At 70.5% G+C, this 56,334-nt stretch carries 49 protein-coding genes (1 of these 49 only partly in view); 20 read left to right on the top strand and 29 right to left on the bottom strand.

What is annotated here, in order from left to right; genetic code table 11:
• A protein-coding gene (locus G4D87_RS00245) for a TolC family protein (protein ID WP_163777073.1) crosses the window boundary here: on the bottom strand, window positions 1-907 show its 5' portion. The gene continues 440 nt to the left of window position 1, outside the view; only the first 907 of its 1,347 coding nucleotides appear in the window; its start codon is at window positions 905-907; the stop codon falls past the left edge of the window.
• Window positions 904-1,608, bottom strand: a complete 705-nt coding sequence (locus G4D87_RS00240; protein WP_205507348.1) for a YIP1 family protein — start codon at window positions 1,606-1,608, stop codon at window positions 904-906. The genes G4D87_RS00245 and G4D87_RS00240 overlap by 4 nt, the downstream gene beginning before the upstream one ends.
• Window positions 1,609-1,828: 220 nt before the next feature.
• Between G4D87_RS00240 and G4D87_RS00235 the strand changes: the two genes are divergently transcribed.
• Together G4D87_RS00235 and G4D87_RS00230 are read left to right on the top strand one after the other, a co-directional pair.
• A complete protein-coding gene (locus G4D87_RS00235; protein ID WP_163777069.1) occupies window positions 1,829-4,351 on the top strand; it encodes an AAA family ATPase in 2,523 nt (840 codons plus the stop codon).
• Window positions 4,348-5,217 carry a Rossmann-like and DUF2520 domain-containing protein gene (locus G4D87_RS00230; RefSeq protein WP_338044868.1) on the top strand — a complete coding sequence of 290 codons (870 nt, stop codon included), beginning with the start codon at window positions 4,348-4,350 and terminating at the stop codon, window positions 5,215-5,217. Before G4D87_RS00235 ends, G4D87_RS00230 begins: the two co-directional genes overlap by 4 nt.
• Here G4D87_RS00230 and G4D87_RS00225 read toward each other — a convergent pair.
• A complete protein-coding gene (locus tag G4D87_RS00225) occupies window positions 5,201-6,526 on the bottom strand; it encodes a hypothetical protein (RefSeq protein ID WP_163777065.1) in 1,326 nt (441 codons plus the stop codon). The two genes, G4D87_RS00230 and G4D87_RS00225, sit on opposite strands and share 17 nt — an antisense overlap.
• Window positions 6,527-6,624: 98 nt before the next feature.
• Here G4D87_RS00225 and G4D87_RS00220 point away from each other — a divergent pair, with 98 nt between their 5' ends.
• Window positions 6,625-9,663 carry a hypothetical protein gene (locus tag G4D87_RS00220; RefSeq protein WP_371928465.1) on the top strand — a complete coding sequence of 1,013 codons (3,039 nt, stop codon included), beginning with the start codon at window positions 6,625-6,627 and terminating at the stop codon, window positions 9,661-9,663.
• Window positions 9,664-9,675: 12 nt separating this feature from the next.
• Here the strand turns inward: G4D87_RS00220 and nadD are convergent, their stop codons facing one another.
• The 5 genes from nadD to G4D87_RS00195 form a co-directional block, all read right to left on the bottom strand.
• Window positions 9,676-10,248 (bottom strand): nicotinate (nicotinamide) nucleotide adenylyltransferase, encoded by a 573-nt coding sequence (nadD, locus tag G4D87_RS00215; protein WP_163777062.1) that lies wholly within the window; start codon window positions 10,246-10,248, stop codon window positions 9,676-9,678.
• Window position 10,249: 1 nt separating this feature from the next.
• Complete coding sequence (locus G4D87_RS00210) at window positions 10,250-10,921, bottom strand: hypothetical protein (RefSeq protein ID WP_163777060.1); 672 nt, start codon at window positions 10,919-10,921, stop codon at window positions 10,250-10,252.
• A gap of 3 nt (window positions 10,922-10,924) precedes the next feature.
• Complete coding sequence (locus tag G4D87_RS00205; RefSeq protein WP_163777058.1) at window positions 10,925-12,145, bottom strand: exo-beta-N-acetylmuramidase NamZ family protein; 1,221 nt, start codon at window positions 12,143-12,145, stop codon at window positions 10,925-10,927.
• A complete protein-coding gene (locus tag G4D87_RS00200) occupies window positions 12,145-13,461 on the bottom strand; it encodes an adenylate/guanylate cyclase domain-containing protein (RefSeq protein ID WP_163777056.1) in 1,317 nt (438 codons plus the stop codon). Before G4D87_RS00200 ends, G4D87_RS00205 begins: the two co-directional genes overlap by 1 nt.
• A gap of 68 nt (window positions 13,462-13,529) precedes the next feature.
• On the bottom strand, window positions 13,530-14,258 hold the full coding sequence (locus G4D87_RS00195; protein ID WP_163777054.1) for a tetratricopeptide repeat protein: 729 nt from the start codon (window positions 14,256-14,258) through the stop codon (window positions 13,530-13,532).
• A 75-nt stretch (window positions 14,259-14,333) separates the two neighbouring features.
• Here G4D87_RS00195 and G4D87_RS00190 point away from each other — a divergent pair, with 75 nt between their 5' ends.
• Window positions 14,334-16,739: an endonuclease MutS2 gene (locus G4D87_RS00190; RefSeq protein WP_163777089.1), complete on the top strand. Its 2,406-nt coding sequence runs from the start codon at window positions 14,334-14,336 to the stop codon at window positions 16,737-16,739.
• Between the two features lie 77 nt (window positions 16,740-16,816).
• Here the strand turns inward: G4D87_RS00190 and G4D87_RS00185 are convergent, their stop codons facing one another.
• Window positions 16,817-17,353 (bottom strand): tetratricopeptide repeat protein, encoded by a 537-nt coding sequence (locus G4D87_RS00185; protein WP_163777052.1) that lies wholly within the window; start codon window positions 17,351-17,353, stop codon window positions 16,817-16,819.
• A gap of 31 nt (window positions 17,354-17,384) precedes the next feature.
• Here G4D87_RS00185 and G4D87_RS00180 point away from each other — a divergent pair, with 31 nt between their 5' ends.
• A complete protein-coding gene (locus tag G4D87_RS00180; protein WP_163777050.1) occupies window positions 17,385-17,978 on the top strand; it encodes a hypothetical protein in 594 nt (197 codons plus the stop codon).
• A gap of 63 nt (window positions 17,979-18,041) precedes the next feature.
• Here G4D87_RS00180 and G4D87_RS00175 read toward each other — a convergent pair whose 3' ends face one another.
• Window positions 18,042-19,394: a sigma-54-dependent transcriptional regulator gene (locus G4D87_RS00175; RefSeq protein WP_163777049.1), complete on the bottom strand. Its 1,353-nt coding sequence runs from the start codon at window positions 19,392-19,394 to the stop codon at window positions 18,042-18,044.
• 3 nt (window positions 19,395-19,397) lie between these two features.
• The gene (locus tag G4D87_RS00170; protein ID WP_163777087.1) at window positions 19,398-20,639 is read right to left on the bottom strand and encodes an ATP-binding protein; all 1,242 of its coding nucleotides are present in this window, start codon (window positions 20,637-20,639) and stop codon (window positions 19,398-19,400) included.
• 538 nt (window positions 20,640-21,177) lie between these two features.
• Between G4D87_RS00170 and G4D87_RS00165 the strand changes: the two genes are divergently transcribed.
• The 5 genes from G4D87_RS00165 to G4D87_RS00145 all read left to right on the top strand — a co-directional run bounded on the left by G4D87_RS00165 (window position 21,178) and on the right by G4D87_RS00145 (window position 26,639).
• The gene (locus tag G4D87_RS00165; RefSeq protein WP_163777086.1) at window positions 21,178-22,467 is read left to right on the top strand and encodes a TolC family protein; all 1,290 of its coding nucleotides are present in this window, start codon (window positions 21,178-21,180) and stop codon (window positions 22,465-22,467) included.
• Window positions 22,464-23,210: an ABC transporter ATP-binding protein gene (locus tag G4D87_RS00160; protein ID WP_163777047.1), complete on the top strand. Its 747-nt coding sequence runs from the start codon at window positions 22,464-22,466 to the stop codon at window positions 23,208-23,210. Before G4D87_RS00165 ends, G4D87_RS00160 begins: the two co-directional genes overlap by 4 nt.
• Before the next feature lie 45 nt (window positions 23,211-23,255).
• Window positions 23,256-24,704 carry an efflux RND transporter periplasmic adaptor subunit gene (locus tag G4D87_RS39880; protein WP_163777045.1) on the top strand — a complete coding sequence of 483 codons (1,449 nt, stop codon included), beginning with the start codon at window positions 23,256-23,258 and terminating at the stop codon, window positions 24,702-24,704.
• A 27-nt stretch (window positions 24,705-24,731) separates the two neighbouring features.
• Window positions 24,732-25,937 (top strand): ABC transporter permease, encoded by a 1,206-nt coding sequence (locus G4D87_RS00150; protein ID WP_163777043.1) that lies wholly within the window; start codon window positions 24,732-24,734, stop codon window positions 25,935-25,937.
• Window positions 25,938-26,081: 144 nt separating this feature from the next.
• Window positions 26,082-26,639, top strand: a complete 558-nt coding sequence (locus G4D87_RS00145; protein WP_163777042.1) for a type 1 glutamine amidotransferase domain-containing protein — start codon at window positions 26,082-26,084, stop codon at window positions 26,637-26,639.
• A 9-nt stretch (window positions 26,640-26,648) separates the two neighbouring features.
• Here the strand turns inward: G4D87_RS00145 and G4D87_RS00140 are convergent, their stop codons facing one another.
• Entirely contained in the window at window positions 26,649-27,203 is a 555-nt protein-coding gene (locus G4D87_RS00140) for a response regulator (protein WP_240357885.1), read from the bottom strand.
• Between the two features lie 55 nt (window positions 27,204-27,258).
• Here G4D87_RS00140 and G4D87_RS00135 point away from each other — a divergent pair, with 55 nt between their 5' ends.
• Entirely contained in the window at window positions 27,259-28,554 is a 1,296-nt protein-coding gene (locus G4D87_RS00135) for a sensor histidine kinase (protein ID WP_240357884.1), read from the top strand.
• Here the strand turns inward: G4D87_RS00135 and G4D87_RS00130 are convergent.
• Window positions 28,532-29,851, bottom strand: coding sequence for a lipoprotein N-acyltransferase Lnb domain-containing protein (locus G4D87_RS00130; protein ID WP_163777036.1), 1,320 nt, complete (start codon window positions 29,849-29,851; stop codon window positions 28,532-28,534). The genes G4D87_RS00135 and G4D87_RS00130 overlap by 23 nt on opposite strands.
• Before the next feature lie 159 nt (window positions 29,852-30,010).
• On the opposite strand from G4D87_RS00130, the gene G4D87_RS00125 reads away from it, so the two are divergent.
• The 5 genes from G4D87_RS00125 to fghA all read left to right on the top strand — a co-directional run bounded on the left by G4D87_RS00125 (window position 30,011) and on the right by fghA (window position 34,890).
• Window positions 30,011-30,532, top strand: a complete 522-nt coding sequence (locus G4D87_RS00125; RefSeq protein WP_176409113.1) for a hypothetical protein — start codon at window positions 30,011-30,013, stop codon at window positions 30,530-30,532.
• 132 nt (window positions 30,533-30,664) lie between these two features.
• Entirely contained in the window at window positions 30,665-31,837 is a 1,173-nt protein-coding gene (locus tag G4D87_RS00120) for a metallophosphoesterase (RefSeq protein WP_163777084.1), read from the top strand.
• Window positions 31,838-31,984: 147 nt separating this feature from the next.
• The gene (locus G4D87_RS00115) at window positions 31,985-32,770 is read left to right on the top strand and encodes a tetratricopeptide repeat protein (RefSeq protein WP_163777032.1); all 786 of its coding nucleotides are present in this window, start codon (window positions 31,985-31,987) and stop codon (window positions 32,768-32,770) included.
• Window positions 32,771-32,929: 159 nt separating this feature from the next.
• A complete protein-coding gene (locus G4D87_RS00110; RefSeq protein ID WP_163777030.1) occupies window positions 32,930-34,042 on the top strand; it encodes an S-(hydroxymethyl)glutathione dehydrogenase/class III alcohol dehydrogenase in 1,113 nt (370 codons plus the stop codon).
• The gene (gene fghA, locus G4D87_RS00105; protein ID WP_163777028.1) at window positions 34,039-34,890 is read left to right on the top strand and encodes an S-formylglutathione hydrolase; all 852 of its coding nucleotides are present in this window, start codon (window positions 34,039-34,041) and stop codon (window positions 34,888-34,890) included. The genes G4D87_RS00110 and fghA overlap by 4 nt, the downstream gene beginning before the upstream one ends.
• A 132-nt stretch (window positions 34,891-35,022) precedes the next feature.
• Here the strand turns inward: fghA and G4D87_RS00100 are convergent, their stop codons facing one another.
• From G4D87_RS00100 to G4D87_RS00090, 3 genes are all read right to left on the bottom strand, one after another.
• The gene (locus G4D87_RS00100) at window positions 35,023-35,241 is read right to left on the bottom strand and encodes a DUF3185 family protein (protein ID WP_163777026.1); all 219 of its coding nucleotides are present in this window, start codon (window positions 35,239-35,241) and stop codon (window positions 35,023-35,025) included.
• Between the two features lie 49 nt (window positions 35,242-35,290).
• Entirely contained in the window at window positions 35,291-38,920 is a 3,630-nt protein-coding gene (gene rnr / locus G4D87_RS00095; protein WP_163777024.1) for a ribonuclease R, read from the bottom strand.
• Between the two features lie 107 nt (window positions 38,921-39,027).
• Window positions 39,028-40,407 (bottom strand): protease inhibitor I42 family protein, encoded by a 1,380-nt coding sequence (locus tag G4D87_RS00090; RefSeq protein ID WP_163777021.1) that lies wholly within the window; start codon window positions 40,405-40,407, stop codon window positions 39,028-39,030.
• Between the two features lie 195 nt (window positions 40,408-40,602).
• Here G4D87_RS00090 and G4D87_RS00085 point away from each other — a divergent pair, with 195 nt between their 5' ends.
• The 3 genes from G4D87_RS00085 (at window position 40,603) to G4D87_RS00075 (ending at window position 43,510) form a co-directional block, all read left to right on the top strand.
• Window positions 40,603-41,835, top strand: a complete 1,233-nt coding sequence (locus tag G4D87_RS00085) for a molybdopterin molybdotransferase MoeA (protein ID WP_163777020.1) — start codon at window positions 40,603-40,605, stop codon at window positions 41,833-41,835.
• Between the two features lie 117 nt (window positions 41,836-41,952).
• The gene (ribA, locus tag G4D87_RS00080) at window positions 41,953-42,627 is read left to right on the top strand and encodes a GTP cyclohydrolase II (RefSeq protein WP_163777018.1); all 675 of its coding nucleotides are present in this window, start codon (window positions 41,953-41,955) and stop codon (window positions 42,625-42,627) included.
• 49 nt (window positions 42,628-42,676) lie between these two features.
• Window positions 42,677-43,510 carry an MBL fold metallo-hydrolase gene (locus G4D87_RS00075; RefSeq protein WP_163777016.1) on the top strand — a complete coding sequence of 278 codons (834 nt, stop codon included), beginning with the start codon at window positions 42,677-42,679 and terminating at the stop codon, window positions 43,508-43,510.
• Here G4D87_RS00075 and lipB read toward each other — a convergent pair.
• The 5 genes from lipB to lpdA all read right to left on the bottom strand — a co-directional run bounded on the left by lipB (window position 43,500) and on the right by lpdA (window position 50,041).
• Window positions 43,500-44,573, bottom strand: a complete 1,074-nt coding sequence (gene lipB, locus G4D87_RS00070; RefSeq protein ID WP_163777014.1) for a lipoyl(octanoyl) transferase LipB — start codon at window positions 44,571-44,573, stop codon at window positions 43,500-43,502. The two genes, G4D87_RS00075 and lipB, sit on opposite strands and share 11 nt — an antisense overlap.
• Window positions 44,570-46,003 carry a ClpX C4-type zinc finger protein gene (locus G4D87_RS00065; RefSeq protein ID WP_240357883.1) on the bottom strand — a complete coding sequence of 478 codons (1,434 nt, stop codon included), beginning with the start codon at window positions 46,001-46,003 and terminating at the stop codon, window positions 44,570-44,572. Before G4D87_RS00065 ends, lipB begins: the two co-directional genes overlap by 4 nt.
• Window positions 46,004-46,140: 137 nt before the next feature.
• Window positions 46,141-47,397, bottom strand: coding sequence for a dihydrolipoamide acetyltransferase family protein (locus G4D87_RS00060; RefSeq protein WP_163777010.1), 1,257 nt, complete (start codon window positions 47,395-47,397; stop codon window positions 46,141-46,143).
• A gap of 60 nt (window positions 47,398-47,457) precedes the next feature.
• Window positions 47,458-48,387, bottom strand: a complete 930-nt coding sequence (gene lipA, locus G4D87_RS00055) for a lipoyl synthase (RefSeq protein WP_163777008.1) — start codon at window positions 48,385-48,387, stop codon at window positions 47,458-47,460.
• A gap of 256 nt (window positions 48,388-48,643) precedes the next feature.
• Window positions 48,644-50,041 carry a dihydrolipoyl dehydrogenase gene (lpdA, locus tag G4D87_RS00050; RefSeq protein WP_163777006.1) on the bottom strand — a complete coding sequence of 466 codons (1,398 nt, stop codon included), beginning with the start codon at window positions 50,039-50,041 and terminating at the stop codon, window positions 48,644-48,646.
• 113 nt (window positions 50,042-50,154) lie between these two features.
• Between lpdA and G4D87_RS00045 the strand changes: the two genes are divergently transcribed.
• On the top strand, window positions 50,155-51,261 hold the full coding sequence (locus G4D87_RS00045) for a hypothetical protein (RefSeq protein ID WP_240357881.1): 1,107 nt from the start codon (window positions 50,155-50,157) through the stop codon (window positions 51,259-51,261).
• Window positions 51,262-51,275: 14 nt separating this feature from the next.
• On the opposite strand, the gene G4D87_RS00040 is transcribed toward G4D87_RS00045, so the two are convergent.
• The 8 genes from G4D87_RS00040 to G4D87_RS00005 form a co-directional block, all read right to left on the bottom strand.
• On the bottom strand, window positions 51,276-51,728 hold the full coding sequence (locus tag G4D87_RS00040; RefSeq protein ID WP_163777003.1) for a DofB protein: 453 nt from the start codon (window positions 51,726-51,728) through the stop codon (window positions 51,276-51,278).
• 267 nt (window positions 51,729-51,995) lie between these two features.
• Complete coding sequence (hisIE, locus tag G4D87_RS00035; protein WP_163777001.1) at window positions 51,996-52,604, bottom strand: bifunctional phosphoribosyl-AMP cyclohydrolase/phosphoribosyl-ATP diphosphatase HisIE; 609 nt, start codon at window positions 52,602-52,604, stop codon at window positions 51,996-51,998.
• Entirely contained in the window at window positions 52,604-53,383 is a 780-nt protein-coding gene (gene hisN / locus G4D87_RS00030; RefSeq protein ID WP_163776999.1) for a histidinol-phosphatase, read from the bottom strand. Before hisN ends, hisIE begins: the two co-directional genes overlap by 1 nt.
• Complete coding sequence (hisF, locus tag G4D87_RS00025; RefSeq protein ID WP_163776997.1) at window positions 53,380-54,141, bottom strand: imidazole glycerol phosphate synthase subunit HisF; 762 nt, start codon at window positions 54,139-54,141, stop codon at window positions 53,380-53,382. The genes hisN and hisF overlap by 4 nt, the downstream gene beginning before the upstream one ends.
• The gene (locus G4D87_RS00020) at window positions 54,141-54,677 is read right to left on the bottom strand and encodes an imidazoleglycerol-phosphate dehydratase (RefSeq protein WP_163776996.1); all 537 of its coding nucleotides are present in this window, start codon (window positions 54,675-54,677) and stop codon (window positions 54,141-54,143) included. Before G4D87_RS00020 ends, hisF begins: the two co-directional genes overlap by 1 nt.
• Window positions 54,674-55,390, bottom strand: a complete 717-nt coding sequence (locus tag G4D87_RS00015; RefSeq protein ID WP_163776994.1) for a 1-(5-phosphoribosyl)-5-[(5-phosphoribosylamino)methylideneamino]imidazole-4-carboxamide isomerase — start codon at window positions 55,388-55,390, stop codon at window positions 54,674-54,676. Before G4D87_RS00015 ends, G4D87_RS00020 begins: the two co-directional genes overlap by 4 nt.
• Window positions 55,387-55,980: an imidazole glycerol phosphate synthase subunit HisH gene (hisH, locus tag G4D87_RS00010; RefSeq protein ID WP_163776992.1), complete on the bottom strand. Its 594-nt coding sequence runs from the start codon at window positions 55,978-55,980 to the stop codon at window positions 55,387-55,389. The genes G4D87_RS00015 and hisH overlap by 4 nt, the downstream gene beginning before the upstream one ends.
• The coding region (locus tag G4D87_RS00005; protein WP_163776990.1) for an aminotransferase class I/II-fold pyridoxal phosphate-dependent enzyme at window positions 55,977-56,334 on the bottom strand (358 nt) is incomplete at its 5' end. The genes hisH and G4D87_RS00005, both read right to left, overlap by 4 nt.

Raw genomic sequence — 56,334 nt, 5'->3', positions numbered from 1 at the left:
CCGGCCCTCCGCGGTTGTAGAGGCCCTGGGCCACCAGGCGGGGCAGGTACTCCGAGCGGGCAATGGACTGCTGCAGCTCCGCGGCGCGGATGCGCAGCTCCAGCGTCTTGAGCAGCGGCCGGTACGCGCGCGCCGTCGAAAGCGCTTCGTTGACGGACGGCGCGGGCGGCGGCTCGGTCGTGAGCACGCCCGGGTCGGAGGCCGTCAGCGCCTCGGTGCCAGGCCGGGCCAGCCACACGGCGAGCTGGGACTGGTCGTTGACCAGCTGCCCGAGCAGCGCGGTGTAGTTGATGCGGTCGGTCCCCAGATTCACCGTGGCGGTGATCTCCTCGTTCTTGCCCGTGCGGCCCGCCAGGAAGAGGGCCCGCGCCTGCTCCACCTGCTGCTCGCTGCGCTCGACCGTGGCCTTCAGCACCTGGAGCGTGGCCTGGGTGCGGTAGAGGGTGAAGAAGCGGCGGATGGCCTCCAGCTCGGAGGTGTCCGCCTCTTCCCGCGCCTGCCCCTTCTGCGCGTCACGCACCACGCCGCTCTGCTCCAGCTGCTTCCAGCGGGCGCGGTCGTAGATGACCTGCGTGAGCGACATGCCCAGGTCGTAGTTCTGCGTGCTGGTGGTGGGCGTCTCCACCGCGTTGCGGATGAAGCCTCCCGGGTTGGCCGGGTCCGGAACCGTGATGAACTCCTGCCGGCGGCCGAACCAGATCTTCCCCGCCGACGCATCGAGCGAGAGCTGCGGCAGCAGCACCGAGCGCGACAGGTTCACATCCTCGTCCGCGATGGCCACGTCCAGCAGGGCCTGGATGGCGGCGACGTTCTGCCGTCCCTCCGCGCGGGCCTGGTCCAGGGTGATGGGGGTACCGGAGTCCGAGGGAGCGGCGGCCAGGGCGACCGCGAGCACGAAGGCGTTCATTGCGCACCTGCCTGGGCGGGAAGGCCGATGAGGAAGATGCCCGCGTACATGGCATACAGCGCCACCGCCAGCAGCAAAGCGCGCCCACGGCTCATCCCCGTGGCGGCGGAGAAGCCCAGCCCCAGCAGGCCCGTGCTCCAGAAGTTGAAGAAGTCCACGGTGGACGCCACGCGCTGCATCTTCGGACTCAGGCCTTGCAACACGGCTCCCAGGTTCGACGGTACGAGGTTCATCACGCGCGCCACGGTAATGGAGTGCTGCGCCGCGACACAGAGGGTCAGGATGAGGTGGTAGAGCGCGATGGGCAGCAGCGCCAGCACGGCCGCGGACAGCAACTGTTCGAAGGGCGCGGGCCGGTCGAAGAGCCAGCTGGCCACCCACAGGATGCAGGCCAGGAGCAGCGCCATCAACGGCATCAGGATGACGCCCTTGGCGATGCCGCCCACCAGCGCCTTGCGCGACTCCGTTTGGATCTTGTCCGTGAGGTCCGCCTCGGACAGCCCCATCAGCTCCCCCGAACCCTGGAGCTGGCGGATGACGTCAGGCGAGGCGTCCCAACGGAGGGAAAAGAGCGTCCCGGAAGCGGACACGCACAGGGCCAGGATGAGGAGAGGCCACACCCAGCGGCGCGCCTCGACGGCGGCACGGGTCCCATCGAGGGGATCGACGAAGACGCGGGCCGGTTGAGAAAGAGAAGTCATAGGGTGGTGGAGGTCTCGGAGCGAGGTACGTCGCTCGTCCTCAGGCAATTGCCTGGCCAGCCGAAGAAAGGCGCCGAACAGGCAGGCAGCCAGCCAAATTCCGCTGGCGGACGCTTTCTACTCCAGTGCTTTAAGGCACATGTAGCGGCCTGTAGCGGAAATTTTGCCGGACACCCCAAGAGGGTGTATTCCGCTCGTCTGGCCGCTTGCCGGAGTTCGAATGGTCGATAGCACGGACCTCGCGCAGGTCCTCCACGAAGCGAATGACATCGCACAGAGCGTGGTGCAGCGGGTCACCTCCGCCCACGTGCTCCTGGCGCTCTTCACGGTGGAGAACCGTGCGCAGCTGCTGCTCAAGGAGCGAGGCGTGGACGAGGACGCCATCCTCCAGTTGCTGACGGCCGCTCCCGCGGAGCCGGACGGCCTGCTGCGCGAGCTGCGCGAGAAGACCCGGGAGATCGCCACCAACGTGGGCTCCCTGGAGGCGGACTGCCTCCACCTGCTCATCGCCGTGGCCCGGGTGCGCTGCGCGGCCCAGGAGCTGCTGCAGCAGGCCGGGCTGGACCTGGGCGGTCTCATGCGCATGGCGATGTCCTACTTCACCAGCGGCCACATGCCGCGCCGCCTCCAACTGGGCCGCTCACAGAGCGTGGGCCCCCGGCCCGCGAGCCGTCCCCTGGGCGCGCCGCCCTCTCCCCTTCCGGCCTCCGCCGTCACGCTGAGCCTGCCGCGCTCCCGGCCCGGCGCGCCGCCGTCGCCCCCGTCCTTCACCGCGCCGCCGCCACCGCCGCCGCGCTACAGCACGCCCGCGCTGTCGCCGCGCGACCTCATCGACGTGGACGAGGAGCCGGAAGCGCCCGCGCCGCCGCCCGCGCCCGTGGCACGCGCCGCGCCGTCCCCTGCCCCGACGCCCACGGCGGCGCCCGCGGCCCGGTCGGCGCAGCCCGCCTCCGCGTCGCCCGTGCTGGACGCCAAGGCCTACCCGCTGCTCACCTCGCTGGGCCGCAACCTGAGCCAGGCCGCCCACGAGGGCCGCCTGGACCCGGTGGTGGGCCGCGCGCGCGAGGTCGAGGAGGTCATCGACATCCTGGGCAAGCGGCGCACCAACAACCCGTGCCTGCTGGGCGAGCCCGGCGTGGGCAAGACGGCGGTGGTGGAAGGCGTGGCGCAGCGGCTGCTCGAGCTGCGTGGGTCGCTGTCGGAGAAGGTGCTGGTGGAGCTGGACATGGCCACGCTGGTGGCCGGCACGCAGCTGCGCGGCTCGTTCTCCGAGAAGCTCAACGCGCTGAAGGAAGAGGTCCGCCGCGCCGAGGGCCGCGTGGTGGTCTTCATCGACGAAATCCACACGCTGGTGGGCGCGGGCTCCACGGGTGACGGTCCGCAGGACGCGGCCAACGAGCTGAAGACGGCCATGGCGCGCGGCGAGTTCCCCTGCATCGGCGCCACCACGCACGACGAGTACCGCAAGTTCATCAGCACCGACCCGGCCCTGGAGCGCCGCTTCACCGCCGTGGTGGTCAACGAGCCCTCCGTGCCGGAGACGGTGGAGATCCTCCGCGGCATCATTGGCCGCTACGAGGAGCACCACGGGCTGCGCTACACGCCCGAGGCGCTGGAGGCCGCGGCGTCCCTGGCCAGCCGCTACGTGACGGACCGCTTCATGCCGGACAAGGCCATCTCCGTGGTGGACCTGGCGGGCAGCCGCTGCCACCGCGAGGGCCGCGACGTGGTGGAGCCCTGCGACGTGGCGCGGGTGGTGGCCAAGCTCGCGGGCGTCCCCGAGGAGCGCCTGTTGATGAACGACTCGTCACGGCTGCTCCGGCTGGAGCAGGACCTGGCGGAGCGTGTCATCGGGCACTCGGAGGCGGTCACGCGCATCGCCCGGGTCATCCGCCGCAACTACGCGGGCTTCGCGTCGCGCCGCCCCATGGGCAGCTTCCTCTTCCTGGGCCCCACGGGCGTGGGCAAGACGGAGATGGCCCGCGCGCTGGCGGACGTGCTGTTCGGCAACCGGGACGCGCTGGTGCGCCTGGACATGAGCGAGATGTCCGAGCAGCACGGCGTCTCGCGCCTCATCGGCTCGCCCGCCGGCTACGTGGGCTTCGGTGAGGGCGGACAGCTCACGGAGCCCGTGCGCCGCCGGCCCTCGTCGGTGGTGGTGCTGGACGAAATCGAGAAGGCGCACCGCGAGGTGCAGATGCTCCTCCTCCAGGTCCTGGAGGAGGGCCGCCTGACGGATGGCAAGGGGCGCCACATCGACTTCTCCAACACCGTCATCGTCATGACGACGAACCTGGGCGCGGAGGCCTTCTCCCGCACGGGCCGCCCGGTGGGCTTCGGCGCGGACGCCGCGGGCCCCGGGGACGCCATGGACACGGCGTCCTCGGTGGCGCGCAAGGCGCTGCCGCCGGAGCTGTGGAACCGCATTGATGAACGCCTCCCCTTCCGTCCCCTGGCGGAGGTGGAGGTGGCGCGCATCGCCACGCTGCTGCTGGAGGAGAGCAGCAAGCGCCTGGCCACCGAGCGCGGCATCGAATACGTGGCGGGCGACGACGTGGTGGGCCACCTGCTGAGGTCCGGCGGCTTCGACCCTCAGCTGGGCGCGCGCCCCATGCGGCAGATGGTGCAGCGGCTGGTGGAGGGCCCCCTGGCGGAGCGCATCCTGTCGGGTGAGTTCGGCACCGGCGACCGCGTGCGCATCGCGGTGAACTCCGGACAGCTCCACTTCCAGCGCGAGCGATGAGCCCCGGGCCCCGCCGCCGCGCAGGGCCTTCGAAGCGGCGCCCACCCGTCGTGATTGTCGGGATGGGCCGCCTGGGTGGCGCGCTCGGGCTCGCGCTCCAGGCGAAGCGCTGGCCCGTGCGCATCCACTCCCGCACGGAGGAAGGCCGTCAGCGCGCGGAAGCGCTCGGCTTGAAGACGGCCGCTCCCGCGGACTTGAAGCGGGCCCGCGTCATCCTCCTGTGTGTTCCGGACGCGGCGGTCCCCTCCGTCGCCCAGACGCTGTCCGCCACCCTTCCCCGCACGGCCGCGCTGGTGCACACGGCGGGCGCGCTCTCGCTCGCTGCGCTGGGCACGGCCAAGGGGCGGAGCCGCGGCTCGTTCCATCCGCTCTGCGCCGTGTCCTCGCCGCGTGACGCGCTGGCGGGCAGCACCGTGGCGGTGAGCACCCCGTCACGCGCGCTGCGGGACGTGCTGCGCCGCATGGCGGTGGACGCGGGGCTCCGCGTCATCGAGGTGCCAGAAGCCCACCGCGCGGCCTACCACGCGGGCGCGGTGCTGAGCGCCGGGGGCCTGGTGTCGCTGGCGGATGCGGCGGTGGCGGCGCTGGGTGCCGCGGGAATCCCTCCCGCGGACGCACTGGCGGCGCTGCTGCCGCTGATGCACTCGGCGCTGAAGGGACTGGAGACCCGGGGCCTCGCGGGGGGCCTCACCGGCCCTATCGTCCGCGGAGACGCCGGCGTGGTGGCGGCGCACCTGGAGGCGCTCCCTCCGGACGTCGCCCCCCTCTACCGGCTGCTGTCGCGGCGCGCGCTGGGGCTGGCCGGAGACCGGCTGCAGCCCACGTCGCGCGCCGCGCTGGAGCGGCTGCTCAAGCCGTCAGGATGATGGAGCCCTGCAGGGCCTTGCGCACCACGGCCAGGGCCTGCTCGGACGCGGCCTCCGCCTCGGTGAGCCGGCGCAGGGACAGCTCGCCGCCCTGAACCTGCGTCACGGAGCGCTTCAGGTCGGCGAGCAGCGTCAGCGCGGCCTGCAGCATCTCCTTGCCCTGCGGCGACTCGGTGGCGGGCTTGCCGGCCGCCTTCGCCACGTACTCGGTGAAGCGCTGGAGCGTCTCCGCCGTCTTCGCGGGGTCGAACTGCTCCAGCAGCGGCTGGATGCGCGAGGCGTTGATGCGGATGAGGCGCAGCGCGCCCACGCGGCCGAAGCCCGGGTGCACCAGGCCGATGTCACTCATCTCGAACGCGCCCAGCAGGCCCTCATCGGGAGCCTTGTGCGCGTGCGGCACCAGGTCCACGAAGAGCGGCAGCGGGTCCGCGCCCTGGCGGAACATCTCCAGTTCCTCCTCGTCCAGCGGCGGGAAGCTGGCCGGGTTGCCGATGAACAGCAGCGGCAGCACCAGGTCGTGCCAGAAGTCCTCGGGCGCCGAGCCCGTCCCGCCGACGGTGCCGAACAGGTGCGCCATCAGCTCCGCCAGACGCGGCGCGCGCTCGGCCTGGTCGATGAGCGACTTGGTGGTGTCCAGGCGCTGCAGGGACTGGACAATCTGCCCCTCGAACTGCTGGCGCGCCTCGGGCGGCAGCGGCGGCTGGGTGCGGCCCAGCGCGTTGCGCACGTCCCGCGCGAGCCCGTCCGGCTTCGTCTCCAGGGCCGTGGCGGCCTTCTTCGGGTCCAGGACGACGAACTGGAGGAACCCGGGGTCGAACAGGCGCTGGTAGTCCACCGGCGTCAGCTTGGGCGCCTGGCCCCCCAGGGCCTGCGCCGGGTTGCCGCCCAATCGGGCCTGCCCCAGCGAGCGGCGGATGTCCGCGGCCAGGTCCTCCAAGCGGGCCAGCTTGCCCTGCCCCAGCGAGTCCATCACCGCGCCGAACGGCGACAGCATGATGATGGCATCCGGGAAGCCCAGCGTGGCGCCCTCCGGCGAGTCCCGGTTGGGGAACCAGAAGGCCTGGTGCTCCTGGATGAGCCGCAGGGCGAACGCCCCCGCCAGGCCCAGCGCGAGCGTCTGATGCTCCGGCTTGTTCACCTCGAACTGGCCGCCCGTCAGCTGCGCGATGGCGGGTTCAATCTCCGCCCAGGGCGCCTTGAGCAGGTCAACCGGCTTGCCGGTGGCCTGCTCCAGGGCAGCGGCGACCTGCATCTGGGCATTGTGAACGTGCTGCGGAACGGGATGCGCCTGGGTGGCGGGCTCGGACATGGCGGAATCCAGACTCGGAAATAGGGAGGCGACGGGGCCATCCCTTACCGTGAAAATCGCGGTCGTGGCTATGATTTGTGGCCTGTAGGATGGCCCGCATGCCCGCTTCCCGCTGGTGGCTTCGCTGGGCTGTCCTCGCCACCTGTCTCCTGCTGACAAACGGCGGGTGTGCCTTCGTCACACCCCGTTTCCCCCAGAACATCCAGGCCTCGTTCGCTCGGGACGAGATGCGCAAGCTCACGACGGAGTCCCTGGAGCTCTACTACCCCGCCCAGCTCCGGGGCGCGGCCCTGCGCATGGCGTCACGGCTGGAGGGCTGCGTGGCCCGCCTCCACGAGCAGACGTGGCGGAAGACGAAGCGGGACCGGGTGCTCGTCTACCTGACGAGCTCTAACTTCAACAACGCCTACGTCGTCCCAGACTACGCCAGCACGCCCCAGCAGATGGTGATGCCGTCCCACCTGACGCTGGAGCTGTTCCACCTGTTCAACCTGGGCGAGGTGGACGTCGGCGACGTGGCCTGCCACGAGGCCGTCCACTACGTGCAGCTCCAGCAGACGGACGGCGTGTGGGGCTTCCTCAACCTCGTCACTGGCGGCCTGTTCCAACCCAACTCCTATACGGAGTCGTGGTTCCTGGAAGGGCTGGCCACCTACTACGAAGGCCAGTTCGACAAGGACGCGGGGCGGCCGCACAGCCCCATCTGGCGCGGCTGGTACGACTCCGTGGTGCAGGCCACCGGGGGACGGCTGAACCCCGGCTACCTGTCCCCCGAGCAGCGCGCGCTGGACCCGTTCGGCGGCAACTACATCACCGGCATGCACTTCGTGGAGTACCTCGCGGCGCGCTACGGGGAGGCGAAGCTGTGGAAGCTGGTGGATGAACAGGGCGGTTCCCTGGTGCCTCCGCTGGCGGTGACGCTGCGCTTCAAGCGGGTGTACGGGCGGGACATCGGCTCGCTGTTCGCGGAGTACACGCAGTCGCTGCGGGAGAACCTGCGGGTGCGCGAGCGGCCCTCGACGCAGCGGACGTGGGTGTCCGACGCGGGCTATTTCTCCCGGCTGGCCTCGCACGCGGCCAGCGGCGTCACCGCGACGGTGGGCGTGGGCCGGGAGCGCTACACGCGGTTGACGGTGCTGGAGCCGGACGGCCGCGTGCGCTTCGAGCGGCCGTTGGTGGAGCTGCTGCCCGGGCGCCGCTGGGTGCTGGGCTCCCCGACGCTGGTCAGCGGCATGTCGTTCAGCCGCGATGGCGCGTGGCTGTACCTGGTGATGGCCGACCTGAACACGGAAGGGGGCTACACGGCGAAGCTGTGGAAGGTGGATGCGCGCACCGGTGACGTCGTTCGGCTCTGGGACGACGTGAGGGGGATGGGCGGCGGCATCACCCCGGATGAGACGGCCTACGTCTACGTCCGCGTCGATGGGGATTCGGCCAACGTCGCGCGGCTGGATTTGGAGACGGGCACCCGGACGGCCCTCACCGACTTCAGCGCCAGCACCTCCGTGGGGCCGCCCGCGGTCGCTCCGGATGGTGAGCGGGTCGTCTTCCCCCTCTCCGGGGACTCGGGTTGGGACCTGGTGCTGCGGGAAGCGGACGGGCGCCTCCGGTGGCTGACGCGCGATGGGCGCTTCAACTACTCGCCCAGGTGGCTGGACGATGAACGCCTCGTGTTCCTCCGGGAGCACGAGGGACGGCTGCAGGCCCACGTCCTCACGGTGGCGACGCGAGAGGTGGTGCGCATCACGGACGCGCCGCACCTGGTGATGGACGTCCACCCCGTGGGGACCGGGGAAGTGGTGTTCCTCAACCGGGATGGGCTGAACTTCACCATCGACCGTGCCCCGCTGGCGCCGATTGCTCCGGTGGAGCGCACCGAGACTCCGGCATTGGAGTCGGGTCAGGCGGCCACGGCCGCGCCTGCTGAGTCCGATTTCGCAGCGTTTCCCACGCTGCCCTCCCCCGCCCTCGCGGTCGCAGACGCCCTCTCCGCGCTCACGGGCCTCGACAGCCCTGTCGAGGCCCCGCCGGACCCGGGCACGGAGCTTCAAATCCTCTCGGACGAGCCCTACTCGCCGCTGGAGCGCTTCTTCCTCCCCGAGCTCCGCGTGCCCTACCTGCTCGCGGGGACCGACCCCGACAACACGGACGACACGTACGCGACAGGCGGGCTGGCCCTCGCGGGGCAGGACCGGCTCGGCTTCCACGCGTACTCGCTGCTGCTCTCGTTCGACTCGCGAGAAGACGCCCCCAGCCTCTCGCTGGCCTACGGCAACGCGCAGCTCGCGCCCTGGTACGTCCAGGTGTCGGGCGCGTACATCCGCCAGAATCAACGCACGGACCTCCAGGCCACGGCCTTCGCGTCGCGCTCGTTCTGGACCACGCCGGTGACGTTCGGCGTGCTGGCGCTGCGCCGCGAGTACGACGCCACGGACCGCTTCCCCGGGCTCCTGACGCGCATCATCGGCCCGGAGGTCTCCATGTCGTACTTCGCGGGCGACTCCACGTCCTACGGCAGCACGCAGCGAGGCCTGGGCATGACGCTGGCCGCGGGTGTGTATCCCGGTGCCTTCCTCCGGGAGTCCACGATGGGTGACGTCCGGCTGGGCGTCGACGGCTTCACGGGCGGCCTGCCCTTCACGGGGCGCGACAACCTCCGGCTCACCGCGGTGGCCCGGTTCCTCCCTGGAGCGCCGTCCGGACTCCTCCAGGTCGGCGGATTGAGGGCAGGACAAATCTGGTACACCAACCGCGACAGCCAGCAGACCGCGTCCCTGCCCTTGCAACTGCAGCCGGGCATCGCCTTCAGCGAGTACCTCCGCGGCTACGAGGACCTGGAGATTCGCGCCCGCAACGCGCTCATCGGCGCCGCGACGTACCAGTACCGGGTCCCCATCGACTACGGCTGGGCGTCCACGCTGTGGCTCTTCCCGTCCCTCTTCGTGCGCGACGTCGGCTTCGAGGCCTTCGGCTCGCTGGCCCGCACCGACAACCGCGCCAACCACGCGGCCGTGGGGGCCTCGACGCACCTGAACCTCACCTTCGGCCAGGCCGTGCCGGTGTCCCTCTTCTACCAGTACGCCTACCGGTTCGAGCAGGGCCTGGACCACCTGCACCTCATCGGCTTCGGCCTGTGACGGATGGCGGCGCTACGGCGTCCGCGTCAGGCCATAGAGGCCGTGCGCGCGCGCATAGGCAATGGCGCGCGCGGGCACCAGGTCCGACGGGGCCTCGCCGCGCGCGAGCAGGTCGCGAATCAGCGACGACGACACCTCCGCCAGCGGCGGCCCCAGCGTGTTCGGCGCCGGGTAGCCCGCGCGGTTGAGCACCATCACCCGCGACAGCTCCTCGATGCGGTGGAAGTCCTTCCAATGCGGAAGGTCGCGCAGGATGTCGCTGCCGATGATGATGGACCAGCGGATGTCCGGGTGCCGCGCCACCAGCAGGGTCAGCGTGTCCACGGTGCGGCCGGAGAGGCCCGGCTCCTGCTCAATCTGGCTCGTCTTCAGCCAGCCGGACGTCTCCGCGCACAGCGCCTCGCACATGGCGACGCGATGCTCGAAGGGCTCCATCTGCTTGCCGAACGGGTGCTGCCAGGACGGCATCAGCCACACCTCGTCCACGTCCTGGGTGGCATGGACGTAGGTGGCGGCCATGAGGTGCCCCACATGGGGCGGATTGAACGAGCCTCCGAGGAGCGCGACCTGCACGGCGGGCCTCACGTCACTTGAGGGACAGCTTCGGAGACTTCTTCTCCAGAACGATGACCTGGGGCTCCATTATCGAGTGCCCGTCCAGGCGGAACGCGGAGAAGCGCAGGTTCCGGTCCACCTTCTCCAGCAGCGCGCAGGTCTGCTCGGCGGCGCCCACCAGCCGCCCCGGCGTCAGGAAGTAGCGCGGGCCAATCTGCACCACCTTGGGGTCCGGCTCCTTGCCGTGGACGAAGAGCAGCGCGTTGAGCAGGTCATCCCGCGTCAGGTCGTTCTTGTCGTGCACCACGCAGCACAGCGTGTCCCCCATCAGGTCCATGACCTTGTTGTTGATGGAGGGGTCTCTGTACTGGAGCGACTCGCGCTCGGGCACGCGGATGAAGCGCTCCATGACGAGCCGGCGGTCGTCCTCCGAGGCCACGTCCGCCGGAGCCTCCGCGCGCGACGGCGTCCGAGGCAGTGCGTCCTGGCTGCCCAGCCAGTTCGTCACGTCCGCCAGGAAGTCCGCGTCCGAGTACTCACGCCCGCCCCGGCTCTTCTGCCGCCGCCACAGCACCCACTCATCCAGGTCCGTGTAGCGCGCGCCCGCGAAGAGAAAACGCCGCGCCCCCTTGGAGCGCAGCAGCTCGTAGGCCGCGTCGAAGGCTTCGAGGTCCCCATGGCTGTCAGAGAAGACGCCGATCACGCCTCAAGCGTATAGCAGGTAGGACGTCCTGTGACGTGCGAACGTTTCCGTCTGGGCGGAGAACCCCTCCAGCAACCGCTCCAGCGGCCACCCCGCCTCGATGCCTCGGCGCACCTGGTCCGTCCCGCAGAGCAGGTCGAAGGCGGGCACGTCCTCGACGAACTCGTAGGCATCCGCGCGCCAGCCGAACGAGCCCGGGCCAATGTCATGCAGCGCCTGGAAGATGGCGACGCCGGTGCGCAGGGGCTGGAAGGCCTGCCGGTCCGTCACGTGGATGAAGGCGCCGTTGCAGGACTGGCCCGTGTACTTGTCGAACGTCGGCGTGAAGCCCACGGCGCGGAAGGCGACCCCGGGCAGGTCCTCCTTCGCCAGCCGCGCCAGCAGCTGGTCCGTGTCCACCCACGGCGCGCCGAACTGCTCGAAGGGACGGCAGGTGCCACGCCCCTCCGAGACGTTGGTGCCCTCGCCCAGGCACATGCCCGGGTACACCAGCGCGGTGTCGGCGGTGGGCATGTTCGGCGACGGCGAGAGGAAGGGCAGCCCCGTCTCCGACCAGAACTGGCCGCGACGCCAGCCCTCGCACGGCACCACCGTGAGGTCGCAGCCGAAGCCCTCCTGGGCGTTGAAGAGGCGGGCCAGCTCCCCCGCCGTCATGCCGTGGCGGTTGGGCAGCGCGTACAGGCCCACGAAGGAGCGGAAAGCCTCCCCCACCAGGTTGCCTTCCATCGCCACGCCGTTGAGCGGGTTCGGCCGGTCCAGCACGTAGAAGGGCACGCGGGCCTTCGCCGCGGCCTTCATGGCCAGTGCCATGGTGTAGACGTAGGTGTAGTAGCGGCTGCCCACGTCCTGGATGTCGAAGACGAGCGCGTCCAGCCCCTGGAGCGACTCCTGCCGGGGCGACAGCGACTCGAAGGTGGAGCCGTAGAGGCTGTACACCGGAACGCCGGTGCGGCGGTCCTTCGCCTCGTCCACGGCGACCATGTACTGCGCCTCACCGCGGATGCCGTGCTCCGGACCGAAGAGCGCCGCCAGCGTGACGCCGTCCGCGCCCGACAGCAGGTCCGCCAGGTGGCGGAAGCGAGCATCCACGCTGGTGGGATTCACGATGGCGCCCACGCGCTTGCCCTTCAACGCGGAGAAGCCCTGCTCCACCCACACGTCCAGTCCCGTCTTCACCTTCGTCACGGCCGTCCCTTCCTCAGCCAGCCCCGAGGGCCGGCGCATCAACGCCCCTTGAAGCCCTTGAGGGCGCTCTCCGCGGCCTGCTTCGAGTCGCACTTGGACAAGCCGAACAGGCCCGTCCGCGACCCGTCATCGGGCCCACCGTCGGACTGCAGGTCCTCCAGCGCGCTCACCGCCCGCTCCAACTGGAGCCGGCCCACCGTGGACGCGGCATCCGAGCGCACGTCGCACCGCGCATGCGACAGCATCTCGATGAGGCGGTCCTCCGCGGCGCGGCTTCCGGCCTTCACGGCCGTGGAGTAGACCTTCAGCGCGTCATCGGGCTTGCCCGTCGCTTCCGTCAGGCGGCCCAGCAGGAAGTTGCGCCGCCCGGAGTCCTCCTCCTTCATGATGAGGGTCCGGACGTCCTTGGCCAGCGCGGCCCGCTCCTCCTCCGGCGCCCGCTCCACCGCCTTGATGGCGCGCACCGTCTCGTCGCCGCTGAACGCCAGCATCGCCACGCCCGCGAGCACGACGGCCGCGCCCACGCCCACCAGCGCGCGGTGCTTCAGGACCCGCGGCGGAAGCGCCGCCATGCCGCGCGAGACGAGCGAACCGCTCACCGTGCGCGCCTGCCGTCCCAGCTCCGCGGCCTGATGCCCCAGCACCGTGGCACCCGCGGCCGCGCGCTGGCTGATGACCGCGGCGCCCGCCGCGGCCCGCTGGCCCAGCACGGACAAATCCACCTGCGCCCCCGGTGACGAAGCCTCCGCCACGCGGGACAGGGCCAGGTTCCCGAAGGGCGGCGCTGATTCGGCGCCTGGCTCCTCGGCGATGGCGCTGGCGGAGGGGGCCTCCACGCGGTACGGCGCCCGGGGCACGTGGAAGACGCGAATCTTCCCCGGGATGCCCTTCAGCTCGAAGGCGCCCACTTCCTTCGAAGGCACCTCCGCCTTGTTCATCGACAGGTAGACGGCCTCGGTGAAGTACACCTCGCCCGCCTCGGCGATGCCCTCCACCCGGGCGGCGATGTTGACGGGCTCGCCGAAGATGTCGTTCCCGTCCAGCCGCACCTCGCCCACGTTGATGGCCACGCGGACGTGAAGCTGCTCGGGAACCTCCACCGTCCGGTTGTGGTGCCACAGCCGATCCTGGATGGCGATGCCGCTGAGCACCGCCTGGGTGGGCGATTCGAACGTGACGAGGTACGCGTCACCGATGGACTTCACGATGCGCCCGCCAAACGCCTTGAACAGCGGCGCCAGCAGGGCCTCGTGGACCTGGAGCAGGCGCTGGTTCTCCTCCAGCGTCTGTCGGCTGGTCCGCTCGGTGAAGCCCTTGATGTCGGTGAAGACGATGGCGAGGTTGGCGGTCTTCAAAGCCCGCGCAGTCTATGCGCCACCGTCGAGGGTGCAATCGCAACCGCGTACCGCATGACTGCTCGCTGTCAGCGACGAGATGGTTTGAGGTCGCGCATTCGCCGCTTCGGAGGGGCTCCCAGCGACGCGCGGACCCGCTCCGCGAGCTGGGGTCGCCCCGTGCGCATGTAGAAGTCGGCGAGCCGCCGGAGGACCAGCGGACTGGCCGGCTGGAAGGCTCGCGCCGCCAGCAGCTCCTTCTCCGCGTCCAGCAAGCGCTCCTGCTTCTCCAGCACCTCCGCCAGTTGGAGGCGCACCTGCACCCACTCCGGCTTCAGCCGTGACAGGTAGCGCAGGTGCAGCTCCGACTTGAGCAAGTCTCCCAGGTCCCGCCAGAGCGTCCCGAGCCGGAAGCGGGCTTCCTCATAGGACGCGCGCAGTTGGACGGCCCGCTCGTACGCCTGGACGGCCTGCCGGCGGTCATCCCGCTCCTCCCACAACAATCCCCGCAGGTACCAGCCGCGGGGATTATGGGGAGCCTGCTGGAGCGCGGCGTTCAAGTGGGACTCCGCCTGCTCCAGCGCGCCTCCCGTCTTCAACAGGAGCCGGGCCAGCTCCAACCGGGGCAGCTCCCACGCGGGTTGGGCCCGGACCAGGGCCTCCAACGCGGCCAGGGCGCCCGCGTCATTCCCATCCGCTTCCAGGGCCAGGGCCTCCGGGAGCGAAACCACCGTCCGTGACGAGGCCGGTGTCAGGGCGGAAGGCTCCGCTGCGTCGGTCGCGCCCGCCAGCAAAGCCATCAGAATGACCCACCTCATGTGCGGCTGATAGCAGAGCCGACCCGGGCGCCTCAATAGATCCTCTTGACGGCCAAACGGCCGCGCATGAAACCCATGACCGTGCAGATATCGCAAAGAACGCTGGAAGACCTGGGCTTCGCGGATGTGCTCCGCGCGTTGGCGCACCGCTGCAGGACGGAGCCTGGCAGGGAGCGGGTGCTCGCCCGGCCCTTCCTGGACACCCCCGAGGCCGTGGCGGAGGCCCTCGCGCTCGTCACGGAGACGCGCGCGTTGTCCCAGGAGCAGTTCTCCCTCCCCCTGGGCGGCGTGACGGACCTGCGCACGCCCATTGGCCATGCGGCCAAGGGTGGCATGCTGGAGCCCCGCCAGCTCATCGACTCGGCGCAGCTCCTGTTCGCCTTCGTCCGCACCCGCGAGGCGCTGGACGAACGCAGAGCCCGCGTCCCCCGGCTGGTGGAGATTGCCCGCCGGATGCCCTCGCTGGAGCCGCTGGCCCGCCGCATCGACCAGTGTTTCGAACCGGACGGTGAGATCTCCGACCGCGCCAGCCCGGAGCTGCGCGAGGCCCGGGACAGGGCGCGCGGGCTCCACCGCCGCATCAAGTCGCGGCTCGACGAGCTGCTCCACGACGAGGCCTTCCTCCCCAAGCTGCGCGAGAACTACTACACGCTCCGCAACGGGCGGTACGTGGTGCCAGTGGTGGCCAACTACCGCTCGGAGGTGGACGGCATCGTCCACAACGCCAGCCAGACGGGCCAGACGCTCTTCATGGAGCCCCAGGCCATGGTGGGCCTGGGCAACGACCTCGCCATCGCCCAGTCGGAGGTGACCGAGGAGGAGCGCAAGGTGCTCCAGTCCCTGAGCGACCAGCTCGGCCGGGAGTCGGAGCGCATCCTGGAGGGCCTGGACGCCGTGGCGGAGCTGGACGAGGCCGAAGCCGTGGCCCTCCTCGCCGCGGACCTGGCTGCCAGCACGCCGACCTTCGAAAACGTCACCGACATGCAGCTGCGGCAGCTGCGCCACCCGCGCCTGGTGCTCAAGGGCGCCGAGGTGGTGGCCAACGACGTGACGCTCACGGGCGACGCGAAGGCCCTGGTCGTCTCCGGCCCCAACGCGGGCGGCAAGACGGTGACGCTGACGGGCGTGGGCCTCTGCGCGCTGATGCTCCGCGCCGGCCTGCCGATTCCGGTGGCCGAAGGCTCCCGGATGCCGCTGTACCGCTCCGTCCACTCCACCGTGGGTGACGCGCAGAACCTGGAGCAGGGTCTGTCCACGTTCAGCGCGCACGTGGTGATGCTGCGCGACATCATCGGCGCCGTGGGTGAGGGCTCGCTGGTCCTCATCGACGAAATCGCCGCGGACACCGACCCCCGCGAGGGCGCGGCCATCGCCATCGCCGTGCTGGAGGAGCTGATGTCCAAGGGCGTGGTGGTGCTCGTCACCACGCACCTGGAGGAGCTCAAGGCGCTGGCGCACATGGACCCGCGCTTCCTCAACGCGCGCGTGGGCTTCGACTCGAAGCGCATGGCCCCCACCTACCGGCTCCAGATGGGCGCCGCGGGCCAGTCGTCGGCCATCGAGATGGCGGCGCGCGTGGGCCTGCCCCAGAGCGTGTGCGAGCGCGCCCAGGAGCTGTCCGTCAACGCGGGCGGTCCGCTCACCAAGGCGCTGGCGGCGGCCGAGGAGGAGCGGCGCAAGCTCCACGAGGAGCTGGAGCGCGCCCGCGTGGCGGCCCAGGAGGCCGAGGCGCTCCGGGCCGACCTGGAGAAGCAGAAGCAGACCTTCGAGCGCGAGCGCCGCGCCCGGATGATGCAGTTCAACGACGACGTGCACGCGGCCAGTGAGCACGCGGCGGCGGAGGTGCAGAAGCTGCTGACGAAGCTGCGCTCCGAGCAGAGCGAGAAGGCCCTCGCCGAGGCCCGGCAGCAGCTCCAGCAGCGCGCGGACGAAGCGCAGAAGCGCGCCCTGGCCGCCAAGGCGGAGCTGTTCCAGGTGGAGGCCCCTGGCCCGGCCAACCTGAAGGTGGGCGCCTGGGTGCACCACTCGGGGCTGAGCCGCGATGTGGAAATCCTGGAGCTGGCGGACAGCCACGCGGTGGTGTCCGCGGGTGGCGCGCTGAAGATGCGCGTGCCCACCACGGAGCTGTCAGGCGCGCGCACGCGCAAGCCGCAGCAGGCGAAGTTCCCGGAGCGTCAGAAGCAGGACGCGGCGCTCAAGCGCGCGGCCACCGCGGCACCCGCCGAGGTGGAAGCCACGAACTTCCGCTGCGACGTACGGGGCATGCGCGCGGACGACGCGCTGGCGGAGCTGGAGTCCTTCCTGGACCGGGGCATGCGCAGCGGCGAAGAAGCCGCGCTCGTCATCCACGGCCATGGCACGGGGGCGCTCAAGCAGGCCATCCGTGACTACCTGTCCGCGTCGCCGTACATCCGCATGTACCGGCCGGGCGAGGGCCACGAAGGCGGCGACGGGGTGACCGTGATAGCCCTTCGCGCCTGAGCGCACCCGCGATACGGACTGAATCGAAGCGATGCCCTGGTAGCACGAGCCGGGCATCGCTCCGCGCGTGGCGCGGCTCAGGACACGCGCTGGTGCTCCGCGAGCACGTCGTCCAGGGCCTTGGCCTGCAGCTTCACGTCGGGATTCGGGTCCGTCAGGGCTTTCGCGGTGTGAACGCGAGCCCGCGCGGCGTCCGACTTCGCCAGGGCCATGGCCATGAAGAGGTGCGCCCGCGTGTCCTCGGGGTGAGCCTCCAGCACAGGCGTGAGGACCTGTACCGCCCGTGCGTCCTCCTCCCGCTCCAGCAGCGCCATGGCCAGGTCATGCGCCGGACCCGGCTCCGAGGGCGCCCGAGCATGGGCGTGCTCCAGGAGCTCCACGGAGCGTGCGCGCTCGCCCGCCTGATCCAACACCCGGGACAAGCCGTGCATCACCGCCACGTCGCCGGGGGACTTGCGCAGCGCCTCTTCCAGCAGACGGCGGGCTTCGGCCACATCCCCCGCGTCCAACCGGGCCATTCCGTCGCGATAAAGGTCCGTTCCCACTGAGTTCTCCTGGCACCACGCGGTGCGTCGGTCATTTCCACGCAACTTCAAGTCTACAAACTGCGACAAACTGAGAGGAAGCTTTCCCCCGGACCACATCATGCTCGTTCGCAACGCCCCCGTCTCGGCCCGCCGCCCGGCGAACTCCTCCTCGGAGTCGCCCGCCGCGGAAAAGCCCAACGCCGCCGCTGTCCCCGCGGCCATCCACCAGAAGGACTCGTTCAGCAACACGACGACGGCGCTCCAGGCCACGGCGAAGGTGGGCGCGGCGCCCGCGGGCGACCACGGCAAGCTGATGATGGAGTACCTGACCGGCGCCCGCCCTCCTCCGGCGGACTTCGAGAAGGTCATCGGATACAAGCCCTACGCCATCCAGACGCCGCACGGGCAGCGGATGCAGGACCCGCTGGGCTACGCCTCCGTCCCGCTGAAGATTGGCCCGGACAAGGAGTTCGACCCCGCGGCCAAGACGCACGACTACGGCTACGACCTGCTGCGCTACTTCGACAAGAAGGGCACGCCGCTCGGTCCCGATGCGCGCAAGGCCGCCGACGCCCTCTTCCGCAAGGACATGTTCGACTACGCGAACGACCAGAAGGGCTTCCTGGATCGCGTGAAGTACCGCTCCTGGGCGCAGATCTACGCCACCGCGGTGGAGCTGAACTCGAAGCGGCAGGGCAACGGCCCTCCGTGAACCCCGCTTAGGGTTGCCGGGGCACTCGCGGCGCGGAGGCCTTCTCCGCGCCGCTCGACGCGCTCAGGGCGACTCGTAGCGCCGCAGCTTGTCGTACAGCGTCCGCAAGCCAATCCCCAGCCGCTGAGCGGCGCGCTTGCGGTTCCCCGCCTCGTCCGCGATGGCCTGCTCGATGGCCCGTCGCTCCAGCTCCTCCAGCGTCAGGCTGGGGAGCCGGCCCCCCTCCGAGATGGGCGCATCCACCACGGGCCCCGCCGCGCCCGTCGGATCCAGCCACAGGTGCCCAGGCTCCACCACCGGCCCATCCGCGAGGATGGCGGCCCGCTCGAGCGCGTTGCGCAGCTCGCGGACATTGCCGGGCCAGGTGAACGCCTCCAGCCGCGCCACGGCTTCGGGTGACAGGCGCAGCCCCGGGCGTCCCAGCTCGTCGCCGATGCGGCGCAGCAACAGCTCCGACAGCGGACGCAGATCCTCGCGCCGCTCACGCAGGGACGGCAGCCGGATGGGGAACACGGCCAGCCGGTGGTAGAGGTCCTCACGAAACTCACCGCGCGCCATCATTCCCTTGAGGTCGCGGTTGGTGGCCGCCACCCAGCGCACGTCGGCCTCCAGGGTCCGCGTGCCGCCCACGCGCTCGAAGCGGCGCTCCTGGAGGACGCGCAGCAGCTTGGCCTGGAGCTCGGCCTTCAGCTCGCCGACCTCGTCGAGGAAGAAGGTGCCGCCCTGCGCCAGCTCGATGCGGCCGCGGCGCTGGGCCACCGCGCCGGTGAACGCGCCCTTCTCGTGGCCGAAGAGCTCGCTCTCCAGGAGCGTCTCCGTCAGCGCCGCGCAGTTGACGGCCACGAAGGGCCCATCAGCGCGCTCGCTCCACTGGTGCAGGGCCCGCGCCGTCACCTCCTTGCCGGTGCCGCTCTCCCCCACCAGCAGCACCGTGGCCTGCGTGGGCGACACCTTCCGCAGCGCCTCCACCACCGGGTGCATGGCGGGAGCGCCCCAGCTCAGCTCCACCGCGCCCGCGGACTGCCGCGCCTGCGTCTTCCAGTTGAGCAGCGCGCGCCGCTCCAGGGCCCGGGCCACCGTCAGGCGCAGCTCGGCGGGGCTGCCCACCGGCTTCAGCAGGTAGTCGAAGGCGCCCGCCTTCATCGCCGCCACGGCGCTCTCCACCGTGCCCACGGCGGTGAGCACCACCACCTCCACGTCGGGCTGCTCCTCGCGCACCTTGCGCAGCAGCGTCAGCCCGTCCATCCCCGGCATCCGCAGGTCCGTGAGCAACAGGTCCACGCCCTGCCGCGCCATCAGCCTGGCGGCCTCTTCGCCGTCGGCGGCCATCGTCACCGAGTGCCCTTCGTACTCCAGCGCCTCGGCGAGGAACGAGCGCACGCCCTCTTCGTCATCCGCCACCAGGATTCGCGCCATGGCTCAGGCTCCTCTCGCGGGCACGGTGAGGCGGAACTCCGCGCCGCCGCCCGCATGGCTCCGCGCGCTCACCGTGCCGCCATGCAGCTCGACGATGCGGCGGGTGATGGCCAGCCCCAGGCCCACGCCGCGGACGCGTCCCGTGATGAAGGGCTCGAAGATGCGCTCCTCCTCCCCCGCCGCGATGCCGGGCCCATGGTCCTTCACCGTGAACACCAGGGACGTGTCCCGCCGCTCCACGGTCGCCTCCACGCGCTGGCCTTCGGGGCTGGCCTGGACGGCGTTGCGCAGCACGTTCTCCAGCGCCTGCTGCAACCGGCCCGCGTCCAGGGGCCAGGGCGTACGGTCCGGCAGGTAGTGCGCCTCCACCCGCGTCGCGCCGGTGCTCTCCACCGCCGCGCGGAGCACGTCATTGGGGTCCGCCTCCACGCGGCGCAGCTCACCGCTGGCCACGAAGCCCAGCAGGTCGTTCATCAACTGCTCCAGCCGGACGGCCTCCGACACCACCCGGTCCGCCTTGGGCGCCAGGACGGCGTCGCGCTCCACGCGCTCGGCGAGCAGTTGCGCATGGCCCTTGAGCGAGGCCAGGGGATTGCGCAGCTCATGCGCCAGCACCGCGGACATGGTGCCCAGCGCCGCCAGCCGCCGGCCGCGCTCCAGCTCCTCCGACAGCGCCTCGCGCTGCGCCAGCAAGCGGGAGAAGGCGAAGGCCAACACCAGGATGCCCACGCACGAGGCCACCGCCACGCCCAGCAGACGCCGCGAGCGCGACTCCAGCTCCAGGGCGGTGAGCGGCGCGAACTCGTAGACCATGCGCAGGTGCTTGCGCGGCTCCTGCGACGCCCCCTGCTCCGACAAGGCCCGCACCTCCTGCTGCGTCAGGGGGCCGTACGCGGGCCGAGGACGCCGGATGCGGTGGACCAGGCGCGCGCGCGCCCCTTCGACCACCAGCGGCGCGCCCTCCTGGAACAGGAGCCGTCCCAGCTTCCCCTCTCCGGCCGACGCCAGCACCCGGTCGTCCTCCATGACGGCCACGTAGCGCAGGCCGCCCTCCATGTGGGACGCCAGGAAGGCGTTCAGCGCGGAGAGGTCCGGCAGGCCCTCCGCGTCGCGGAAGGCCTCGAAGCCGGCCACCATGATGACGTTGGCCATGCCCCGGGCCACCAGGGCGGACGACTCCATGGCCGTGTTCCGGATGAACAGCGCCGCGGACATCAGCACCGCGCACATGAGCACCGCCGCCACCCAGGGCGCTCGAGGCCCAAGCGGCCGCCACCAGCGAGCGCCGCTCATCGCCGTCCTCCGCCGCGGGGACTCCAGCTCCATCGCACACCTCCACAGGCTGCGAACTCTGCATGCGGAGTGCGGAATCCGCACCCTCTTCTGTCGGCAACGCGCGCCTTGGGAGCCGTCGGTCGTCCGAGCATGAGCGGGGGCATGAGGCGTTCTCCTGGGGGTGGAGGGCGGCCACGAGGCCGCTGGCAGAGCGGAGGAGCAGGCGCGCAAGCTCGGCGCGCCCACCTGTCGCCTCCGCCCTGTGCAATCACGGGGCCCAGGCCCGCTGTTCAGGCTCGCGCGCGTGGGCCCCAGGGAGCCTCCGAGGCGTGCATGCGGAGATGGCCGGCCTCGCATGCGGAATCCGCACTCGCGCTGCGGTTCCCGCAGCCCCGGCGCCACCTTTCCTCCACATTTCAGGGAGTTGGACCGTGGCAAGGCACATGCAGTGGTCCGGCTTGCGATGAAAAACGCACAGACACCGTGGTGGAAGCGGCAACCCTACCGGATGACGGCCCTGGCCCTGGGCTTCCTCGGGCTGGTGACGGCGCCCGGCGTGGGTCTGGCCCAGGCGACGATGACAACGGTCTCCCTGGAGGAGGCCATCGCCCGGGCGATGAAGACGAGCCCCCAGGTGGCGCAAGCCGCCGGGGCGGTGCTCACGACAGGGGCCGCCGAGCGCAGCGCGTTTGGTGCCTACCTGCCCAACCTGTCCGCGAACGCGAACGGCTCGCTGGCCAGCAGCCAGCGCCTGGACCCCAACACGGGCGTGGTGTTCAACGCGCCCAGCGACACGTACAGCGCCGGCGTGTCGGGCTCGTGGAACGTCTTCACCGGTGGCCAGCGCGGCGCCACCAGCAAGCAGGCCCAGGCGCGCTCCAGCGCCGCGCGGGCCGGACTGATTGCGCAGCGCGCGTCCGCGGTGCTCGACGTGGAGCGCTCCTACTACGAAGTCCTCCGCGCCGGGGGCCTGGAAGAGGTCGCCGTGTCCCGCATCGAGCGGGCGAAGCAGAACGCGGAGGCCGCGGATCGGCGACTGGCGGTGGGCTCGGCGACGCGCTCCGACGTGCTGCGGGCGAAGTACGACCTTACCTCCGCGCAGGAGGCGCTGCTCTCCGCGCAGACCCAGCACGCCGCGGCGGCCCTGTCGCTGGGCCGGCTCATCGGCGAGGATGGCCCGGTGGACGCCGAGCCGTTGGAGCTCCAGGACGTGTCCACCTTCGCGCTCACCGACGAGGCGCTGACGGACGAAATCACCGCCCAGGCGCCGTCCATCCAGGCCGCGGAGGCGGACCTGCGGGCGGCCGAAGCCAGCGTGAAGGTGGCCCGGTCGTCCTACCTGCCCACGGTGCGGCTGTCCGGCGGTTACGACTGGTTCAATGACGAACCCGCCTTCAACGGCGGCCGCACGAGCTGGTCGGTCCGGATGGGCCTGTCCTACCCCATCTTCGACGGCTTCGTTCGCGAGGAGCGCGTGGTGAATGCGCGGACGCAGGCGTCGGTGGCCCAGGCCACGCTGTCGGATACCCGGCGCGTGCTGCGCTCGAGCGTGGGCACGTCCCTGAACCAGCTCAAGCTGGCGTCGAACCGCATCGCCCTGGCCACCGAGTCCGTCGCGGTGGCCCAGGAGGACCTGAAGGTGCAGCAGGAGCGCTACAAGCTGGGCGCCACGACCATCATCGAGCTGCTGACGTCCCAGGAGAACCTGGTGACGGCGGAGATCAACCTGGTGGCCTCCCGCTTCGACTACCGGATTGCGCGCGCGGAGCTGGAAGCGCTCGCGGGGAGGCCGCTGTGAGCACGTCCACCAACACCCAGCAGCAGGCGGGCGCGGGCCCGGCGCGGGACATCTCCGACGTCATCATCCGCGTGGAGGGCCTGCGCAAGGACTACACGATGGGCTCCGAGGTGGTGCGCGCGCTGCGCGGCGTGGACCTCACCATCCGCCGCAACGAATACGTGGCCGTCATGGGCCCGTCCGGCTCCGGCAAGTCCACCTTCATGAACCTCATCGGCTGCCTGGACGTCCCCAGCGACGGCCAGTACTGGCTCAACGGCCAGCCGGTGGCGGGCATGTCGGAGAACGCGCTGGCCCGCATCCGCAACCGCGAGCTGGGCTTCGTGTTCCAGAGCTTCAACCTGCTGCCCCGCGCCTCCGCGCTGGACAACGTGGCCCTGCCGCTCATCTACGCGCGCATGCCCAGGAAGGAGCGGCGCGAGCGCGCGGCGGCGATGCTGGACAAGGTGGGCCTGGGCGCGCGGATGGACCACCGGCCCAACGAGCTGTCCGGTGGCCAGCGTCAGCGCGTGGCCATTGCCCGCGCGCTGGTGACGCAGCCCGCCCTGCTGCTGGCGGACGAGCCCACGGGCGCGCTGGACAGCCGCACGGGCGAGGAGATCATGGCCCTCTTCGGCGAGCTGCACGGCCAGGGGCAGACGCTCATGGTCGTCACCCACGAGGCGGACATCGCGGCGCATGCGCGGCGGGTGCTGTTCCTGAAGGACGGCGTCATTGAGCGGGACGAGCGGAATCGGGACTGAATTTTCGCCACGCGCGCTGCGTGGGACAGGGAACGGGAGGTCGTCGTGAGCAAGACGAAGAAGTGGATCATCTCAGGCAGCGCGGCGCTCCTTCTCGGCGCGGGGGTGTACGTCACCCAGCGCGGCGAGGAGCCCCAGACGAACGAGCGCTCGGCGGCGGTGGCCGTGGTGGAGCGCCGGGACATGGAAGTGGTGGCCGAGTCCGCGGGCCTGGTGGAGCCGCTGCGCGTCGTGGAGGTGAAGTCCCAGGCTTCCGGTGAAGTGCTGAAGGTCCACCACGACACGGGCGATACCGTGGCCAAGGGCACGCTGCTGGCGGAGATCGAGCCGCGCGACGTGCAGAACGCGCTGGCGCAGGCCCAGGCCGACCTGGAGTCCGCGCGGGTGCGGCTGAACACGACGGAGGCCCAGCGCCAGCGCATGGAGACGCTGCGCAAGGACGGCTACGTCACGCAGCAGGAATACGAGACGGCCGTGGACGCGTCCGCGACGGCGCGGGCCACCAAGGTGCGGGCGGAGACGAACCTCCAGCTGGCGCGTGAGCGCAGCCGGGACGTCACCATCATCGCGCGCAGCCCCGGCACCATCCTGGAGCGGACCATCCAGCCGGGCGTCATCATCGCCTCCGCCACCAACAACGTGTCCGGTGGCACCGCGCTGTTCAAGATGGCGGACCTGTCGGTGATGCAGGTGCGCGCCAAGGTGGACGAGACGGACGTCGGGCAGATCAAGCCCGGCCAGAAGGCGCGCGTCACCATGGAGGCCTACCCGGGCCGCACCTTCATCGGCGAGGTGGTGAAGATTGAGCCGCAGGCCCTGGTGGAGCAGAACGTCACCCTCTTCCCGGTGCTGGTGCGGATGGACAACCCGGACGGCCTGCTGCGGCCGGGCATGAACGCGGAGGTGGCCATTGAAATCTCCCGCCGGCGCAATGCCCTCACCGTGCCCAACAGCGCGGTGGTGGGCGTGCGGGATGCCCGGACCGCGGCCGCCGCGGTGGGTGTCTCCGAAGAAGCGCTGCGCGCGGTGATGCGGCCGCCGGGAGCTCCGAGCACCCCGAGCGCGCCGTCCGGAGCGACGACGGTGTCGGCAGTGGGAGAGGCTGGCGTGGGCGCCACCGCCGCGGTGGGAAGCGGCGCCGGGCCGGGCGCGGTGCCCGCCAGGGGCCAGGGTGGCATGGGGGAAGGCCAGGGCGGCGGAGGCCCGGGCCGCGCGGGCCGCCGGGCTCGCGAGGAGGTCCAGGGCGCGACGGACACGCGGCAGGGCGTCGTCTTCGTGCAGGGCCCCACCGGCCCGCAGCCCCGGCGCGTCACCCTGGGGCTGAGCGACTGGGAGAGCACGGAGGTGGTGAGTGGCCTGGACGAAGGCGAGGAGGTGGTGCTCATCACGGTGGCGAAGCTCCAGCAGCAGCAGCAGCAGAGCACCGAGCGGATGCGCCAGCGGACGAGCGGCGTGATTCCCGGCGCGGGTGGTGGCCCGCGCGGACGGCCCTAACCCCCACGCCAACGAGGAGGACACGTCATGGGTGAAATCATCCGGGTCGCATTCGATGCGGTCCTCGCCAACAAGCTGCGGTCGCTGCTGACCATGCTGGGCATCGTCATCGGCATCGCGGCCGTCATCACCATGGTCGCGCTGGGCGAAGGAGCGCAGCGCTCGGTGGCCCAGCGGCTCCAGGGGCTGGGCACCAACGTCCTCACGGTGCGCCCGGGGCAGGCCTTCACGGGCGGCATGATTCGCGCCCAGGCGTCGATGACCATCGACGACGCGGAGGCCCTTCGGGAGAACGCGCGCCACATCCAGGCCGTGGCGCCGGAGATTGAATCGCGCTTCCAGGTGGAGCACGGCGCGAAGAACGCGAACCTGTCCGTCGTGGGCACCTGGCCGGACTACTTCCGCGTCAACCAGGGGGAGATTGCCACGGGCCGGCTCTTCACGGACGCGGAGGACAAGGGCCGCCGCCGGGTGGTGGTGCTGGGCGCGCTGGCGGGCGCGCAGCTGGGCCTGACGGACACCGCGTCCCTGGCGGGCGAGTCCATCCGCATCCGGGGCATTCCCTTCGAGGTCATTGGCGTGCTGGCCGAAAAAGGCGCGCAGGGCTTCAACAACCCGGATGAGAGCCTCTACATCCCGCTGTCGACCGCGCAGTTCCGTGTCATGGGCAGCGACCGCATCCGCTCCATCGCCGTGCAGGCCGTGAGCGAGACGTCCATGGACGACGCGATGGCGGAGATAGACCAGAAGCTCCGGCGGGAGCACCGGCTGCGCCCGGAGCAGCCCGCGGACTTCAACATCCGCGACCAGGCCTCGCTGCTCAACACCATGCAGGAGACGACGCAGACGTTCTCCCTGCTGCTGGCCGGCATCGCCGCCATCTCCCTGCTGGTGGGAGGCATTGGCATCATGAACATCATGCTGGTGTCGGTGACGGAGCGGACGCGCGAGATTGGCCTGCGCAAGGCGCTGGGCGCCACCGGCATGGACATCATGCTCCAGTTCCTCGTGGAGTCGCTGGTGCTGTGCCTGGCCGGAGGGACGCTGGGCCTCATGCTGGGCATTGGCGGCGCTGCGATGCTCCAGCGCATGGCGGGCTGGACGGTGGTGGTGGCGCCCGAGGCCATCGTCGTGGCCATCGCCTTCTCCGCGACAGTGGGCGTGTTCTTCGGCATCTGGCCGGCGCGGCGCGCGGCGAGCCTCGCGCCCATCGAGTCGCTCCGCTACGAGTAGCCAGGGCCGGGGTGGTTTCGGGCGCCTGTCCGTCTGCCGAGGAGGCGGCGGGCACGGCGCCCGGTCCCGCGTCAAGCGCTCCCCTTCCGGGCCAGGACTGCACAGGGTGCACATGTTTGCGGGCCTGACTCGAGGAGGGACGACATGGCGGATGGCAAGCGAATCGCGTGCATCGTGGGCAGTGGCTTCGAGGACTCCGAGCTGCGAGTCCCCTACGACAAGCTGCGCAAGGAGGGCCACGAGGTGGTCCTCATCGGGAAGAAGGCCGGCGAGGAAGTCGTGGGCAAGCAAGGCAAGGAGAAGTTCCGCGTGGACCGGAGCATCGACGACGTCCAGGTGCAGGACTTCGACATGCTGCTCATCCCCGGCGGGCACTCGCCCGACAACCTCCGGGCCGACGAGCGCTTCGTCCAGTTCGTGAAGGCGTTCGACGACCGCGGCAAGCTCATCGCGGCGGTGTGCCACGGGCCCCAGCTCTTCATCTCCGCGGACATCCTGGACGGACGGACGCTCACCGCGTGGACGACGATTCAGCATGACCTGCGCCATATCCCCAATGTCCAGGTGAAGGACGAGGCGGTGGTACGGGACGCCAATTGGATCACCAGCCGCAAGCCGGACGACCTCGAGGACTTCAGCCGCGCCATCATCGAGGACCTGAAGGCCGCGGGCGCCCGAGGTGAGCGCGAAGCCCGCACCTGACCTGGCGTCCTACTTCCGGCCGCTGAGGATGTGCTGGAGGAGCTGACGTGAGATTCGGAGCAGCTTCGCGGCTCCGCGCACGCTCCCGTCGGACTTCGCCAGGGCCTCGTCCACCAAGGTGTCGCGGACGAGGCTCTCGAAGCCGTGCAGCGGCACCCGGCCCGCGCTCGCCCGGAGCGCGGTGACCAGGTCGGGTGGGCGCGCCAGCGTCTCCAGCCAGACGGCCTCCAGCCGCGCGAGGTCCAGCGGCTTGGGGAGGAAGGCACGCACGCCCGCCTGCGCGAGCTGGAAGGCCTGCTCCGCCGTCGCCGTCCCGCTGATGGCGATGACATGCGGCAGCGGCTCCAGCGCACGCAGCGGCGCCAGCAGCTCGATGCTCTCCCCATCCGGGAGGCTGACATCCAGGATGACGGCGTCGGGCGCATCATGCTGGAGGACCTGACGCGCCGCGGCGAGCGAAGCCGCATGGGTGCACCGCTCGACGCGAGCGCGCAGCGCCTCCTCGATCGCACGCGCCAGACGCGAGGCGTCCTCGACGACCAGGAGATGTCGGACCCGCCCCACCCATGGCAACCTACCATGAATGTCTTTGAGTCCTCGACCGCCGGCGCTGGAGCAGATGGCGCAGCGGGTCCTGTCCGACGCTTCGAACATGGGCGAAGCGCTGGTCAGCGGGGTCCGGATGGTCTTCTGTGCCCTCATCCTGGCGCGATTCCTGGCGCTGGGCGGAGCCCACGCCGAGGGCGGCGCCGCGGCGGCCTGGCTCCAGCTTCCCCTGCTGCTGGGCAGCATCGCGGTGTCGGCGATGGCGCTGTGGGCGGCCCGGCGGCGGATGTTTGGCGCGAAGCTGCTCGTGGCCTCCACGGTGCTGGACGCCGTCTTCGCCCATGCGTCCCTCCTCTCCACGGTGCTCTGGCATGGCCCTCACTACACCGGACTGCTGCGAATGCCGGACCCCGCGGCGGCCATCGCGGTGGCCTTCATCACCGCGCTGCGGCTGTCGCCCTCGGCCGCGTGGATTGGGACGGCGGCCAACCTCCTGTTGATGGGGGGCCTGACGGCGGTCGACTTCCACGTCAATGCCGGGAAGGCCACCTACGGGGCGAAGGAGCTGCTGCTCCTGTTCATCTTCATCGGCAGCGCGGGCGTCTTCGCCTCGGTGATTTGTGGCATCGCACGGCGGCTGGTCCTCGATGCCGGGACCGCGAGCGCCCACATCGAGCGCGCGCGCACGAACCTGCGCGCGCTGCTGCGCGAGCACCACGACGTGCGCACGTTGCTGTCCGCGGCGAGGCTGCGCGCCGACCTCCTCCTCCGCGAGCCCATGGGCGCCAGCGCGCCCGGCCATGCGAGCGCCCTGGTCCAGGACCTGGGTGAGCTGACCCGCTTCATCGAGAGCGTGAAGACCCGGACGCTGGGCGAGCTGACCCTGATTGAAGATGCGACGGCGGTGAACGTGAGCGCCACCCTGCGCCGCGCCGTGGAGGTCGTCCAGACGAGGTTCGCCCGGGTCCGGTTCGAGCTGGAAGGAACAGCGGGCCTGGCGCGTGCCGCCAACGACGTCTGCGTCCGCATTGTCGGCGGAGAGCGCGGGCTCACGCACGTGGTCACCAACCTGTTCGTGAACGCCTGTGAAGGCGATGGCCGGCAAGGCGCGCGCACGGTTCGAATCAGCGTGGCTCCGAACCCGGCGCTGCACCGCGTCCTGCTCAGCGTGAGCGATGACGGACCGGGCTTCCAGCCAGGGTTGCTGGAGGGGGAGCGCCTCCGAGGCGGCACGACCAAGCCAGAGGGGTCTGGACTGGGCATGCTCCTGGTGAGCGGGCTCGTCGAGGCAAGCGGCGGCACCTTGCGCGCCTGCAACCCGCCCGAGGGAGGCGCACGGGTCGAAGTCACGCTGCCCTCCAGCGGGTAGCTCCGCGGGCCCCTCCCCGCTCCTCCGCGGCGGGCTCCACCTCGCAGACAGGCGCCACGGACGGCCGGCGCAACCGCCAAACGTGAGCGAGCCCCAGCCCCAGGTTCGCCACCAGCCACAAGGCCATGGGCCCGCGGTTGTCCTGGTCGAATGAGGGCAAGAGCTTGAGCACCAGCGCGAGCAGCGAGCCCGCCACGAGCAGCCAGACGCATCCGCGTGCCCAGCGCTCCGCGCGCTCGCTGCCAGACATCATGAGGATGCCCAGCGGCAGCAACCCGAGGGCAAGCGGATTGGCAAACAGCAGGTTCTCGTTGCGCTGCATGACGTCGAGCCTGGAGAACAGCATCAACCCACCCAGCGCCACGCCCGCCGCGCCGAGCGTGAGCCCGAACACGGCGTGGTAGAGGCCGAAGAGAACCTGGAACATCCGGTGCCTGCCGCGCCCGCGCAGGAACGCGAGGATGACGGCCAGGGCCGCGACGCCGCCACCAGGTCCCCAGGCGGCGGCCCCCTCCCAGCCGGCGCCGACAGGAGCGGACCCGTCAATGGATGGGGACGCGCCCTCCTCGCGCGTCACCAACGGGATGCGCCTGCCGGAGCCATCCACGTAGGACACCCCCATGAGCAGCCTGGCGAGCTCCCGAGGAAGGAAGGCCGCCTCCCATTGGGTCGCGGGCGCGTCCACGGCGTCGTTCAGCCAGGACATCAGGAGCAGCTCCGACACCGGCTGCGTCTGGAGGTATCGCCGGAGGAGCGCTCGCTGGGTGGCGCGCGCCGGCTCCGTGAGCGCATCCCGGAGCGCGCCACCCAAGGCCTCATCAAGGACATCCCGCACACGCGTCGCACAGTTGTCCCTGAGCGGGTGATAGGCATATTCACGCGAGGCGGGCTGGACATCACGCTCCAGCCGCGCCAGGAGCCGCTGACGCTGCGCCACCGTGAGCGACAGGTCCTGCACGTCAATGGACCGCGCCAGCGCGCGATACAGCAGGAAGGTCCGCTCCACGGACAGGCGCGCCGCCCAGAACGTCGGCTGGCCCAGGAGGAAGCGGACCGGCCCCCCATTCGCGATGGACGTCGTGCCATAGCTGTAGAGGAGACCTGTCTTCAGGCGCGTGTCCTCGACCCACAGCGCGCTGTGGCCGAAGCGCTGGTGCAGGTCCGCGCCGGGGCCAATGGTCACCAGCCGGATGCGCAGGGACTCTGGATGCCCGCCAAAGCCCTCGGGTGGGAGCGCGGCGAACGCCGCCGCGCGGAACAGGGCCACGACCAGGATGAGCACCGCGTGTCTCGCCATCCCAGCGCAATGCCCCACGCCCGCGGGGTCCGGGCAGTGCAAAAAGATTGGCAGTGTTCACGCGAAGCCCGTCAAGGCAGGGTCCCTATCGGCTCGCGGGCCTCGTGCACCGAGTCAATGACACACACCCATCTCCGAATTGGCATGGAGAAGTCCCACATGAACACGACCCACACGCCGAACATGTACTCCAGGCGCTTCGCGGCGGCCTTCACGGCAACCCTGGCCGTCGCCCTGCTCGTCATGACTCCTGGCAAGGCACACGCCGTGGATGGTGACCGGCAGGTGACGCACCTTCGTGTCCGCATCGTCACCGGAGGCGACGACCTGCGCCAGGCGAGCAACGCCTTCGCCGAGTTCAGCTACACGGCGCTCAATGGCAGCCACGTCTCCATCAGCCAGAACCTGAACAACGGCGTGAGCTGGCCCAACGGGTCGACGCGCACCGTGGACGTCGAGCTCCCCGCGCTCGTCCTCTACAGCAACATGCGCGAGTTCGCGATCCGGTTTCAATCCGGGCAGTCGAACCCCTTTGATACCGGTGACAACTGGAACCTGAACGACATCCGGGTCACCGCCATCCTGGACGACGGGACGGAGACCCTCATCGTGCAGGACTCGGGCAACCCCTACTACCGCTTCAAGAGCGACGTGAACACCCGGCGAGCCTGGGTGCTCTGACGTCGGCGTGGGGACGGCTCGGTCGCTTCGAGCGGTCCCCCAGGCACCCCGCTGACCGTGGGCCGAGCCGTGGTACCGTGTGGCTTCTCCCGCGGTCCGTCATTCCCACCGGTGCGACTCTTCTCCTTTTCGATGCTCATCGGGCTCGGCGCGGTGCTGGGCCATCTGTACCTGTACCGTCGGCTGGTCCGGCCCCTGCTGCCTGGCCGCCTGCCCCGGCTGCTGGCGCTGGCCGTGCTCGTCGCGATGACGGGCGTGATGGGGAACCGGCGCACCGTGCTGGACCTGCTTCCGGAGCGCGCCGAGGGGCTGTTCACCATGGCGGTGTACACGTGGATGGGCGTGGCGCTCTGCCTCGTCATCGCCCTGCTCCTGACGGACGTGGGCCAGGGACTCGCGGCCCTGACCCGGCGGCTGCGGCCTCACGCCCCGCCCGCGCCTGGCACACCCGCGCCCAGCGCCACCGTGGACGAAGAGCGGCGGCGCTTCCTGGGGCAGGCCGTGGCGGGCAGCGCCTTCATCGCGGGCGGCGGACTGGCCACCTATGGAAGCTGGCGTGCCTTCTCACCGCCGCTCGTCACCGAGCTGGCCGTGAGGGTTCCCAAGCTGCCCAAGGCGCTGGACGGGCTCACCATCGTGCAGCTCACCGACATCCACGTGGGCCACTTCATCCAGCGCCGCTACATGGACGCGCTCGTTCAACAGGCCAACGCGCTGAAGCCCGACCTGTTCGCCATCACGGGAGACCTGGTGGACGGTGACGTGGCTTCGCTCGGTGGCCACGTCGCCGCGCTCGCGGCGCTGAAGTCCCGCTACGGCAGCTACTTCGTCACCGGCAATCACGACTACTACTCAGGAGACGAGGCGTGGGCCGCGTTCCTGGAGTCGCTCGGCATCGAGGTGCTGCGCAACCGGCACGTGCGCGTCGGTGACAAGGGCGCCTCCTTCGACCTGGTGGGCGTGGACGACTGGAGCGGCGGCCGGCGGCGCAACAAGAAGGGCTACGACCTGGACCAGGCGCTCGCGGGGCGGAATCCCGACCGCGCCGCGGTGCTGCTGGCGCACCAGCCGGCGAACTTCAAGGTGGCGGCCGAACGCGGCGTGGACCTGCAGATTTCGGGGCACACCCACGGTGGACAGCTCATGCCCATGACCCTGCTGATTGGTCTGGCGTGGGAGCACTCCACGGGGCTGTACGCGCACGGTGACTCGAACATCTACGTCAGCCGAGGCTGCGGCTTCTGGGGACCGCCCATGCGCGTCGGCAGCCCGCCGGAGCTGGTGAAGCTCGTGCTGACGACATGACGCACCGGGACATCCGGTGCGCGGCCTGCCTGCTCACCGGGGAGCAGGCCATCGGGCGAAGGGCCCCGGCGGCCTGACTTCGGGTATGCTCCCCGCCAAATCAGGACCCGTAGGGTGGGTCCTCCAAAAATCTTGAGAGGCACACATATGAAGCGCCTGGGAAAAGTCGGTCTGCTGGTCGGAGCGCTCGCGCTGGGTGGTGCCGTCGTCGGGTGTAAGGCCGAGGACGACACCGCGAAGAAGCACCGCATCGCCGGCACCAACCACCTGAGCAAGAAGGAGTTCAAGGAAGCCGCCGCGGCCTACGCGCTGTCGCTCCAGGCGGACCCCAAGCAGGAGAAGGTCTGGGAGAAGAAGGCCTTCGCCCACATGCAGCTGGGGCAGATGAACGAGGCCTCCGAGGCCGTCCTGAAGATGGGCGAGTTCAAGACGACGCCCGCGGAGAAGGCGGAGATCTACCGGACGCTGGCCAGCATGCACATGACCGGCGGCACCACCGAGGAGGCCGAGAAGTACTTCAACGAGGCCCTCAAGCTGGAGCCGAAGGACGAGGCGTCGCTGGGGTGGATCGCGGAGATCTACGCGCAGCGCGGCGGCGCCCGCTCCATGGGTGCGCCCATCATCAAGGAGTCCCTGGAGAAGTCGCTCAGCTATTACGACCAGGTCATCGCCCTCAACCCCAACTCCGCCAACACCTATCTCAACAAGCGCGTGGTGATGGGCCGGCTGATGGAGTTCGAGCGGCAGCAGAAGGAGATGGCGCTCTCCGAGGTGGCTGAGAACGCGAAGAACAAGGAAGTCGTCGCCGAAGCGACCGCCCGCGCCGAGGAGCACCAGAAGCGCATGGACGCGTACCAGGTGCAGTTCGCGGAGATGACGAAGAAGTTCGGTGAGGCACAGAAGGCCGCGAAGGCGGCGGCGCCCGCGCCGTAACCCACCGCGACCTTCTGGACAGTCCACAGGGGCCTGGGACCGCGAGCCGGTTCCGGGCCCTTCGTGTTTCAGCCTATGGCGGCCCGCTGAATTTTTGGCCCGCGGTCCAGGGCTCGCTGACCTAACCTGCGCCGCCTCAACGACTCGAGGAGAAGAACCATGGACGTCCGCGCAGCGGTAGCGCTCGAGGCAGGCAAGCCCTTGAGCATCGAAACGGTGCAGCTCGAAGGCCCCAAGGCGGGCGAAGTGCTCGTCGAGCTGAAGGCCACCGGCCTCTGCCACACGGATGACTTCACCATGTCCGGACAGGATCCGGAGGGGTTGTTCCCCGCCATCATGGGCCACGAGGGCGCCGGCATCATCGTGGACGTGGGGCCCGGCGTCACGTCGGTGAAGAAGGGCGACCACGTCATCCCGCTCTACACGCCCGAGTGCCGTCAGTGTAAGTCGTGCCTGTCCCAGAAGACGAACCTGTGCACGGCCATCCGCGCCACGCAGGGCAAGGGCCTGATGCCGGACGGCACCAGCCGCTTCAGCCTGCACGGCAAGCCGGTGCACCACTACATGGGCACGTCCACCTTCGCGCAGTTCACGGTGCTGCCGGAGATCGCCGTCGCGAAGATTCGCGAGGACGCCCCCTTCGACAAGGTCTGCTACATCGGCTGCGGCGTGACGACGGGCATTGGCGCCGTCGTGTACACGGCGAAGGTGGAGGCCGGCGCCAAGGTGGTGGTGTTCGGCCTGGGTGGCATCGGCCTGAACGTGGTGCAGGCGGCCCGCATGGTGGGCGCGGACATGATTGTCGGCGTGGACATCAACAACGGCCGCAAGGCGATGGCGGAGAAGTTCGGCCTCACCCACTTCGTCAACCCGAAGGAGCTTGGCGAGGACCTGGTGCCGTACCTCGTCAACCTCACGGGCGGCGGCGCGGACTACAGCTTCGAGTGCATTGGCAACGTGAACACCATGCGCCAGGCGCTGGAGTGCTGCCACCGCGGCTGGGGTGAGAGCATCATCATCGGCGTGGCCGGCGCGGGGCAGGAGATCCGCACCCGTCCGTTCCAGCTCGTCACCGGGCGCGTGTGGAAGGGCAGCGCCTTCGGCGGCGCGCGTGGCCGCACGGACGTGCCACAGATTGTCGACTGGTACATGAACGGGAAGATCAACGTCGACGACCTCATCACCCACACGCTGAAGCTCGAGGACATCAACAAGGGCTTCGACCTGATGCACCGCGGAGAGTCCATCCGCAGCGTGGTGAAGTACTCATGACGGCGGCCCCCACCCTGCTGAGCGAGCACCGCTCCCATGGGGGCACCGTCGGCTTCTACCGGCATGCCTCCGAGGCGTGCGGCGGCGACATGCGCTTCGGCATCTTCGCTCCGCCCCAGGCGCGGGAGCGGAAGGTGCCGGTGCTCTACTACCTCGCCGGGCTCACGTGCACCGAGGAGACCTTCCTCATCAAGGGCGGCGCCCAGCGCGTGGCCGCGGAGCTGGGGCTGATGCTGGTGGCCCCGGACACCAGTCCGCGTGGCGCGGGCTATGCGGGCGAGGAGGCGTCGTGGGACTTCGGCGTGGGTGCGGGCTTCTACCTGGATGCCACGCAGCAGCCGTGGTCGGCGCGCTACCGCATGGGGACGTACATCACCCGGGAGCTGCCGGCGCTCATCGCCGCGCACTTCCCCGCCCAGGCGGACCGTGAGGGCATCTTCGGGCACTCCATGGGCGGCCACGGCGCGTTGGTGACGGCGCTGCGCAACCCGGGGCGCTACCGCTCCGTGTCCGCGTTCGCGCCCATCGCCGCGCCCATGCGCGTGCCCTGGGGCCAGAAGGCCTTCACCGGCTACCTGGGCGACAATCAGGAGGCTTGGCGGGACTACGACGCCACGGAGCTGCTGCGGTCCAGCAAGGTCCGCCTGCCACCGCTGCTGGTGGACCAGGGAACGACGGACAAGTTCCTCGCGGAACAGCTCCGGCCGGAGCTGCTGCGCGAGGCCTGCGACGCGGTGGGCCAGCCCCTCACGCTGCGCATCCAGGAAGGGTACGACCATGGCTACTACTTCGTCTCCACCTTCATGGAGGACCACCTCCGCCACCACGCCGCGCTGCTGAACGCGTAGGCGAAACGCCAGTCCTTCGCTTCGAGCCCCGTGCGCGCGGTGACGGCGTATGTCCACTGTCGCCACGGGGCCCACGCCGTCATCGAACAGGACCGCGCTGGCGGCTCGACGATTCGCCGCGCGACGCCCGGCTTAGCGCCGCCGCCTGCCTCCGCCCGCGAGCACCATCAGGATTCCGCCCACCAACGCCGCGCCGCCACCCGCCAGATACAGCGTGGTGCGGTCCGTGTTCCGGCCGGTGAACAACTCAGTGGCCCGCTCCGCGAGCGAGTCCCGGGCCTTGAGCCCAGACCACAGCAAAACGGCGCCCGCGATGGCGAGCATGACACCCAGCAACCGGACGACGCTCACGTTGCCTCCTGAAGTCGCGGGCCCCATGAAGATGAGGCCCGCGTCGGTCTCAGCGCTTCTTGCGCCCCGAAGGCGCCTTCTTCTTCGCGGCGGTCCCCGAAGCCTTCGCTGACTTCGCGGCGCGCGCCACGGACGGCTTCGCGGCCTTCTTCGACGGCGCCTTCGCCTTCGGCTTGGACGCGGCCACCTTGGTGGCCTTCGCCGCCCGAGCAGGCACGGCCTTCTTCGCCTTGGCCGTGGCCTTCTTGGGCTTCTCGGCCTTCTTGGCCTTCTTGGCGGTGGCCTTCCTGGCGCTTCCAGCCGGGGTCTTCTTCCGCGCGGGGGGCCGCGCCGCCTTCACCACGGCCTTCTTCCGCGTCGCCTTCCGCTTCGGCGCGGCCACCGCGGACGCAGCCTCGGCGGGCGCGGGCGTCTCAACGGCCACAGGCGCGGCCCGAACGGGCTCCGGCGTCGTCTGCGGGGGCGCCTCCGTCACGGGCTTGTCGTGGGCCCGCTCAGGCGCGGCCCGGACGGGCTCCGGCGCCGTCTGCAGGGGCGCCGCCGTCACGGGCTTGTCGTGGGCCCGCTGGGGCGCTTCGACGGGCGCCTCGGGCTGAGCAGGGCGCGGGGGCTCCATCGAGAAGGCCTTGTCGTCCTCGGACTCGCCCCTGGGCTTGGGCGCGGGGAACCGGGGTCCCGGTCCGCCCCGCGGCTTCTGCTTCTGGAACGACCGGCCGTGGGAGGCGCCTCGGGCTTCGGGCCCAGGCTGACGCTGGGACGCCAACGCGCGAATCCGGTCGAACCCCGGGTGCGGAGACCGGGCGGCGTCATCCCCTGTCGGCACTTCCCATGGCGCGGGCGCGGGAGGCGCTTCGGGCGGAAGCGGCTCGGCCGTTTCGGCGGACACAGGCGCCGGTGCCTGCGGCTCCGGGCGGATGAACGTCCTGCGCTTGGGCCACGCGGGCGACTCGGAGCGTGGAGGCTCCTGTCCTTCCGGTGCCCTGGGCGGGAACCGAGGCTCCTTCCGGTGCGGTGCGGCCTCCTCACGACGGCCCTCGCGGGAGAAGCGCCCACGGGGACGTCCCGAGCCTGTCTCCTCGCGAGGCTCCTGGGGCGCGGGCGCGCCCCGGCCCGCGGCGGCTTCGTGTTCGCGGCGGCCCGGGCGCCCTGCCCGCTCCCGCCGCTCATCCCGCTCGCGGCGCGGTGGCGCCTCGGCCGTCCACGCCCGACGCCGCTGCGGCTGCTCGCCCCGAGTCGCGACACGGGTCAGCAGCGCCTCGCCCTCGAACTGGAGCGCCTCGAAGTCGATCTTCTTCGCCGTCACGTTCACGGACGTCAGCCGCACCCGCAGCTTCTGTCCCACGCGCACCCGGCGGCCATTCGCGTACACCAGGGAGTGCGTCAGCTTGTCCAGCTTCGCCCCCGGCCCCAGCGTCTCCGCCTTCACCAGGCCTTCGACGTGCACCTCGTCCAGCTCGACGAAGAAGCCGAAGTCGGTGATGGCCGCCACGGTGGCGGCGAACTCCTCGCCCACGCGGTCCTTCATCAACAGGCACGCGTAGAAGGACACCACCTCCCGCTCGACCTGCATCGCCGCGCGCTCGCGCTCGGAGCACTGCGCGGACATGTCCTCGAGCTGGTCCTCCTCGCGCTCCAGCATCGACGGGGTTGGCTTGCGCCCCTTCCGCGCCCAGTGCGCCTTGAGCAGCCGGTGCACCAGCAGGTCCGGGTAGCGGCGGATGGGCGACGTGAAGTGCAGGTAGTGCTCGGCGGCCAGGCCGTAGTGGCCCACGCGCGACGACGTGTACACGGCCTGCATCATGGAGCGCAGCAGGAGCTGGTTCAGCGCCCGCTGCTCCGGGTGGCCCTGGAGCTGGCTGACGAAGGCATCCAGCTCCTTCGACGACACGCCGTCCTCGACGCGCATCTTGAAGCCATAGGCCTCCGCCAGCGCGGCGAAGGTGGCCAGCTTCTCCGGGTCCGGCTCGCCGTGGAACCGGTACACCGTGGGCAGGCCCTCGTCCTGGAAGAAGGTCGCCACCGCCTCGTTGGCGGCGAGCATGCATTCCTCGATGAGCCGGTGGCTGTCCTTGCGCTCGCGCTTGTCCATGCGCGCGGGCAGGCCTTCCTCGTCCAGCACCACCTTGTGCTCGGGCAGGTCGAAGTCGATGGCGCCGCGCTCCTTGCGCATCTTCATCAGCGCGCGGGCCAGCGACATCAGCCGCTCGAAGTGGGGCTTGTGCGCGTTGCGGTGCGGCACGTCCTTGCCGTCGAGGACGTCCTGCACCTCGTTGTACGTGCACCGCGCGACGCTGCGCATCACCGCCGGATACAAGTCGTAGGAGCGGCGGTGGCCCCGGCGGTCGAACGTCAGGTCCGCCACCATGCACAGCCGGTCCTCGTCCGGGCGCAGGGAGCAGATGCCGTTGCTCAGCCGCTCCGGCAGCATGGGCAGCACCCGGTCCGGCAGGTACACGGACGTGGCGCGCCGCAGCGCCTCCGTGTTGAGCGCGCTGCCTTCCCACACGTAGTGCGTCACGTCCGCGATGGCCACCACCAGCCGCCACCCGTCCGCGCGCTCCTCCACGTAGACAGCGTCGTCGAAGTCGCGCGCGTCCTCACCGTCGATGGTGATGAGGGGCATGGCGCGCAGGTCGCGCCGGTCCTCGCCGCGGGCCTCTTCCTCCGACACCGTCACCGCGTAGCGGTCCGCCTCGCCCATGACCTCCGGCGGGAACTCGTCGGAGAAGCCCTGCGAGTAGGCGACGCCCAGCACCTCGGAGCTCGGCGTGCCGGGCTTGCCCAGGGAGCCGGCCACCTCGCCGTGCAGCCCCCGGTCCGGGTCCAGCATCTGGGCACCGATGCCCAGCTGGACCTTGACCAGGTCCCCCTCGCGCGCCATCTGCGTCAGCGGCACGCGGATGGGGCCGGGCAGGCTCGAATCCGTGGGGTACACCACGGCGTAGCGGCCCTTCACGACGTAGGTGCCCACCGCCAGCTCGCGACGGCGCTGCACCACCCGGATGATCCGGCCCTCCAGGCGCGGAGGCCGCCCCGAGACAGCCACCACCACCCGGTCATTGTCGAGCGCGCGCTGGGCCTCGTGCGGCGGCAGGAAGACGTTGTCCCCTCCTTCGGCCGACAGCGGATGCACGAAGCCGAAGCCATCCCGGTGGACGTGGAGGATGCCTTCCAGCAGGCCATCACCTTCGGCCTCGCTGGCGCTGCCCCGGCGGCCGGGCCACTGCGCCCGCTCCTGTCGGAAGCCCCCTCCGTGCTTCGAGGCGCCCCGGCGATCACTCCCCGGGCCCCGCTCCTGCCAACCCGCGCGCTTGCCGCGCGCCCCCGGCTCAGGCCGACGGCCCGCGAAGCCGCCAGGGCCCGCCGCACGCGGTCCGGCCTGCCGTGGCCCTCGATTCGGACCGCCTTCGGGGGGCCCTTCGACGCCGCGCTGACGCCAGGCATCGGGAGCGCCCTGCTCCTTTGCACGCACGTCGGTTTCGCGCCGTGACGGCTGCCGGGGCACGAAGCGCTTGCCGTCCTTGAGGATGTCGCCCTGACGGACGAGCTCGCGCAGGGCGCGCTTGAGCTCCGTCTGTTGTCCAGGGTGCAGGCCCGCGAGCCGGAGGAGCTCCTTGATGCCCAGCGGGTGGTCTGCGTCAGAGAGGATCTGCTTGAGGTGTTCTGGAGAAAGGCTCACGGTGGGGTCGCGGCTCGGCCGCTACGGGAACGGGTAAGCCCGAAGCGGCCGAACGGGAACCCCCCGGCGACCGGCCGCCCCCCGGAACCTGCTCCGGGCGGCGCCCCTCAGGGCTTGACCGTGACGTTGATTTTGAAGGAGCGGTCCACCAGGCCAGGCGACAGCGCCTTGGCCAGGAAGAACTCCACCTCGAAGGTGCCCGGGTTGCGAGGGGTGAAGAAGAACTCGCGGGTGCCGGGACCGTCCTCGGGCGCGGGCTCGAAGTTGGCTTCGCGCAGGCCCACGCGCTTGGCCACCGTGGGCTCGATGGCCCAGGTGAAGCCGGGATGTTCGGGCAGGCGCACGGTGAGGCCGTGGTTGAGGCGCACGTCCACGGACGCGGGAACCTCTCCCTCGATGTGCACCAGCTCCATCTCGTCGCGGGACACGGCGCGCGCTTCGGACGGACGCGGCTCCACGTTCTCCGCGTGGATGCGGCCACCCCAGCCGGACGTCTTGTCGACGACGCCCTGCACCTGGAGCGTGTGCCCCACGTGCTTGCGCAGGGCCTTGGTGGCGAACTTGCCCTCGATGATGAATGACACCTGCTGGCGCGTGCCGCCGTTGGACACGACGAGCACGAACTCCTCGCCCGTCATCTCCAGGTTGCCGCGCACGCCCGCGAAGCCCTTGATGCCCGCGCCCATGCCGGCCGCCGTCACCATGGAGACCTCGCCGGGCGACAGGTAGCGCAGCCGCGCCTCTGTCTCCACCGGGGTGGCTTCCACCACCTCGGCGTCCGGCTTCTTCGCCGAGTACTTGCGCACGTCCACCACGCCAGCGTGGTTGGTCGTCTTGCGGATCAGTCCGCTGACGGAGACCTTGTGGTCCAGGTAGGCCGGGAGCACTTCCTGATCCGGGCCCTGGAGGAGGAAGGTCAGCTCGCGCTTGTCGCGTCCGACGACCACCAGGTGCGGCATGTCGTTGGTGACCACCAGGCGGCCCTTGAGGCTGCCCTCGCCCGTGACGCCGCGGCCTTCGCCGGCCGTCAGCAACTGCTCCATCTCACGCTTGGTGAGCGGCTCGCCCGGGGGCGGGAGCTTGGTGGCGCGAGGACGGGGCCTCTCCACCGGCGGAGCGGAGGGTACCGCGCTCGCCTTTCCCGTCTTGGCGCCCGCGGCGGACTTCGTCGCGGGAGGCGCCTTCGCCGGAGGTGCCTTCGGGGCCTTCGCGGCCGGTGGCGCCGCCTTGGCGGCCGAGGCCGTCTTCCCAGCGGGCGCGGCCTTCTTCGCGGTGGCCTTCTCCTGCACGGCCTTCTTCACCGCGCTCTTGGCCCCCTTCGTTACGTCCGATGCCGCTTTCGCCAATTTCGTCGCCGCCTTCGCCGCCCGCTTGGAGGCGTTCTTGATCAGATCCAGCCGGGCAGCGGAGTTCTTCTTCGCAGCGGGCTTTGCGCCAGCCTTGCCAGCGGGAGTCGTCTTCTTGGCCCCGGACTTGGGCTTGGCCATCGACGCAGTCTCCTTGAGAGGTCCCGTGTCCTTTCAACGGGTTGGCGGACCTACCCAGAGGGCAGGCAAGCCTCGCGATCACCGTTGCTTGTAACGATGATCAGGTAGGCTGTCAAACTAACACTTGATTATCTCACGGACTTTGTTCGTGAACGTGTCGAAGCCACAGGGCCACGGCATGGCTATAAGCCGGACATGAACGACTCCGCCACATTGCTGCCGGAAGAAGAAGCCCGGTCGCGGATCCTGGCCCTGTGCGCGCCCCTTCCCAGCGAATGGCTGCCCCTGGATGACGCCCTGGGACGCGTGCTCGCCGCGGACGTGACGGCGCAGCGGACGCTCCCTCCCTGGGACAACTCGGCCATGGACGGCTACGCGGTGCGCAGCGCGGACCTGGCGGGTCCCCTGCCCGTCCGGCTCGACGTCGGGGAGACCCTCTACGCGGGCGCGGCGGGCCACCGTGCGCTGGTCCCCGGGGTGTGCGCTCGCATCATGACGGGCGCGCCCCTCCCCGCGGGCGCGGATGCGGTGGTGATGCGGGAGCGGACGCGGCCCGTGGGCCAGGGCGGCGCGGATCAGGTCGACGTCCTCGAAGCGGTGGCCCCGGGACAGTTCGTGCGGCCCCGGGGAGAGGACGCACGGGAGGGGCAGCTGCTGCTGGCACGCGGCACGCCGCTGGGCATCCCCGAGCTGGGCCTCCTCTGGGCCCAGGGCCGACAGAGCGTGCCCGTGTCGCGCGCACCGCGGGTGGCCATCCTCTCCACGGGCGACGAGCTGTGCCACGCGGACGAGCCACCCGACGGCCGCATCGTGGACACCAATGCGCCGTCACTGGCGCTGGCGGTCCGCCGCGCGGGCGGCCTCCCCACGCGGCTGGGCATCGCTCGGGACACGCGCGACGCCGTGCTGTCCGCCCTCTCCCAGTTGGACGGGTTCGACGTGGTGCTCACCAGCGCGGGCGTGTCCGTGGGCGAGCGCGACTACGTGAAGGAAGTGCTGGCCGCGCTGGGCGTGGAGCAGCACTTCTGGCGCGTCGCCATCAAGCCAGGAAAGCCGCTGGTGGTGGGCCGTCGTGGCGCCACGCTCTTCTTCGGACTTCCGGGCAATCCCACGTCTTCCCTGGTGACGTTCGAGCTCTTCGTGCGCCCGGCCCTGCGCAAGCTGCTAGGGCATGCGCAGGTGGGGCCCGGACGCGTGGCCGGCCGCCTGGAAGGCAAGCTGGCCAAGGCCTCGGGGCTGGCGCATTTCGTCCGCGTCACGGCTGCCTGGCGAGAAGGCAACCTGTGGGCCCGTCCCCTGCCGACACAAACGTCGGGTGCCCTGCGTTCTGCGGCGGCGGCCACGCATCTGCTGCACTTCCCCCGGGAAGCCAGCAGCTTGACGGAGGGGGACGCGGTAGAACTGCTTCCGCTCTCATGGGTGGCCTGAGGAACGAAGGACGCCGTGGAGCATCCTCGTAGGGGCTCGTGTTCGAAAGTTCGAGCCCGCCTTGACTTGAGAACCTGAGGACTCCAAACAGGGGCCCGCATCTGGAGAGGATTCGACATGTCGGACACACGCTCACCTCAGGTCCTTCCGACCCGTAAGCCCACGCAGCACCTGGAGCGGTTCTCGGAGGCGGACATCCCCACCGAGCGCGGCTCGCTGCGGACCATCGTGTTCCGGGACAAGCGCAACGGGCGGGAGCACGTCGCGCTCGTGGTGGGACAGGTTTCAGGACACGAGGGTGTGCCGGTGCGCATCCACTCCGAGTGCCTCACGAGCGAGGTCTTCGGCAGCCTGAAGTGCGACTGCCGCCAGCAGCTGGACCGCTCGCTCGACTTCATCACCCAGGCGGGACAGGGCGTCGTGCTGTACCTGCGGCAGGAGGGGCGCGGCATCGGCCTGGGCAACAAGATCAAGGCCTACGCGCTGCAGTCCAAGGGGCTGGACACCTACGAAGCCAACCGGCAGCTGGGGTTCGCGGACGACCTGCGCACCTATGACATCGCGGCGGAGATGCTGCGGAGCCTGGATGTGCGCTCGGTGGACCTGATGACCAACAACCCGCTGAAGATCGCGGGCATGGTCGAAGAAGGCATTCCCGTCCGGCGTCGAATCCCTTCCCGGACCGAGCACAATCCGCATAACGTCGACTACCTGAGGACGAAGCGCGAGCGTACGGGGCACCTGATTGAGCTCTTCGCCGAGGACGACGACACGGAAGCCAAAGCCGGCTGAGAAGCCCCTCGCGCGGCGGCGGAACACCGTCACGCGCAACCAGGCCCGCGTGCCCTTCGAGGTGCGCTTCTGGGGTGTGCGCGGCTCCATTCCTTCACCGGGCGCGCAGACGAAGCGCTACGGCGGCAACACCCCTTGCGTGGAGGTCCGCTGCGGGGACGAGCTGCTCATCTTCGACCTGGGCACCGGCGCGCGCGCGCTGGGAAACGCGCTGGTGGCGAAGAAGAAGCCGGTGAAGGGCTCCATCTTCATCTCGCACTACCACTACGACCACCTGCAGGGCCTGCCCTTCTTCGGGCCCATGTTCCTGCCCACGAGCGCCCTGACGGTCTATGGCCCGGCGCGGCATGGGCAGTCGGTGAAGCAGCTCCTCAGCGGGCAGATGGTGCCGCCGTACTTCCCGGTGACGGCGGACGGCGTGTTCCGGGCGCAGCTCACGTACACGGACCTGGCCGCCACGCAGACGCTGCGGCTGGGCCCGGCGACGGTGCGCACCATCGAGCTGAACCACCCGGGTGGCAACATGGGCTACCGCGTCGAGTGCCAGGGCCGCTCGGTGGTGTACGCCACCGACCTGGAGCATGGCAGCGACATGGACGCCGCCTTCTACGCGTTCGCCCAGGACGCGGACGTCCTCATCTACGACGCCATGTACACCGAGGACGAGTACCACGGCCGCACCGGGCCGGCGCGCACCGGCTGGGGCCACTCCACCTGGCAGGCCGCGGTGCACGCGGCGGACAAGGCCGGGGTGAAGAAGCTGGTGCTCTTCCACCACGACCCGTCACGCGATGACGTGGGCATGGACCGGCTGCTGCGCCAGGTGCGCAAGCACCGCCCCGACGCCAGCGCCGCTCGCGAGTCCCTGGTCATCAAGCTGTAGCGCGCTTCACCGTCTCCCGCAGGCCCCGGAAGGGCAACCGCTCCAGGGCCGTGGGGACGTCGACCCACTCGAAGGCGTCGTGCTCGGCGCCCAGGCGCACGTCCGCGTCCGGCGGCACGTGGGCGGCGAAGCCGTTCTCCTCCACGAGTCGAGGTGGCAGCACCTCCCCCAGGGCGAAGGCGTGGCGGTAGTCCAGGTCCACCAGCGGCACGCGGAGGCCTGTCTCCTCCTCCAGCTCCCGCGCGGCGGCCCGCGCTGGCGATTCACCCGCTTCGAGCCTCCCGGTGAGGACCTGCCAGAAGCCTCCCCGCTCAGGTCGACGGCGCACGAGCAGCACCCGCGCTTCGGGCCCACGGCCCTTCACCACCGCGATGCTCACCGTCCGCATCGGCGGCGGCGCGTCCACGCGCTCGCTGTCGAACACGGCGCAGAAGCTGCTGGCGATGGCCTCCTCCACCTCCGCCATGGGGAGTGCGCGGCCCAGCTCACGCTGCATGGACGTGACGCCCGCTTCGCGGATGCCACACGGGACGATGAGCTGGAAGTGGTCCAGGTTCGTGTTCACGTTGAGCGCGAAGCCATGCGTGGTGAGCCAGCGCGACAGGTGCACGCCAATGGCGGCGATTTTTCGCGCGTCAGGAGCGCCCTCCTCGCCAATCCAGACACCGGGCCACTTGGGGATGGGGCCCGCGGTGATGCCCCACTGGGCCAGCACCTGCATGACGGAGCGCTCCACGTCGCGCACGTAGCGGCGCACGTCGTGCCGGCCCTCCGGCAGCAGGAAGATGGGATAGCCCACCAGCTGGCCGGGGCCATGGTAGGTGACGTCGCCTCCACGGTTGGTCTCGAAGACCTCTGCGCCCTCCTTCGCCAGCCGCGCGTCGCTGGCGACGATGTTCTCGCGCTTCGCGGCCCGCCCGAGGGTGAGGATGGGCGGGTGCTCCAGGAGGAGCAGCGCGTCGCCGCAGAGCCCCTGGCGGCGGGCCTCGCTGAAGAGGTGCATCAGCGAGAGCCCGTCCTCGTACTCCACGCGGCCCAGCCGGTAGACGGTGATGGTGTTCATGACGTTCGCTTCCTTCGGGCCTTCCGCGCGGACGCGGGCTTCACGGTGGGCGTCAGGCTCCACGCTCCCGTGGGCACCCGGTTGAGGAGGGCGTGCAGCTCATGGCCCGCGCGCGGCGAGCGGCTGGCCTCCAGGGCCAGCGCCATGAGCACGTCCTCGGAGGCGGAGACCGCGGGCTCGCGCGAGGACAGGCGCTGGCGGGCAATCTCCACGAATTCAGCGTGGGTAGGCACCTGGAGCGGCAGGAGCACCTGCACGTGCTCCAGGAGGTCCGTGGGCACGGTGCCGCGCACGGCCTGAGTCAGCGCGGCGGTGGTGGGCACGGGAACGCTGTGTGAGTCCCCGCGCAGGCTGAGGCCCCGAGCCTCCGTGCCCACGCCCCTCGCGCTCAGCACGACCACAGGCCGGCTGTCCTGGGCCAGGAAGGCTCGCAGGGCCGCGTGTGATGACGCAGCCAGGCGCTCCACGTCCTCCACCAGCAGGGCGCGCGCGTGAGTCGTCAGGTCCAGGTCCGCGACGGGGGTGATGACGCCCAAGCCCTCTCGCTGAAGCTGCTGGAACCAGACGCTCTTGCCGCTGCCTTCGGGCCCGACGACCAGCAGGGTCCGCGCGTGGGCCTCGAGCGACTGCGTCAGCAGCGCCTGCGTCGCGCCCTGCCCCACGAGCCCCATGCCGGGCACCACGGGACGGTCCCTCCGCGACACCGTGGGCGGAGGCACCGGGGTGACGTCGCCCAGGAGGGCTTGCGACTCGAGCAGGCAGCGCTTGCAGATGAACGCGCCCGCGGGCCCGGCGACCAGGTCCCCCGTGTCCGTGCGCGGACGGCAACAGAAGGAGCACCACGCGTCGAGCGCCGCATCCGCGCGCGTGGGACCGCGCTCGATGAGCCGGGCCCCTCCGCGCCGCCGAGGCGGCGCCTCCGTCTGGCGCGAGGACTCCTCGGCGCCTTCGACCGCGCCCGCGACACGCGCAAGCTGCGCTTCGAGCCGCTGCGAATCCTCCGCGACCGCCGTCTCGATGACCCAGGCCTGGGCGGCGTCGCCAGGCGCGTCGTCACCGGCGTGCAGGGTCGCCTCGCGCAGCGCATCCTCGATGAGCCGCTGCCGGTGGCCGACGTCCGGAAGCAACTCCGACTCCAGGGAACGCACCAGCCCGGACACAGGCAAGGCCTCTTCGTCGTCTGTGTCCGTCCCTGACCACGCGAGCACGGGCTCCGGCATCCACTCCAGCCGGTTCACCGCATCCGCGATGTCCGCGCGGCTGCCGTCCAGGCGCTGCGCGTGACGAAGCAGCTGCAACGCGCGGGACGGGTTGCCCGCCTGACGGTACAGCTCCGCCGCTTTCTGCAGGCACTCCACCGCACGGGCCACGTCCCCCTGTGTCTCGGCGGACTGCGCGGCGCGGATCAGCTCGCGAGGGTTCTCGGCCATACGGAGAGAGCCTAACCGGCTCGAAGCCACCGCGCGCGGCCCTTGAACGCGAGCCCCAGCGTCAGGCGCTTCCCGGCCCGGCTCCAGGGCCACCACGCCCCTCACGTCAGGGGCGTGGACCCGCCACGGCGCTCACCTCACGCCATGGCCAGGAACAGCAGGTCCGGCTTCTCCAGGTACTTGATCATCTCATACGTGAAGTCCGCCGCCACCGAGCCGTCGATGACGCGGTGGTCGCACGACAGCGACAGGTTCATCATGTCGCGCACGACGACCTGGTCCCCCACCACCGCCGGGCGCTTCTTGAGGCGGTGCACGCCCAGGATGCCCACTTCGGGATGGTTGATGATGGGCGTGGCGAACAGACCGCCGCTCTGCCCCAGCGAGCTGATGGTGAAGGTGCCACCCGTCAGCTCCTCCATCTTCAGCTTGCGGTCACGCGCGGCGGCGCCCAGGCGAGCCGTCTCACGCGCCAGGTCAGCCAGCGTCAGCCGGTCCGCGTTCTTCACCACCGCCACGGTGAGGCCGTCCGGCGTCGCCGCCGCCATGCCGATGTTGAACTCGCCGCGGACCACCAGCTCCTGCGCCGCCTCATCGAAGTTCGCGTTCAGGTGCGGGAACTTCTTCAGCGCCGCCACCGTCGCCTTGATGATGAACGGCAGGTAGTTGAGCTTGATGTTCTCACCGGCCGCCGCCAGCTGCGCGTTCAGCCGCGCGCGCAGGGCCACCAGCTCCGTGGCGTCCACTTCCTCGACAAAGGCGAAGTGCGGCGCCGTGAACTTCGACCGCACCATCTTCTCGGCGATCTTCTTGCGCAGGCCCCGAAGCGGAACGCGCTCGTCCGCCGCGCCCGAGCTGACCGCCGGAGCCGCGGGACGCGCCTTCTGCTCGGCCGGAGCCGCGACGACGTTCTTCTCGCCGCCCTCCAGCGCCGCCACCACGTCCGCCTTCGTCACGCGGCCCTGCGGCCCCGTGCCGGAGATCGCCGCCAGGTCCAGCCCGTGCTCGCGCGCCATCCGCCGCGTCACCGGCGTGGCCAGCACCTTGGACGTCGAGGCAGGCGCTCCACCGCCCTGGCCACCCGCCGCGGGCGCAGCGGCCACGGGAGCCGCGCTGGCCTCGGCATGGCCACCGGCCTGCGCCGGCGCGTCGCCCTCCACCTCCAGGGTGACGAGGAGCTGGTGCACCTTCGCCAGGTCGCCTTCATTGCCGTGCGTCTTCACGACACGGCCCGCCTTGGGCGCGGGGACGGTGACGGTGGCCTTGTCCGTCATCACCTCGGCGAGCACCTGGTCTTCCTTGACGGAATCCCCCGCCTTCACGTGCCACTTCACCAGCTCACCCTCCATCACGCCTTCACCAAGGTCGGGGAGCTTGAATTCGAAGATCGCCATGGAGTCGTCTTTCCGGGAAGCAGGGGTGTGGGGTCAAGCCATGAATCGGAGCGTCACCGCTCAGCCGAGCCGCTCGAGCCGCTCGCGCTCCATCAGGCCCTTCATGAAGAACTCAGCGGCCCGGTAGCTGGACCGCACCAGCGGACCGGAGGCCACGTAGAGGAAGCCGTAGGACTCGGCCAGCGTCTTGTATGCCTCGAACTGCGCGGGCGTGACGAAGCGCTCCACGCGCAGGTGGTACTGCGACGGCTGCAGGTACTGGCCCAGCGTCAGCACGTCCACGCCCACGTCGCGCAGGTCCTTGAACGTCTGCTCCAGCTCCGCGTCCGTCTCCCCCAGGCCCACCATGACGGACGTCTTGGTGTACAGGCCCTCGGGGCGGTGCTTGAGGTACTCCAGCACGCGCAGGGACTGGTGGTACTTCGCGCGCCGGTCTCGCACCGTCGGCGTGAGGCGCTCCACCGTCTCCACGTTGTGCGCCACCACGTGGGGCCTGGCCTCCGCCACGGTGGCCAGGTCCTGCTCCACGCCCTTGAAGTCCGGGATGAGCACTTCGACGATGGTGCGCGGGCTCTCCCGGCGCAGCTCGCGGATGGCGGAGGCGAAGTGGCTGGCGCCGCCGTCCGGTCGGTCATCCCGGTTCACGGACGTGACGACGATGTACTCCAGGTCCATCTCCTTCACCGCCTGGGCCAGATGGATGGGCTCCATCGGATCCAACGGCGGAGGCGCGCCGACCTTCACGTGGCAGAAGCGACACGCGCGCGTGCACACCTCGCCCATCAGCATCACCGTGGCGGTGCCACCGCCCCAGCACTCGGCGATGTTCGGGCAGCGGGCCTCTTCGCACACCGTGGCCAGCTTCGTCCGCTTCACGATGGCCTTGACCCGCTCGTAGCCTTCTCCGTGCGGGAGCCGCACCTTCAGCCACTCCGGCTTGCGGGTGGTCTCAGTCACCTGGGGGAGAGGGAACCGGTCGGGAGTCGCCATGGATCGCGGGCCTTCTATGGGTTGGACGGAGGACGTTCAAGCGGAAGCCACTGACGCGAGGCGTCAGCATCCACCAGTCGTCCGCCAGTTGTCGCCTCTCTACTAATGCCCCCGGCGGTTGGGGACAGGCCAGCAGCCCCGTGAGAGCGGCCAGTCAGGAGATCGTCGCCTCGCGCGGCCGAGTGGGCCGGAAATACGAGGGGCCGTCCGCGGCACACCGGGACGGCCCCTGGGACTTCAAGCGAGGCGCCGCCGCCTAGAAGTGGCGCGGGTGGCCCAGCGTGGCCTCGGCACCCTCGTGCACGATTTCCGAGAGCGTCGGGTGCGCGTGGATGGTGTTGGCCAGCTCCTCGGTGGTGATCTCCAGCTTCAGCGCGACACACGCCTCGGCCAGCAGCTCCGTCGCGTGCGGCCCGATGAGGTGCACGCCGAGGACCTCGTCGTACTTCCGGTCCGACACGATCTTGATCATGCCGGTGGCCTCGTTGGAGATGGCGGCCTTGGTCACGGCGCCCATCGGCGCGATGCCCACCTTCACGTCGTAGCCGCGCTCCTTGGCCTTCTTCTCCGTCAGGCCCACCGAGGCGACCTCGGGGTAGCAGTACGTGGCCGACGGCGTCAGGTCGTAGTTGATGGGCTGCGGGTTCTTCCCGGCGATGTGCTCCACCGCCACCACGCACTCCGCGCTGGCCATGTGCGCCAGCATCGGCGTGGGGATGATGTCGCCCACGGCGTAGACGTTCGGCTCGGAGGTGCGCAGCATCGAGTCGACCTTGATGTAGCCGCGCTCGGCCTGGATGTTCGTCTTGTTCAGGCCCACGTCCTCGGTGACGGGCGAGCGGCCCACCGCCGACAGGAGGATCTCCGCCTCCAGCGTCTTGGTCTCGTTGCCCACCTTCATGGTGACGCGCACGCCGTCCGCCGTGTGCTCCACCTTCTCCACCGCGGAGCCGGTGTGCACGTCGATGCCGCGGCGCTTGAAGATCTTCTCCAGCTCCTTGGAGATGTCCGCGTCCTCGATGGGGAGCAGCGCGGGCAGGTACTCCACGATGGAGGTCTTGCTGCCCACGTGGTTGAACACGGAGGCGAACTCACAGCCCACCGCGCCAGCGCCCAGCACGATGATGCTCTTGGGGACGCGGTCGATCTGCAGGATGGAGTCGCTGTTCAGCACCCGCTTGTGGTCCACGGGGACGTTGGGCAGGGACTTGGGCACCGAGCCCGTGGCGATGATGATGTTCTTCGCCTCCAGGACCTGCTTGGAGCCGTCCTCGGCGGTGACCTCCACCTTGCCCTTGCCGGCGATGCGGCCGTGGCCCTTGACCACCGTCACCTTGTTCTTCTTCATCAAGAAGTCGATGCCGTTGGCACCCTTGGTGACAATCTTGTCCTTGTGCTTCATCGCGTTGGGCCAGTTGATGGCCGGGCTGCTCACATCAACGCCGAAGTCAGCCGCTTCGCGGACGTGGTGGAACAGCTCCGCGGTCCACAGCAGGGACTTGGTCGGGATGCAGCCGCGGTGGAGACAGGTGCCACCCAGCCGCTTGTCCTTCTCGATGATGGCCGTCTTCAGGCCCAGCTGACCCGCGCGAATGGCGCCCACGTAGCCGCCGGGGCCCGAACCGATGATCACCACGTCGAACGTCTCAGCCACGCACGCCTCCGTAATTATTGCGGATGGAACCCGGTGGGGCTGATAACCCCCGGTCCCGGTTGGAATCAAGGAGTTTGCTCGTGCGCCGTTTCCCGCTCCGAACCCTCCTCTTGATGTTGGTGGCACTCATCGCCTTCGGACGCCTGTGGTGCGTGACGCACCCGGAGGAAGCGCCCGGTCCTCGGCCAGCGCGAATGGCCCAGGCGGGTGACGACGTCCCGTCCGGAGCCCCCGCTCGCTCCTCCACCCCTGAGTGCCGCACCCTGGAGCGGGCGCTCGAAAGCGCCCTCCGCGCGCCCCAGGAGCCCCGGGTCCTGGCGGAGGCCCGCCAGCAGCTCGACGCATGCCGTCAGCCGCCCGTCCGCGCCTGCGCGCTCGGCGTGGCCCTGGACGCCCGCTCGCCCTTATCCGAAGGAGAAGCCACACCGCTGCGTGGCCTGCTGGCCAGCCTGTGTGAGCGCTGCCCGCCCGCCGCCAATTCGTGCGCCCAGGCCGTGGGACAGGCCCTGCTGAGCGCCGCGGTGGGTCCGCATGTCGACACCGCGAGCGCGAAATGGAACCTGGAGCACGCGGGGGCAGGCCTGGGAGGGGCCTGTGCCTCGCTCGTCCAGTTGGGGCTCGCGCCCGCGGCCCAGTCGGGCCTCACCGTGCGGCCACCCGTGCTCGCGCTCACCGGAGCGCTGGCGCCCCGCTGCGCGCAGGCGGGACTCCTGGATGACGCGCTGCTGCGCGCCGCCGCCGCGAACCTCGTGGCGCCCACGCCCGCGCTGGTCGCCCTGGCCGCGGGCCCCACGCCTCCGGAGACGAGCGCCATGAAGCCGGACCAGATTGAGGGCACCGAGCCCGGCTTCCAGGCGTTCGACCGGGACGAGAATACAGGCGTCCCGGTAGGCCAGGCGCTCAAGAGCAAGCGCTGGGACGCGGACGGCGCGCTGCGCGCGAGCTACGCGCCCACGCTGAAGCAGCTCGTGTCGGTGACGGTCCGCGCCACGGGACCGGGGACGGTGCGGGCCATCGTCCGGACGCCGCGGGGCGTGGGCTTGAAGGATCCGGAGAAGGACTTCGCCTTCGTCAACCCCACCGTGTGCCGCTTCAGCGGCACGGGTCAGTGGGAGCAGTGCCCGCTGCAGGTGCCGCTGCGCGACGTGGACGCAGTGAGCGTCTTCCCCGAGCGCGCGGACACCGAGCTGAAGGAGCTGGAGGTCCACGGCGCCCGTTGAAGGCGCCGCCGAGGTCAGGCGGCGATGAGGCCGCGCTCCTTGGCCAACGTGAAGAGCGGCGCGGCGTCCTTCTTCAGCACCGCGCTCACGTCCTTGACGATGGAGTCACCCGACTTCGCGACCGACAGGAAGTTGTCGAAGGTGCGCGTGAGGATGAGCACGCCGGAGATGATGACGCGCTGAAGGTTGTGCTGCAGGTCCGTGCCTTCGTAGATGAGCCACGCCTGCTCCACGCAGGTGCGGCGGGCATCCATGAGGAACTGGTTGAGCACGGCGCGCTCGTTCGCGTCGGGCACCTTCGACTTCGAGCTCACCGACCCCACGTAGATGAGGTTCGTGTTGAGCCGCGTCGCCGCTTCTTGCATCTGCGCCAGCACCAGCGTCACGTCCTCCTTCGTCGGAGGATTCTCCCAGCGGGAGAAGATGACTCGGTCGATGATCTCCGCTTTGTAGGTCGGGCCGTTCACGATGCCTCCGGTGAGGCGAGCGCCTGACCGGCACCCGCCCGGCTTGCCACGCTGCCGTGCGGTCGGATCTGTAGCAGGAACACTCCATTCGTTGAAGTGCGCGACACTTGAACCGGCCTTCATTTCGCCCGGCACCAAGGGCCTGCCCTGCAGCGGAAACGGACAAATCCAACCGCACCGACTCCGACACTCAGGGAAAACACGTATACACCTGCGTCATCTCCAGGATTCGCCGGATACTGTCGTGAATTGGACGGGTGTGGTGGCTCAGCGGGCAGCGCGTTTGGCGAGCACCGCCTTCACGTCGTCGAGCGAGAGGCCCAGCGGCCGGACGGCGACGAGCACGTGGTAGAGCACGTCCGCCGCTTCCTCCGCGGCGCGTGATGCATCCGCGTCCGCGCACGCGGTCACCAGCTCCGCGGCCTCCTCGCCCAGCTTCTTCAAGCGCAGGTTGCGGTCCTCCAGCAAGCGGCGCGTGTAGCTCGGGGGCGCATCCGCGGGCCGGTCCACGGGTGCGGCGCGCCGGGCGAGCGTGTCATCCAGCGCGCTCAGCACATCCCAGCGGCCAGGGCCGAAGCAGGTCTCCGTCCCCGTGTGACATGCGGGGCCCGCCTTCTCCACGCGCGCGAGCACCGCGTCACCGTCACAGTCGGCGCGGAGCGCCACCACTCGCTGGACGTTTCCACTGGTGGCGCCCTTGTGCCACAGGCCGCGCGTGCGCGAGCGGTAGTGCATCTCTCCCGTGGCCAGCGTGCGCGCCAGGGCTTCCCGGTCGGCATGCGCCACCATCAACACGTCACCCGTGCTCGCGTCCTGCGTGACGACCGTCACCAGTCCATTGCCCTTCGCGAAGTCGAGCGCATCCAGGTCGAGCATCAACGTGTCTCCACGGCGCCAAGCCGTTCCCGCACCACGAGCGCCATGGCCGCGTTGGTGGCGATACCGTTTCCGCCGAACGCGGTCCGCTGGCCCGTCCAGTCGGTGAACACGCCGCCGGCCTCCTCGATGATGGGCTGCAGGGCCGCGCCATCCCAGGGCGACAGCAGCTCATCCACCATGACCTCCGCGCGCCCGGTGGCCACCAGCAGGTAGCCGTAACAATCCCCCCAGGTGCGGTCCACGGCCGCGTCCCGCGCGAGCGCGCGCCAGGCGGCACCGCGCTCCGGGTACACCGGGAAGCGCGCATCCGTGGACAGCACCACCGCTTGAGACAGCTCCGCCTGCGTGGACACGGCCGCGCGCCGGTCGTTCCAGAAGCAGCCCTGCCCCGGCGCCGCCACCAGCAGCTCACTCACCGCGGGGAAGTACGCGGCCCCCACGAGGATGTGCTCGCCTTCCGCCAGCGCCACCAGCGTGCCCCACAGCGGGACGCCGCGGATGAATGTCTTCGTCCCGTCGATGGGGTCCAGAATCCACCGGCGCTTCGCGCCCGGACGCGTCTCGCCGAACTCCTCGCCCAGGATGCCGTCCTGGGGGAAGCGCGCCTCCAGCCACTCGCGCGCACGGGACTCCGCCGTGCGGTCCGCCACCGTCACCGGAGAGCCGTCCGACTTCGTGTCCACCGCGAGGCCACCGCGGAAGAAGCCCAGCGCCACGTCACCCGCGAGCCGCGCCACCTCGGCGGCGGCCTGCATCAGCGTTCCCGAGTCCGTCATGCCACGCTCCGAATGTGAAGGCCGCCCTCGCGGAGCAGCGCCTTGATGGCCCCCACCGTGGTGAGGCCGTCGTGCAGGATGCCCGCGACCAGGGCCGCATCAGCGCCGCCCTCCTGGAACGCCTCCCGGACGTGCGCCGCGCTGCCCGCGCCGCCCGAGGCGATGACGGGCACTGCCACCGCCTCCGACACGGCCCGCGTCAGCGCCAGGTCATAGCCCGTCCGCGCGCCATCCCGGTCGATGCTGGTGAGGAGCACTTCCCCCGCCCCTCGCGCCACACACTCGCGCGCCCAGGCCACCGCGTCCAGGTCCGTGGGCTTCCTGCCGCCATGGGTGTAGACGCGCCAGCGGTCGCCGTCCCGCTTCGCGTCGATGCTGGCCACCACGCACTGGGCGCCGAAGCGCTCCGCGCAGGCGGTGAGCAGCGCCGGGTTGGCCACCGCCGCGGAGTTGATGCTCACCTTGTCCGCGCCCGCCCGCAGCGCCCGGCCCACGTCCTCCACCGTGCGAACCCCGCCGCCGACCGCCAGGGGAATGAAGAGCTGCTCGGCGGTGCGCCGCACCAGCTCCCACAACGTGCCGCGCTCCTCGGCGCTGGCGGAGATGTCGAGGAACGTCACCTCGTCCGCGCCCTCCGCCTCGTAGCGCCGGGCCAGCTCCACCGGGTCACCCACGTCGCGGAGTCCCTCGAACTGGACGCCCTTCACCACGCGTCCGCCCTTCACGTCCAGACAGACGACGAGCCGTCGCGTGAGCATCACTTCACCTCCAGGGACACGGCGCCCTTCATGCTGAACACCGTGCCCGAGTCCACCATGGCGTCCCGCAGCGCCAGCCCCAGCGCCTTGAAGGCCGCCTCCGTCGCGTGGTGGCTGTCCTTTCCGCGCAGCACGCGCAGGTGCAGCGTCACCCGGGCGTGCTCGCTGAACGAACGCATCCAGTGCTCGTAGAGCCGGTTGTTCAACGGGCCCTGGTAATAGAAGCGCCCCCCCGCATCCAGGCAGGCCTGCACCAGCGCGTCGTCCATGGGGATGGTGCGCTCGGCGAAGCGCGCGGCCGTGGCCGGAATCACCTGCTGCACCGCCGTGCCCAGCGTGATGGCCACGTCCTCCATCACATGGTGCGTGAGGTCCCCCCGCGCATGCAGCGTGAGGTCCAGCCCCGCGTAGCGCGCGAAGGTGGCCAGCATGTGGTCGAAGAACTTCAGCCCCGTGTCCACGACCGTGACGCCCTTGCCCGGCGACAGCGCCACCCGGACCTGCGTCTCCTTCGTCTCTCGAACGACAGTGGTCATCCCGCGAACTCCTGAGCGACTGCGCTCGCATCCAGCCTTCCGGTGTACAGCGCCATGCCAATGACGGCCCCGTAGGCGCCCGCCGCCGCCAGGGCCCTCAGGTCCTCCATCGTCGTCACGCCACCCGACGCGTACAGGCGGTGCCGGCTGGTGCTCGCCACCTCCCGCATCAGCGGCAGGTCCACGCCCGACAGCTGCCCCTCCTTGTGGACCGCCGTCACGAGCAGGCCCCCCAGCGGCAAGGGCTCAAAGGACGCCAGCACCTCGCGGATGTCGCGGTGGCTCCCCGCCGTCCAGCCTCGCGTCACCACCTCGCGCCCCTTCACGTCCGCGGCGACGACGACCCGGCCGGGGAAGCGGTTCGCGATGTCCGCCAGCCAGGCGGCGTCTTCAATGGCGCGAGTCCCCACCACCACGAACTCGGCGCCGCCCGCCAGGACGGCCTCCACCCGGTCGGAGTCGCGCACGCCGCCGCCCACCGAGAAGGTGAGCCCGCGCTCGTAGGCCGTCAATTGGAAGATGGCGTCCGAGTTGGAGCCCTTGCCCAGCGCCGCGTCCAGGTCCACGACATGGAACGCGCGGAAGCCGTGGCTGCGCCATTGCCTCAGCGCCTCCAGCGGATCCTCCACCCGGACCTTCTCCTCCGCGTACGAGCCGCCCACGAGCTGGACGCACGCGCCCTCGCGCAGGTCGATGGCGGGAATCGCAATCATGGCGCCACCTCCCGCAGGAACGTTTGCACGAAGCGCACACCCGCCGTGGAGGACTTCTCCGGGTGGAACTGCACGCCCACCACCCTTCCCCTGCGCACCGCCGCCGGGAAGCGGTCCTGCTCGTGCGTCGTCCACCCCGTCACCACCGAAGCCTCCGCGGCGCGGCAGACGAAGCTGTGCGCGTAGTACACGGTGTCCAGCCGCGCTCCCGCCAGCGTGCGTTCGTCCTCCACCTGATTCCACCCAATCTCTGGCACCCGCTTCGTTGCCAGTCGCGTCACCCGGCCCGCGAAGTAGCCCAGGCCGGCGCCCTCGCCTTCGTCACTGCCTTCGAAGAGCAGCTGCATGCCCAGGCAGATGCCCAGGCACGGCAGGCCCTGCTCCAGGGCCGCTCGCATGGCTTCACGCCCCGGCGCGAGCCGCGCCACCGCCGCCCCGAAGGCGCCCACACCCGGCAGCACCAGGACGTCGGTGTCCAGCGCGCGCAAGGGGTCCTCCTGGACGCGCACCTCCGCGCCCGGCACCGTGGCCAGGGCCTTGGCCAGCGAGTGGAGATTGCCCGCGCCGTAGTCGAACAAGGTGACTCTCATCGCAACGCCTCCCGCAGCGCCGCCAGCGCTGTCTCCATCAAGGGCCAGGGTCCCACACCGACTCGGAGCGCGTCGCCCACGCCCGTCAGCGACTGGAACGCCCGCACATTCACGTCCCGCTCCCGCATCCGCTCCGCCACGGCCAGCGCGCCCGGAAGCGGCACCATCAGGAAGTTGGCCTCCGAGGGCAGCGGCGACAGGCCCAGCGACACCAGCTCGCCACGCAGCCGCTCGCGACAGGCGACGGCCTCCTCCGCACGGGCTCGCACCCAGTCCGCGTCATCGTTCAGCACCGAGACGGCCACCGCCTCCGCGACGCTGGTGATCTTGTAGGGTCCGCGAGCCTTCTCCACC

Source organism: Myxococcus vastator, assembly GCF_010894475.1.
Lineage (GTDB): Bacteria > Myxococcota > Myxococcia > Myxococcales > Myxococcaceae > Myxococcus > Myxococcus vastator.
Note: the sequence above shows the minus strand (reverse complement) of the source record. Positions and strands in the feature narration are given on the sequence as shown.

What these genes read in the sequence shown, in the direction of transcription:
- ribA (WP_163777018.1), top strand. Translation starts at nt 41,953, where the DNA reads ATGTCGGACACACGCTCACCTCAGGTCCTTCCGACCCGTAAGCCCACG.
- lipA (WP_163777008.1), bottom strand. Translation starts at nt 48,387, where the DNA reads ATGGCGACTCCCGACCGGTTCCCTCTCCCCCAGGTGACTGAGACCACC.
- G4D87_RS00180 (WP_163777050.1), top strand. Translation starts at nt 17,385, where the DNA reads ATGCTCGTTCGCAACGCCCCCGTCTCGGCCCGCCGCCCGGCGAACTCC.
- G4D87_RS00150 (WP_163777043.1), top strand. Translation starts at nt 24,732, where the DNA reads ATGGGTGAAATCATCCGGGTCGCATTCGATGCGGTCCTCGCCAACAAG.
- hisF (WP_163776997.1), bottom strand. Translation starts at nt 54,141, where the DNA reads ATGCTCACGCGACGGCTCGTCGTCTGTCTGGACGTGAAGGGCGGACGC.
- G4D87_RS00085 (WP_163777020.1), top strand. Translation starts at nt 40,603, where the DNA reads ATGAACGACTCCGCCACATTGCTGCCGGAAGAAGAAGCCCGGTCGCGG.
- G4D87_RS00195 (WP_163777054.1), bottom strand. Translation starts at nt 14,258, where the DNA reads ATGAGGTGGGTCATTCTGATGGCTTTGCTGGCGGGCGCGACCGACGCA.
- G4D87_RS00115 (WP_163777032.1), top strand. Translation starts at nt 31,985, where the DNA reads ATGAAGCGCCTGGGAAAAGTCGGTCTGCTGGTCGGAGCGCTCGCGCTG.
- G4D87_RS00165 (WP_163777086.1), top strand. Translation starts at nt 21,178, where the DNA reads ATGACGGCCCTGGCCCTGGGCTTCCTCGGGCTGGTGACGGCGCCCGGC.
- hisH (WP_163776992.1), bottom strand. Translation starts at nt 55,980, where the DNA reads ATGAGAGTCACCTTGTTCGACTACGGCGCGGGCAATCTCCACTCGCTG.
- G4D87_RS00130 (WP_163777036.1), bottom strand. Translation starts at nt 29,851, where the DNA reads ATGGCGAGACACGCGGTGCTCATCCTGGTCGTGGCCCTGTTCCGCGCG.
- G4D87_RS00190 (WP_163777089.1), top strand. Translation starts at nt 14,334, where the DNA reads ATGACCGTGCAGATATCGCAAAGAACGCTGGAAGACCTGGGCTTCGCG.
- G4D87_RS00060 (WP_163777010.1), bottom strand. Translation starts at nt 47,397, where the DNA reads ATGGCGATCTTCGAATTCAAGCTCCCCGACCTTGGTGAAGGCGTGATG.
- G4D87_RS00225 (WP_163777065.1), bottom strand. Translation starts at nt 6,526, where the DNA reads ATGTCCGAGCCCGCCACCCAGGCGCATCCCGTTCCGCAGCACGTTCAC.
- G4D87_RS00110 (WP_163777030.1), top strand. Translation starts at nt 32,930, where the DNA reads ATGGACGTCCGCGCAGCGGTAGCGCTCGAGGCAGGCAAGCCCTTGAGC.
- G4D87_RS00090 (WP_163777021.1), bottom strand. Translation starts at nt 40,407, where the DNA reads ATGGCCAAGCCCAAGTCCGGGGCCAAGAAGACGACTCCCGCTGGCAAG.
- G4D87_RS00175 (WP_163777049.1), bottom strand. Translation starts at nt 19,394, where the DNA reads ATGGCGCGAATCCTGGTGGCGGATGACGAAGAGGGCGTGCGCTCGTTC.
- fghA (WP_163777028.1), top strand. Translation starts at nt 34,039, where the DNA reads ATGACGGCGGCCCCCACCCTGCTGAGCGAGCACCGCTCCCATGGGGGC.
- G4D87_RS00220 (WP_371928465.1), top strand. Translation starts at nt 6,625, where the DNA reads ATGCCCGCTTCCCGCTGGTGGCTTCGCTGGGCTGTCCTCGCCACCTGT.
- G4D87_RS00125 (WP_176409113.1), top strand. Translation starts at nt 30,011, where the DNA reads ATGAACACGACCCACACGCCGAACATGTACTCCAGGCGCTTCGCGGCG.
- G4D87_RS00235 (WP_163777069.1), top strand. Translation starts at nt 1,829, where the DNA reads ATGGTCGATAGCACGGACCTCGCGCAGGTCCTCCACGAAGCGAATGAC.
- G4D87_RS00135 (WP_240357884.1), top strand. Translation starts at nt 27,259, where the DNA reads ATGGCGCAGCGGGTCCTGTCCGACGCTTCGAACATGGGCGAAGCGCTG.
- G4D87_RS00020 (WP_163776996.1), bottom strand. Translation starts at nt 54,677, where the DNA reads ATGACCACTGTCGTTCGAGAGACGAAGGAGACGCAGGTCCGGGTGGCG.
- G4D87_RS00045 (WP_240357881.1), top strand. Translation starts at nt 50,155, where the DNA reads ATGTTGGTGGCACTCATCGCCTTCGGACGCCTGTGGTGCGTGACGCAC.
- G4D87_RS00065 (WP_240357883.1), bottom strand. Translation starts at nt 46,003, where the DNA reads ATGGCCGAGAACCCTCGCGAGCTGATCCGCGCCGCGCAGTCCGCCGAG.
- G4D87_RS00120 (WP_163777084.1), top strand. Translation starts at nt 30,665, where the DNA reads ATGCTCATCGGGCTCGGCGCGGTGCTGGGCCATCTGTACCTGTACCGT.
- hisN (WP_163776999.1), bottom strand. Translation starts at nt 53,383, where the DNA reads ATGACGGACTCGGGAACGCTGATGCAGGCCGCCGCCGAGGTGGCGCGG.
- G4D87_RS00015 (WP_163776994.1), bottom strand. Translation starts at nt 55,390, where the DNA reads ATGATTGCGATTCCCGCCATCGACCTGCGCGAGGGCGCGTGCGTCCAG.
- G4D87_RS00240 (WP_205507348.1), bottom strand. Translation starts at nt 1,608, where the DNA reads ATGACTTCTCTTTCTCAACCGGCCCGCGTCTTCGTCGATCCCCTCGAT.
- hisIE (WP_163777001.1), bottom strand. Translation starts at nt 52,604, where the DNA reads ATGCTCGACCTGGATGCGCTCGACTTCGCGAAGGGCAATGGACTGGTG.
- G4D87_RS00230 (WP_338044868.1), top strand. Translation starts at nt 4,348, where the DNA reads ATGAGCCCCGGGCCCCGCCGCCGCGCAGGGCCTTCGAAGCGGCGCCCA.
- lipB (WP_163777014.1), bottom strand. Translation starts at nt 44,573, where the DNA reads ATGAACACCATCACCGTCTACCGGCTGGGCCGCGTGGAGTACGAGGAC.
- G4D87_RS00145 (WP_163777042.1), top strand. Translation starts at nt 26,082, where the DNA reads ATGGCGGATGGCAAGCGAATCGCGTGCATCGTGGGCAGTGGCTTCGAG.
- G4D87_RS00205 (WP_163777058.1), bottom strand. Translation starts at nt 12,145, where the DNA reads ATGCGCCGGCCCTCGGGGCTGGCTGAGGAAGGGACGGCCGTGACGAAG.